The 56,628-nt window shown below is 49.0% G+C and carries 61 protein-coding genes, 1 tRNA gene and 1 pseudogene (2 of these 63 cut by a window edge); 35 read left to right on the forward strand and 28 right to left on the reverse strand.

What is annotated here, in order from left to right; genetic code table 11:
* A protein-coding gene (locus MTBMA_RS01100; protein WP_013295060.1) for a prephenate dehydrogenase crosses the window boundary here: on the reverse strand, positions 1-1,054 show its 5' portion. It extends 251 nt beyond the left edge of the window; only the first 1,054 of its 1,305 coding nucleotides appear in the window; the start codon lies at positions 1,052-1,054; its stop codon lies beyond the left edge, outside the window.
* Positions 1,055-1,064: 10 nt separating this feature from the next.
* Complete coding sequence (locus MTBMA_RS01105; RefSeq protein WP_013295061.1) at positions 1,065-1,415, reverse strand: hypothetical protein; 351 nt, start codon at positions 1,413-1,415, stop codon at positions 1,065-1,067.
* Positions 1,416-1,528: 113 nt separating this feature from the next.
* Between MTBMA_RS01105 and MTBMA_RS01110 the strand changes: the two genes are divergently transcribed.
* The 3 genes from MTBMA_RS01110 to MTBMA_RS01120 are packed head-to-tail and all read left to right on the forward strand — an operon-like array spanning position 1,529 to position 4,683.
* Entirely contained in the window at positions 1,529-2,590 is a 1,062-nt protein-coding gene (locus MTBMA_RS01110; protein ID WP_013295062.1) for an mRNA surveillance protein pelota, read from the forward strand.
* Positions 2,591-2,602: 12 nt separating this feature from the next.
* Complete coding sequence (locus MTBMA_RS01115) at positions 2,603-3,757, forward strand: radical SAM protein (protein WP_013295063.1); 1,155 nt, start codon at positions 2,603-2,605, stop codon at positions 3,755-3,757.
* Entirely contained in the window at positions 3,754-4,683 is a 930-nt protein-coding gene (locus MTBMA_RS01120) for a hypothetical protein (protein WP_238523378.1), read from the forward strand. The genes MTBMA_RS01115 and MTBMA_RS01120 overlap by 4 nt, the downstream gene beginning before the upstream one ends.
* A 5-nt stretch (positions 4,684-4,688) precedes the next feature.
* On the opposite strand, the gene MTBMA_RS01125 is transcribed toward MTBMA_RS01120, so the two are convergent.
* A complete protein-coding gene (locus MTBMA_RS01125; protein WP_013295065.1) occupies positions 4,689-6,365 on the reverse strand; it encodes an ABC1 kinase family protein in 1,677 nt (558 codons plus the stop codon).
* Positions 6,366-6,464: 99 nt separating this feature from the next.
* On the opposite strand from MTBMA_RS01125, the gene MTBMA_RS01130 reads away from it, so the two are divergent.
* The gene (locus MTBMA_RS01130; RefSeq protein WP_013295066.1) at positions 6,465-7,514 is read left to right on the forward strand and encodes a glycosyltransferase; all 1,050 of its coding nucleotides are present in this window, start codon (positions 6,465-6,467) and stop codon (positions 7,512-7,514) included.
* Here the strand turns inward: MTBMA_RS01130 and MTBMA_RS01135 are convergent.
* The gene (locus MTBMA_RS01135) at positions 7,503-8,786 is read right to left on the reverse strand and encodes an FAD-dependent oxidoreductase (protein WP_013295067.1); all 1,284 of its coding nucleotides are present in this window, start codon (positions 8,784-8,786) and stop codon (positions 7,503-7,505) included. The genes MTBMA_RS01130 and MTBMA_RS01135 overlap by 12 nt on opposite strands.
* A gap of 126 nt (positions 8,787-8,912) precedes the next feature.
* Between MTBMA_RS01135 and MTBMA_RS01140 the strand changes: the two genes are divergently transcribed.
* Positions 8,913-9,161: a HypC/HybG/HupF family hydrogenase formation chaperone gene (locus MTBMA_RS01140; RefSeq protein WP_013295068.1), complete on the forward strand. Its 249-nt coding sequence runs from the start codon at positions 8,913-8,915 to the stop codon at positions 9,159-9,161.
* Between the two features lie 68 nt (positions 9,162-9,229).
* Here MTBMA_RS01140 and MTBMA_RS01145 read toward each other — a convergent pair whose 3' ends face one another.
* Positions 9,230-9,733 carry a hypothetical protein gene (locus tag MTBMA_RS01145; RefSeq protein ID WP_013295069.1) on the reverse strand — a complete coding sequence of 168 codons (504 nt, stop codon included), beginning with the start codon at positions 9,731-9,733 and terminating at the stop codon, positions 9,230-9,232.
* A gap of 97 nt (positions 9,734-9,830) precedes the next feature.
* Between MTBMA_RS01145 and trpE the strand changes: the two genes are divergently transcribed.
* Genes trpE through trpD form a run of 7 tightly spaced genes read left to right on the forward strand, consistent with a single transcriptional unit; the run spans position 9,831 to position 16,405 of the window.
* A complete protein-coding gene (trpE, locus tag MTBMA_RS01150; protein ID WP_013295070.1) occupies positions 9,831-11,216 on the forward strand; it encodes an anthranilate synthase component I in 1,386 nt (461 codons plus the stop codon).
* Positions 11,197-11,778, forward strand: a complete 582-nt coding sequence (locus MTBMA_RS01155) for an anthranilate synthase component II (protein WP_013295071.1) — start codon at positions 11,197-11,199, stop codon at positions 11,776-11,778. The genes trpE and MTBMA_RS01155 overlap by 20 nt, the downstream gene beginning before the upstream one ends.
* Before the next feature lie 4 nt (positions 11,779-11,782).
* A complete protein-coding gene (locus tag MTBMA_RS01160; protein ID WP_013295072.1) occupies positions 11,783-12,607 on the forward strand; it encodes an indole-3-glycerol phosphate synthase TrpC in 825 nt (274 codons plus the stop codon).
* Between the two features lie 27 nt (positions 12,608-12,634).
* Positions 12,635-13,315, forward strand: a complete 681-nt coding sequence (locus MTBMA_RS01165; protein ID WP_238523381.1) for a phosphoribosylanthranilate isomerase — start codon at positions 12,635-12,637, stop codon at positions 13,313-13,315.
* Positions 13,316-13,324: 9 nt separating this feature from the next.
* Entirely contained in the window at positions 13,325-14,503 is a 1,179-nt protein-coding gene (gene trpB, locus MTBMA_RS01170; protein ID WP_013295074.1) for a tryptophan synthase subunit beta, read from the forward strand.
* Between the two features lie 55 nt (positions 14,504-14,558).
* A complete protein-coding gene (gene trpA / locus MTBMA_RS01175) occupies positions 14,559-15,356 on the forward strand; it encodes a tryptophan synthase subunit alpha (protein ID WP_013295075.1) in 798 nt (265 codons plus the stop codon).
* Positions 15,353-16,405: an anthranilate phosphoribosyltransferase gene (gene trpD, locus MTBMA_RS01180; protein ID WP_013295076.1), complete on the forward strand. Its 1,053-nt coding sequence runs from the start codon at positions 15,353-15,355 to the stop codon at positions 16,403-16,405. Before trpA ends, trpD begins: the two co-directional genes overlap by 4 nt.
* A gap of 7 nt (positions 16,406-16,412) precedes the next feature.
* On the opposite strand, the gene MTBMA_RS01185 is transcribed toward trpD, so the two are convergent.
* The 12 genes and pseudogenes from MTBMA_RS01185 to comA form a co-directional block, all read right to left on the reverse strand.
* Positions 16,413-16,486: transfer RNA gene (locus MTBMA_RS01185), tRNA-Ile, on the reverse strand.
* Positions 16,487-16,579: 93 nt separating this feature from the next.
* Positions 16,580-17,152, reverse strand: coding sequence for an adenylate kinase (locus MTBMA_RS01190; protein WP_013295077.1), 573 nt, complete (start codon positions 17,150-17,152; stop codon positions 16,580-16,582).
* 10 nt (positions 17,153-17,162) lie between these two features.
* Positions 17,163-17,456, reverse strand: coding sequence for a metal-sulfur cluster assembly factor (locus tag MTBMA_RS01195; protein ID WP_013295078.1), 294 nt, complete (start codon positions 17,454-17,456; stop codon positions 17,163-17,165).
* A gap of 131 nt (positions 17,457-17,587) precedes the next feature.
* Entirely contained in the window at positions 17,588-18,505 is a 918-nt protein-coding gene (locus MTBMA_RS01200; protein WP_013295079.1) for a DUF5591 domain-containing protein, read from the reverse strand.
* Between the two features lie 39 nt (positions 18,506-18,544).
* A complete protein-coding gene (locus MTBMA_RS01205; protein ID WP_013295080.1) occupies positions 18,545-19,990 on the reverse strand; it encodes a glutamate synthase-related protein in 1,446 nt (481 codons plus the stop codon).
* A 116-nt stretch (positions 19,991-20,106) separates the two neighbouring features.
* Complete coding sequence (locus tag MTBMA_RS01210; RefSeq protein WP_013295081.1) at positions 20,107-20,592, reverse strand: TIGR00295 family protein; 486 nt, start codon at positions 20,590-20,592, stop codon at positions 20,107-20,109.
* Positions 20,593-20,625: 33 nt separating this feature from the next.
* Positions 20,626-21,165 (reverse strand): annotated as a pseudogene (tfe, locus tag MTBMA_RS09325) (transcription factor E).
* A 122-nt stretch (positions 21,166-21,287) separates the two neighbouring features.
* Complete coding sequence (locus tag MTBMA_RS01220; RefSeq protein WP_013295084.1) at positions 21,288-22,130, reverse strand: coenzyme F420-0:L-glutamate ligase; 843 nt, start codon at positions 22,128-22,130, stop codon at positions 21,288-21,290.
* Between the two features lie 56 nt (positions 22,131-22,186).
* Positions 22,187-22,864: a (Fe-S)-binding protein gene (locus MTBMA_RS01225; RefSeq protein WP_013295085.1), complete on the reverse strand. Its 678-nt coding sequence runs from the start codon at positions 22,862-22,864 to the stop codon at positions 22,187-22,189.
* 16 nt (positions 22,865-22,880) lie between these two features.
* Positions 22,881-23,582, reverse strand: coding sequence for a GTP-binding protein (locus MTBMA_RS01230; protein WP_013295086.1), 702 nt, complete (start codon positions 23,580-23,582; stop codon positions 22,881-22,883).
* A gap of 35 nt (positions 23,583-23,617) precedes the next feature.
* A complete protein-coding gene (locus MTBMA_RS01235) occupies positions 23,618-24,397 on the reverse strand; it encodes an ATP-binding cassette domain-containing protein (protein WP_013295087.1) in 780 nt (259 codons plus the stop codon).
* Positions 24,397-25,173 carry a phosphosulfolactate synthase gene (gene comA, locus MTBMA_RS01240; RefSeq protein WP_013295088.1) on the reverse strand — a complete coding sequence of 259 codons (777 nt, stop codon included), beginning with the start codon at positions 25,171-25,173 and terminating at the stop codon, positions 24,397-24,399. Before comA ends, MTBMA_RS01235 begins: the two co-directional genes overlap by 1 nt.
* A 221-nt stretch (positions 25,174-25,394) precedes the next feature.
* Here comA and MTBMA_RS01245 point away from each other — a divergent pair, with 221 nt between their 5' ends.
* The 12 genes from MTBMA_RS01245 to fbp all read left to right on the forward strand — a co-directional run bounded on the left by MTBMA_RS01245 (position 25,395) and on the right by fbp (position 37,171).
* Positions 25,395-25,955, forward strand: a complete 561-nt coding sequence (locus MTBMA_RS01245) for a pyruvate kinase alpha/beta domain-containing protein (RefSeq protein ID WP_048901162.1) — start codon at positions 25,395-25,397, stop codon at positions 25,953-25,955.
* Positions 25,956-26,186: 231 nt separating this feature from the next.
* The gene (gene ftsZ / locus MTBMA_RS01250) at positions 26,187-27,332 is read left to right on the forward strand and encodes a cell division protein FtsZ (RefSeq protein WP_013295090.1); all 1,146 of its coding nucleotides are present in this window, start codon (positions 26,187-26,189) and stop codon (positions 27,330-27,332) included.
* Between the two features lie 123 nt (positions 27,333-27,455).
* Positions 27,456-27,635, forward strand: coding sequence for a protein translocase SEC61 complex subunit gamma (locus MTBMA_RS01255; RefSeq protein ID WP_013295091.1), 180 nt, complete (start codon positions 27,456-27,458; stop codon positions 27,633-27,635).
* A gap of 53 nt (positions 27,636-27,688) precedes the next feature.
* Positions 27,689-28,168: a transcription elongation factor Spt5 gene (locus MTBMA_RS01260; RefSeq protein WP_013295092.1), complete on the forward strand. Its 480-nt coding sequence runs from the start codon at positions 27,689-27,691 to the stop codon at positions 28,166-28,168.
* A complete protein-coding gene (locus MTBMA_RS01265) occupies positions 28,168-28,650 on the forward strand; it encodes a 50S ribosomal protein L11 (protein ID WP_013295093.1) in 483 nt (160 codons plus the stop codon). The genes MTBMA_RS01260 and MTBMA_RS01265 overlap by 1 nt, the downstream gene beginning before the upstream one ends.
* Before the next feature lie 78 nt (positions 28,651-28,728).
* On the forward strand, positions 28,729-29,367 hold the full coding sequence (locus tag MTBMA_RS01270; RefSeq protein ID WP_013295094.1) for a 50S ribosomal protein L1: 639 nt from the start codon (positions 28,729-28,731) through the stop codon (positions 29,365-29,367).
* On the forward strand, positions 29,368-30,378 hold the full coding sequence (locus tag MTBMA_RS01275) for a 50S ribosomal protein L10 (protein ID WP_013295095.1): 1,011 nt from the start codon (positions 29,368-29,370) through the stop codon (positions 30,376-30,378).
* A 51-nt stretch (positions 30,379-30,429) separates the two neighbouring features.
* On the forward strand, positions 30,430-30,738 hold the full coding sequence (gene rpl12p, locus MTBMA_RS01280; RefSeq protein WP_013295096.1) for a 50S ribosomal protein P1: 309 nt from the start codon (positions 30,430-30,432) through the stop codon (positions 30,736-30,738).
* A gap of 85 nt (positions 30,739-30,823) precedes the next feature.
* The gene (gene alaS / locus MTBMA_RS01285) at positions 30,824-33,520 is read left to right on the forward strand and encodes an alanine--tRNA ligase (RefSeq protein ID WP_013295097.1); all 2,697 of its coding nucleotides are present in this window, start codon (positions 30,824-30,826) and stop codon (positions 33,518-33,520) included.
* A gap of 48 nt (positions 33,521-33,568) precedes the next feature.
* Entirely contained in the window at positions 33,569-34,807 is a 1,239-nt protein-coding gene (locus MTBMA_RS01290) for a methanogenesis marker 16 metalloprotein (RefSeq protein ID WP_013295098.1), read from the forward strand.
* A gap of 25 nt (positions 34,808-34,832) precedes the next feature.
* Positions 34,833-35,975: a tRNA uracil 4-sulfurtransferase ThiI gene (gene thiI, locus MTBMA_RS01295; protein WP_013295099.1), complete on the forward strand. Its 1,143-nt coding sequence runs from the start codon at positions 34,833-34,835 to the stop codon at positions 35,973-35,975.
* A 98-nt stretch (positions 35,976-36,073) separates the two neighbouring features.
* Positions 36,074-37,171: a fructose-1,6-bisphosphate aldolase/phosphatase gene (gene fbp, locus MTBMA_RS01300; protein ID WP_013295100.1), complete on the forward strand. Its 1,098-nt coding sequence runs from the start codon at positions 36,074-36,076 to the stop codon at positions 37,169-37,171.
* A 91-nt stretch (positions 37,172-37,262) separates the two neighbouring features.
* On the opposite strand, the gene MTBMA_RS01305 is transcribed toward fbp, so the two are convergent.
* The 4 genes from MTBMA_RS01305 to pgsA are packed head-to-tail and all read right to left on the reverse strand — an operon-like array spanning position 37,263 to position 39,416.
* Positions 37,263-37,904: a DUF434 domain-containing protein gene (locus tag MTBMA_RS01305; RefSeq protein WP_013295101.1), complete on the reverse strand. Its 642-nt coding sequence runs from the start codon at positions 37,902-37,904 to the stop codon at positions 37,263-37,265.
* Positions 37,904-38,545 carry a TIGR00153 family protein gene (locus MTBMA_RS01310; protein WP_238523382.1) on the reverse strand — a complete coding sequence of 214 codons (642 nt, stop codon included), beginning with the start codon at positions 38,543-38,545 and terminating at the stop codon, positions 37,904-37,906. The genes MTBMA_RS01305 and MTBMA_RS01310 overlap by 1 nt, the downstream gene beginning before the upstream one ends.
* Positions 38,546-38,567: 22 nt before the next feature.
* Positions 38,568-38,801, reverse strand: a complete 234-nt coding sequence (locus tag MTBMA_RS01315) for a DUF357 domain-containing protein (protein WP_013295103.1) — start codon at positions 38,799-38,801, stop codon at positions 38,568-38,570.
* 45 nt (positions 38,802-38,846) lie between these two features.
* Positions 38,847-39,416 carry an archaetidylinositol phosphate synthase gene (gene pgsA / locus MTBMA_RS01320; protein ID WP_013295104.1) on the reverse strand — a complete coding sequence of 190 codons (570 nt, stop codon included), beginning with the start codon at positions 39,414-39,416 and terminating at the stop codon, positions 38,847-38,849.
* A 55-nt stretch (positions 39,417-39,471) separates the two neighbouring features.
* Between pgsA and MTBMA_RS01325 the strand changes: the two genes are divergently transcribed.
* The 3 genes from MTBMA_RS01325 to MTBMA_RS01335 all read left to right on the forward strand — a co-directional run bounded on the left by MTBMA_RS01325 (position 39,472) and on the right by MTBMA_RS01335 (position 42,218).
* Complete coding sequence (locus tag MTBMA_RS01325) at positions 39,472-40,095, forward strand: L-threonylcarbamoyladenylate synthase (protein ID WP_013295105.1); 624 nt, start codon at positions 39,472-39,474, stop codon at positions 40,093-40,095.
* Positions 40,092-40,796: a DNA repair and recombination protein RadB gene (radB, locus tag MTBMA_RS01330; RefSeq protein ID WP_013295106.1), complete on the forward strand. Its 705-nt coding sequence runs from the start codon at positions 40,092-40,094 to the stop codon at positions 40,794-40,796. The genes MTBMA_RS01325 and radB overlap by 4 nt, the downstream gene beginning before the upstream one ends.
* A gap of 264 nt (positions 40,797-41,060) precedes the next feature.
* Positions 41,061-42,218 carry a pyridoxal phosphate-dependent aminotransferase gene (locus MTBMA_RS01335; RefSeq protein ID WP_013295107.1) on the forward strand — a complete coding sequence of 386 codons (1,158 nt, stop codon included), beginning with the start codon at positions 41,061-41,063 and terminating at the stop codon, positions 42,216-42,218.
* Positions 42,219-42,473: 255 nt separating this feature from the next.
* On the opposite strand, the gene MTBMA_RS01340 is transcribed toward MTBMA_RS01335, so the two are convergent.
* Entirely contained in the window at positions 42,474-44,249 is a 1,776-nt protein-coding gene (locus MTBMA_RS01340) for a ribosome biogenesis/translation initiation ATPase RLI (protein WP_013295108.1), read from the reverse strand.
* A gap of 248 nt (positions 44,250-44,497) precedes the next feature.
* The gene (gene hmtA2, locus MTBMA_RS01345) at positions 44,498-44,704 is read right to left on the reverse strand and encodes a histone HmtA2 (protein ID WP_013295109.1); all 207 of its coding nucleotides are present in this window, start codon (positions 44,702-44,704) and stop codon (positions 44,498-44,500) included.
* 252 nt (positions 44,705-44,956) lie between these two features.
* On the opposite strand from hmtA2, the gene pth2 reads away from it, so the two are divergent.
* Genes pth2 through MTBMA_RS01370 form a run of 5 tightly spaced genes read left to right on the forward strand, consistent with a single transcriptional unit; the run spans position 44,957 to position 47,705 of the window.
* The gene (pth2, locus tag MTBMA_RS01350; RefSeq protein ID WP_013295110.1) at positions 44,957-45,295 is read left to right on the forward strand and encodes an aminoacyl-tRNA hydrolase; all 339 of its coding nucleotides are present in this window, start codon (positions 44,957-44,959) and stop codon (positions 45,293-45,295) included.
* A gap of 20 nt (positions 45,296-45,315) precedes the next feature.
* Positions 45,316-45,966: an amino acid kinase family protein gene (locus tag MTBMA_RS01355; RefSeq protein WP_013295111.1), complete on the forward strand. Its 651-nt coding sequence runs from the start codon at positions 45,316-45,318 to the stop codon at positions 45,964-45,966.
* Entirely contained in the window at positions 45,967-46,128 is a 162-nt protein-coding gene (locus tag MTBMA_RS01360) for a zinc finger domain-containing protein (protein WP_013295112.1), read from the forward strand.
* Between the two features lie 49 nt (positions 46,129-46,177).
* Positions 46,178-46,447, forward strand: a complete 270-nt coding sequence (locus MTBMA_RS01365; protein WP_013295113.1) for an elongation factor 1-beta — start codon at positions 46,178-46,180, stop codon at positions 46,445-46,447.
* Between the two features lie 22 nt (positions 46,448-46,469).
* On the forward strand, positions 46,470-47,705 hold the full coding sequence (locus MTBMA_RS01370) for a tripartite tricarboxylate transporter permease (protein ID WP_048901261.1): 1,236 nt from the start codon (positions 46,470-46,472) through the stop codon (positions 47,703-47,705).
* A 75-nt stretch (positions 47,706-47,780) separates the two neighbouring features.
* Here MTBMA_RS01370 and MTBMA_RS01375 read toward each other — a convergent pair whose 3' ends face one another.
* The gene (locus MTBMA_RS01375) at positions 47,781-48,707 is read right to left on the reverse strand and encodes a 50S ribosomal protein L11 methyltransferase (protein ID WP_238523383.1); all 927 of its coding nucleotides are present in this window, start codon (positions 48,705-48,707) and stop codon (positions 47,781-47,783) included.
* A gap of 41 nt (positions 48,708-48,748) precedes the next feature.
* Between MTBMA_RS01375 and MTBMA_RS01380 the strand changes: the two genes are divergently transcribed.
* Positions 48,749-50,320, forward strand: coding sequence for an ATPase, T2SS/T4P/T4SS family (locus tag MTBMA_RS01380; protein WP_013295116.1), 1,572 nt, complete (start codon positions 48,749-48,751; stop codon positions 50,318-50,320).
* 11 nt (positions 50,321-50,331) lie between these two features.
* Complete coding sequence (locus tag MTBMA_RS01385; protein WP_013295117.1) at positions 50,332-51,411, forward strand: type II secretion system F family protein; 1,080 nt, start codon at positions 50,332-50,334, stop codon at positions 51,409-51,411.
* A 19-nt stretch (positions 51,412-51,430) separates the two neighbouring features.
* Here the strand turns inward: MTBMA_RS01385 and MTBMA_RS01390 are convergent, their stop codons facing one another.
* From MTBMA_RS01390 to cbiM, 4 genes are read right to left on the reverse strand one after another with little or no spacing between them, the layout of a single operon-like run.
* The gene (locus MTBMA_RS01390) at positions 51,431-52,366 is read right to left on the reverse strand and encodes an ATP-binding cassette domain-containing protein (RefSeq protein ID WP_013295118.1); all 936 of its coding nucleotides are present in this window, start codon (positions 52,364-52,366) and stop codon (positions 51,431-51,433) included.
* The gene (gene cbiQ, locus MTBMA_RS01395; RefSeq protein ID WP_013295119.1) at positions 52,363-53,157 is read right to left on the reverse strand and encodes a cobalt ECF transporter T component CbiQ; all 795 of its coding nucleotides are present in this window, start codon (positions 53,155-53,157) and stop codon (positions 52,363-52,365) included. The genes MTBMA_RS01390 and cbiQ overlap by 4 nt, the downstream gene beginning before the upstream one ends.
* 28 nt (positions 53,158-53,185) lie before the next feature.
* The gene (locus MTBMA_RS01400) at positions 53,186-53,497 is read right to left on the reverse strand and encodes a PDGLE domain-containing protein (RefSeq protein WP_013295120.1); all 312 of its coding nucleotides are present in this window, start codon (positions 53,495-53,497) and stop codon (positions 53,186-53,188) included.
* Positions 53,494-54,144 carry a cobalt transporter CbiM gene (gene cbiM, locus MTBMA_RS01405; RefSeq protein WP_013295121.1) on the reverse strand — a complete coding sequence of 217 codons (651 nt, stop codon included), beginning with the start codon at positions 54,142-54,144 and terminating at the stop codon, positions 53,494-53,496. The genes MTBMA_RS01400 and cbiM overlap by 4 nt, the downstream gene beginning before the upstream one ends.
* A gap of 352 nt (positions 54,145-54,496) precedes the next feature.
* On the opposite strand from cbiM, the gene cdhA reads away from it, so the two are divergent.
* Positions 54,497-56,628 carry the 5' portion of a CO dehydrogenase/acetyl-CoA synthase complex subunit alpha gene (gene cdhA, locus MTBMA_RS01410; protein ID WP_048901164.1) on the forward strand. 208 nt of this gene lie beyond the right edge of the window, so 2,132 of the gene's 2,340 nt are visible here — the first part of the coding sequence; the start codon lies at positions 54,497-54,499; the stop codon falls past the right edge of the window.

Genomic DNA, 56,628 nt, shown 5'->3' on the forward strand with positions numbered 1-56,628 from the left:
TCCACATCTGAAGTTCATCATCAGATAGAACCCTTATGTTGGAGATCTTGAATCTGAGTAGCCTCTTACCTTCCCTGAGGGTCGCATAATCCGGTGTGACCGACTCAAGCACCCCAACATGCACCTTACCTGAATAGATGTGCCTCAGACCAACTTCCCCTCCAACAGAATCCTTCAGAATTTTAAGTTCCTCATTGAGGGCTTCTATTGCCTTATCAGACCTCCCCAGGGACGCCTCAACATCATCGATGTTCTTGGCTGCAAGGCCCATCCTTGATACGAATTCATCCATCCTGCCATCACTGAGCATCTCATTGAGTTCAGAGGCCGTCCTCAGGAAACTGTCACGCATATCCTGTCCATGGGGGTTGTGGATCTGGATGGAGTATGCCAGGTAGGGGTTCTGGGCCACTATCCTTGCAATGGTGTCTATCATGAGGTTGTAGATGGGGCTTGCAAATTTCCTCGACTCCCTTATATCGACCCCCTCTGCCTCGAGGGTGGATGCTATGCTTATGTAGGCAAAGTGTGTCAGCACCTGAACAACACTCATCATACGGTCATGGGTTGCAGGATCAGTTACTATAACACGGGCCTTATGTTTCTCAAGGAACTCAATGACGGTATCAACCCAGGGATTTTCCTGTGTGGGTGTAAGGACAACTACCTGTCCCTCAAGGGAGGAGACCCTGGGCCCGAACATGGGGTGGGCTGGAAGGTGGTGGGCGCCATCCCCTATGGACTCCTCCATGACCCTGGCGGGTTCCTCCTTTACAGATGTGACGTCCATCAGGAGGCCCCCCTTCCTGACCTGGGGGGCGACCTCCCTTATAACATCTGCGGTTACATCTATCGGCACAGAAACAACCACGACATCTGCACGGGATGCCGCCTGGACGTTGTCACCACAGTATTCCACACCGATCCTTGATGCGGCTTCCATTCCAGCATCATGGTCCCTTCCGGTGATTATGACCCTCAGGCCCTCCTTTTTCAGGAACCTGGCTATCCAGTATCCAAGCCCACGCGTACCCCCTATGATGCTCACAATCATTTCCACCAGCCTACTCCCTGAAGGCCTTAACAGCAATGTAGCCCCCTATACCACCCAGCAGGAGGCTCAGACCCCCAATGATTACAAGACCCGTGGTGAAGGTGAATATGTCAGGTGCGGCAAGACCTGCAATCCTACCGGGCATTTGGGGACCGAATATCATCCCTGATGAGAAACTTATAACCGCAAGGATGAGTGAAGCAGCAGCCCCTCCACCCGCACTTCTCACTTCAGCCCTTGTGAGGTAGGCTGCCAGGAACCCCGTGAAGGTGTAAACAAAGAGGCCGTCAATGAAGAATAGCAGGATGAAGCCCACGATGATGCTCAGAAAAATTGCAGTGCCTGATTCATAGTCACCCATCAGATTACACTCCTCGCCTTTAGCTGACTCTTAATTTATAAAAGCATGCATATATATTATCATTGATCATTCAGCATATAGAATCATCTTCCAATTGATTCCAGGGTGAAGAGATGAGGATAGTACATGAGGATGAGAAAAACGGCGTCATAGAAGTTGTACCAGAAACCCTTGACGACCTCTGGCACCTCTCCCATATAATTGAGGAGGGGGATCTGCTTTCTGCAAGGACAACAAGGAGGATACAGGATACCAGCGGAGAGAAGATAAGAAGCGACAGGGGAGTTAAGAAAACCTTCTATCTGGGTATAAGGGTGGAAGGTGTCAGTTTTCACATCTACACAGGAAAACTCCGAGCAACAGGGGTTATAGAGAGGGGCCCTGAGGACCTGGTTCCCCTCGGCTCTCACCACACCCTTGAGGTTAAACTAAACACCCCCCTCAGGATCAAAAAGGATTCCTGGAGCAGATGGACACTTAAGAGGCTTCAGGAGGCGGTGGAGGCATCAAAGCATATCAGGGCAGTGATAGTTGTGATTGAGGATGATGTGGCAGACATTGGAGTCATAAGACAGTATGGTGTGGAATACCAGGGCCCCATCACAGGTCACATTCCGGGTAAGAGGATGCAGCAGAGGGACCGGGGTAAACTGAGACTTGAATTCTATGAGAGTATAGTGGATGCCCTCAAAAAATACGGTGAACTTGAGACAATCATAATTGCAGGGCCAGGCTTCTACAAGTCGGACTTCCATGAATACCTGCTGGAGAAACACCCTGAAATTGGAAGGAAGGCCGTGGTTGAGAATACAGGTACCGGCGGAAGGTCAGGGATATATGAGGTTCTGAAGAAGGGCACCGTGGAGAGGGTTTCATCAGAGAACAGGGTGGCTGCAGAGGTAAGGAATGTGAATGAGGTCCTTGAGAGGCTGGCGAGGGACCCTGAAACCGTGGTCTATGGCAGGGAGAGGGTGCTGGATGCCATCAATATGGGGGCTGTTGAGAGGCTGCTGGTCCTTGACAGGGTTGTAAGCAGGGAGGATATTGAGGGATACCTTGATATTGTTGAGAGTATGGGGGGTTCTGTTGTTCTCATAAGCAGTGAACACGAGGGCGGCAAACAGCTGGAATCCCTTGGAGGACTTGCAGGGATCTTAAGGTTCAGGATTTCATGATGGGGGTATCAGGTGTTCAGGATTCTCCAGGATAAATGCACCGGGTGCGGGAGATGCAGGATGCTCAAGTGCGGCGAAAAGTGTTCAGGGTGTGGGGCCTGCCGGCTTGTATGCCCTGAGGGAGCACTTGTTCCAGGGAGGAGGGATGATACAGAGTACCGGGTGACAGTGAACAGTGAAGATGTCAGGGCCACTGGCACCGTGGGGGACGCCCTTGAGGCCGCAGGTATCAGGGTAAGTGACATCCCTGGCGAGGGTGGATTATTCTCACCATGCGGTACAGGCGGATGCTGGGCCTGCGCTGTATCAGCAAATGGCAGGACAGTGCAGTCCTGTGTAACACCCCTTGAGGAGGGGATGGACATAGAGACCATACCTGAACCACCACTCAGGTATGTGAGCAATTTCGGCCCACACACGGCGGGGGGAGTGGGGACACCCTTCAGTGAAAAGGGGGATGGCCCAGTTGAGGTGGTATGCTTCGCCCATGGATGCAACCTGAGGTGTCCCCAGTGCCAGAACAGTCAGGTGGCGTTCACCATGGGCGACACATTGCTTGACCCTGAGGAAACCGGAATGATACTGTTTGGTGTTGAATCGATTTACAGGACAGGCACCGTGACTTTCTCTGGCGGTGAATGCACACTTAACAGGTCATGGCTCTCTGGTTCAGTCAGGAGGATAAGGGAACTTGATGGGAGGATCAACATTCACGTGGACACAAATGGCACCGTGCTCACCCCGGGATACATTGATGAGCTTGTTGAGGCCGGCATGAACAGGATAGGAATTGACCTCAAGGGCAGGAGGCTGGAGACCTTCATGGGGATATCAGGGCTCAGTGACCCTGAAAAAGCCAGGGTATACCTTGAAAACTCCTGGAATGCATTCAGGTACATATCTGAGGAGCATAATGGGATATTCATGGGCCTGGGGGTCCCCTACAACAGGGCACTCATATCCGCCGGGGAGATTGCTGAAATGGCTTCTGAGATAGCCTCTGTCAGTCCAGACGTCCAGGTAACTCTTCTTGACTACAGGCCCGAGTTCAGGCTTAAAAATATACAGAGGCCCTCGGTTTCTGAAATGCTTTGTGTGCGTGATCTGATGCTTGACGGGGGCCTCAGAAGGGTAATTGTTCAGACATCTGAGGGGTTCATAGGATGATCACAGACAGATTCATGGGATGGGAGATCCTGGTGATGTTAACTGGTGAGTGGTCCCTCCCTGTAGCGGCTGTCGCTGTGCTTGTACTGACACCTGCTGCTGCGGCCATCATATCACTCTTTAAAAATTCAAATCTCTACACTGATGTGAGGGGTGGCACACCCCGTGGGGCTGGTATTGTGCCATGGGCGGCGCTCTCGATATTCACACCCCCACCATTTAACGTGCCTCTTGCTGTAATGGGGGCTCTGGCCTTTATTGATGACCTTGCTGGAAGAAGAAGGATAATGAATCTTTCCATTGAGTGGGGGCAGCTTTCAAGGGGATTGGGTATACTGGCAGTCGCCCTCATCACCTACCCATTCATGGGGGCCTGGGGACTCCTTGCGGCACTCATGGTACAGCCATTGAATATTGCGGACATGCAGCCTGGTGTGGCCTGCACCGTGACGGTCATCATGTCCCTCCTGGCACTGCCTGCAGCAGTCATGACGGGTTCAGGCATCCACCTTGCCCTTCTCATCATGGTGGTGGCACTGGCGTACTCACCACTTGATTACAGGGGGAAGATAATGATGGGGGAGGTTGGAAACCACAGCTTTGCAGTTGCCCTTGGACTCTTATTCTACATTTCAGGGGGACCGTGGCTTCTCCTGGCGCTCTTTCTCCTTACACCCCTCGTAACGGCCATTTTAAGGAGGGGTAATCTCTCAGAATTCCTTGAGAAGCGACTTAAAATTGAGAACCCCACCCTTGGAGATCTCTATATGGATGTAATGACAGGTGGAGGTCTTGGGGATCTTTTAAGGAGAATATTAATGGGTAGAAGGGCTTTCAGAATCAGGAACCCGTTTCTGATTTCGCTTGGATTCAGGAGGCTACTTTTCAATCCCCACGCATCTCATGTGTCCCGGGGTGAGCTCTGATTACCTCAGGTCATCTTCCTTGATTTTATGATTGAAATTATTAGTGCAAGGGCTATGAGGAAACTCACAGCAAAACCAAAAAGCCCCAGGAAGGGGAACTTCTGGAGTATCAGGGCCTCCTTTGGGATTGCAACCAGCGATGATCCAATTATAAGGGCCGAGACCAGCATCGCCACTGATATCCTGTTGGTTGATCTTTCAATTCTCCTTGATATCTCATCGAGGTTCCTGTGCTCAAGTTCCATCTTGAGTTTACCCTCCTCCAGCCGCTGAAGCGCCCTTATCATGCCACGCGGGAGATCGTTCATTATGTGTTCAAGTTCTATGAGCGCCGAGGGGACCTCGTCCAGGTTCCGGAGGGGGTTCAGGCGTTTTCTCATGAGGCTGTAGGTCATCTCCCATGCAACCTCGAGTCCATTGAATCTGGGATCCAGGCGCTCACCAAGATCCTCTGCCATGCTCATGACCCTTGCAAGGAGCACGAAGTCCCGGGGGATCCTTATCCTGTGCTTCATTATCATCTCAGGCATTGTGAATTCTGTGAGGATCTCCCCAACCTTCTTAACGTCTGCGCCATAGTAGCGGTCAAGGAGGTCCATTATATCGTACTTGACCTCTTCAAGGTCTGTATCCTCTGTGAGAATATTCATGTACCTCAGCTGGTTCACTATACCGTTCACATCATAGTTCATGAGGAGGATGAAGAGTTCAGCCAGTTTATCCCGGAATGAACGGTCAAGGTGACCCATCATCCCGAAGTCCAGGAAGCACAGCACATTACCCTTCTGGACCAGTATATTGCCGGGGTGGGGGTCGGCGTGGAAGAAGCCGTGTATGAATATCTGCTTGAAGTAGCAACGGGCACCCCGCTCTGCTATTGTCCTTGCATTGAATTTTATGTCGGATTCAAGGATTTCTGTGAGTTTAACCCCCTCAACGTACTCCATGGTCAGCACCCTGCTGGTGGAGTATTCCCTGTAGACGTAGGGGGCGTAAACGGTTTCGTCATCAAGGAACATGGCCCGGAATCTCTCAGCGTTGTTGGCCTCCTGGTGGTAGTCAAGTTCCTTCCTGATGGCCCTTTCAAACTCCGCCACTATCCCAGGGAGATTGTAGTACTCGAGACCCGGGATGCGGTCATTTGCAAGCTTTGCGAGGTACTTCATGAGTATAATATCACTCTTTACGGTGGCGGCTATACCCGGGCGCTGCACCTTAACGGCAACTGCCTCCCCGCTTTTCAACCGCGCCCTGTGGACCTGGCCTATGGATGCCGATGCAACGGGTTCCTCCTGGAATTCGGAAAAGATATCCTCCAGGGGCATTCCAAGTTCAGATTCGATAACCCTCCTGACGTCCCTGAAGGGGAACGGCGGTGCCTCGTCCTGAAGTTTGGCCAGTTCATCTGCTATTTCCCTGCCAACGAGGTCCGCCCTGGTGCTCAGCACCTGGCCCAGTTTGATGAAGGTCGTCCCCAGTTCTTCAAGGACAAGTCTGAGGCGTACGGGGGCTGGTTCATGGATCTCCTCAGGGCTCTTTATGTAGAGTTTGAGGCTTTCAAATAACCTGTTTTTGAGGCCTATGGCCTCAAGTATGTTTCCGAAGTGGTACTTGCCCATTACCCTTACTATCTCCCTGAGGCGTCCCATGTCTGGCCTCTTATTATAGGGGGGTATGTTCATATTAACCACTTATTTAATGTATGATATTTAAACCTATTTTGCAGATATAGAATCTCCCGTTACATTTCATGGGTTTTTCACTGAAATCATGGTGATCATATGAAGGCACTTTTCACTGTAACAGGTCGGGGAATGGGTGGAGACGCAATAACAGCACTAAACATAGCCAGTGCACTTGAGAAGAGAGGATTTGAATGCGAATTTGCACTTGATCACAGCGCCCCCGGGATACTCCTTAAAAAGAGGGGTATCGACTGGCACAGGGTCAGGATACCCCAGGCCGGGGGCCACGCAGCAAGCAGACTGAAACTACTGAAGGCTGCTTTCAGGACCCTGAGGGCGGTTTACGAGACAGGAAGACTGATAAGGAAGATCAAACCGGATGTGGTTGTTGGTGTGATAGGCGGGGGCGCGGTGGTGGGCTGCCTCGCCGCAAAAATTACCGGAGTGCCTGCTGTGGGTGTTCTTATAACACCAACCGATGCACGGGTCTGCACCCGCCTCAACAGGAACGTGGCGCTTCCAGAGTCCAGCCTATTTGGAGAGAACGTTGAGGGAGTTGAGAGTGTATATTCACCCATCAGCCCGGACATAACACTGGGGGATCCTGAAAGGGCCATTCAAAGGATGCCCCATGAATTTGACCCTGAGAAACCAACCATTGTTTTCTCCTCAGGTTCATCCCTCTTCAGGATGATGGCTGAGGCCGCGGTTAAAATGGCAGAATCAGATGTCAGTGCAAACATCACAGTTGTGGGGCACCCCCTCAGGGAGGAATACGGGCAGATGGTGGACCGTGATGGGATAATCAACCTGGGCTACATAGACTGGGTCAGTGACCTCTACAGCCTCGCCGACCTTGCGGTGCTCTCCGACGATGGGGTGATGGTCCATGAGGCCATTGCAATGAGGGTTCCGGTGGTGGCCCTCAGGGGTGTCAAGTACGGAAGGTACCATAACATGGGTGCTGTCTTCAGGGGGGCCGTGCTGGAGACCGACCTTGATGGTATTGAGGGGGCTATTTTAAGGGCACTTGAGGCTTCAGATGATATGAAGAGGGCCGCAGAGGCCTACAGTGGTGATGTAATAGGGGCCGCAGACAGGATAGCTGAAATTATAGAGGAGGAAGCTGGGAAGTCAGTACCTTGAGAGGAACCTCATGAGCTTGTATACACCATCCGTTGATGGGTGTGTCTCCACAAAGCCCTCAAATTCATACATTGAAACACCCATTCGCATGAGCAGTGAAAGGTAGGGCATTATCAACCTGGCACCCGGTGCAACAGAGTACACTGCAGCTGCAGTGCCATCATCCTGGATTCTAACCTTATTTAACCCTGTTTTCCCCTCAGGAACACTCCAGAATGAACCAGGACCTGCAAGACCCGGTATAACAGCCTCCCTGCCCTCGGGATTCCCTGTTTCAATGAAGCCAACATCGTACCCCAGTGATATTGCGTAGGGAAGGTACCGATAGTCAATTCGCCTCTCAACACCCGCTGCATTGAGCCCTGCCACCACACCTTCCATCCTTGCAACGGGTGTTGTCCCCTGACCACCTGTAACGTCACCTGCCGCGTAGACGTGTTTTCTTGAGGTCTCCATACGCTCATTAACCTTAACTGCACCGTTTTCTCTGAGCTCAACGAATCCGTCAAGGAACTCTGAGTTTGGCCTCTGACCTGTTGCAAGGAGGGTGAGGCCTTCAATGCGTTCGGCTGATGTTTCGGCACCATCCTCATCTATTGAGGTGGTGGATGTATTTTCAAGGATTCTGACGTCTTTCAGAAGTTTCCTCATAACGTAATCCCTGATGAGGGGGTCAAGTTTGCCAAGGAACTCGCTTCTTGATACCACGGTCACATCTGATCCAAGGGAGGAGAATATGCCTGCAAATTCAGCTGCAATTACACCCCCGCCTATTATCACCAGTTTTTCAGGGATTCTCTCAAGATCCAGCACGTCCCTGTAGGTTATGGCTTTTTCAGCGCCCTCAATCGGGGGGATGCCGGGCCTTGCCCCTGTTGCTATTATGAGCCTGTCATAGGGGAGTTCATCATCCCCTGCGATTACCTTACCCTCTGAAACCTCTGCGTCGGCGTATATTATCTCAACACCGGCATCAAGTGTCTCCCTTTCTGTAACATGCCTTATCCTGCTGAGTGTTTCCCTAACACCAGCCACTATTCTCCTGTAGTCTGCAGAGTATTCAAGGTCAACGACACCGAGATCCCTTAGCTTGCGGGCTTCATCCAGGAATCTCGCAACGTCGTTCAGACCACACACAACCATACATCCCTCATTAAGGCATGTTCCCCCGATGAATTTCCTTTCAAGGATTGTAACATCGTTTTCAAGGGCTGCAAGTTCCATGGCCGCGGCCCTTCCTGCGGGACCTCCCCCTATCACAACACACTTCATAGGACGCACCTGTATTAATTCTGAATGGTTATTTCCCACAAATCTTTATATGTCACAAATCTTTATCTAATTACTGACAGTGTAATTTTTTGACTTTAATCCTATTAATTTGGAGAGGGTTATTGAATGTGTATTGCAGCACCTGCTCAGATTATTGAAATTGACAGTGAGGATAACGTTGCCACCGTCGACTTTGGTGGTGTGAGGCAACAGGTGAAACTTGATCTTGTGGATGACGTTGAGGAGGGCAAGTATGTGCTTGTTCACTCAGGCTACGCCATTGAGGTCATGTCTGACGAGGCGGCCAGGGAGTCCCTGGAGGCCTGGGATGAACTTCTGAAGGCCCTTGAAGAGGAGGATAACCTGGAGATTTAATTTCCAGGATTCCATTTAATTTTAAAGATTCTGGTTTATTTTTTGCCGTCGTTGTGTACTGACGTCCTTCAGTATATCGACACCCTTTTAACACCATCTATTTTCAGGAATTCCCTGAGGAGACTGCCGGGTATCGGTTTTCCTGTTATTATTGTAAGTTTTGGATTTTCATCCAGTTCAGGGTCCCCTGCGTGTGCCTGCCTTATGGTTATACCGCTACCGGATATCAGCTCTGCAGCGGCAGCAAGTATCCCGGGATTACGGGCCTCCGCCTCTATCTCCACAACACCAAAGTCAAGTTCGGCTGCAGCGTCCCTCAGGAGTGCCCCTGCTGGTCTGAGGTTCTGGAATATCCCCCTGAGTTTTTCGTCCTCCAGGATGGTTTCTGCCGTTGCCCTGACTGTTCTCCTGTCAACGCCTATGGCCCTTGCAAGGGCAACGTCATTTATTTCAACGTCATCACAGTAGACCTTTCCATCAGGGTCTATTCTGAGTCCCAGCTCTATGATCTTCCTTGCAACATCCATTCTCGAAGGGTATCTTTCGAATCTGTGCTTTATCTGATTCCACATAACCACACCACATCAATGTACATTATTATACAGGCAAGATTTAAATAGTACTTTCATGTATAAGTACTTTGTGGATTAATTAAGGTGATGGGAATGCATGGGAGTGAATGTTTTTGGCATTATAAACCTGGAAAAACCCAGAAAAGAAAAACTGGAATTCCGAGAACCCTTTGAAGTATTCAAAAGTATCTATTCTGAATATGAGTCTTCATTCCTTCTTGAGTCCATGGAAAGTGACACTGGACTTGCAAGGTACTCCTTCATTGGATTTGAACCTGAGATGATAATAAGGGCCCGTGAAGGGGTCATTGAGATTGATGATGGCGATTCCAGGGAGGAGTTTGATTCAAAAAACCCATTCGAGGACCTCAGGGGATTCCTGAAGATGGAAAAAAACTCCGGAGGATTCTGCGGGGGACTCGTGGGTTACATATCCTATCAGGCCGCAAGGTTCTTTGACACAATCAGGCTCAGTGAAGGTGATTTCCCCGACTTCGAATTTGGACTCTTCCTTGATGGTATCATGTTCAACCACCTGACAGGGGAATGCAGCTACATCAGCCGCCACGGCAACAGACTACCTGATATATCCCCTCTCCTTGGGGATGAGGTCCCCACAGGGACCCTGGGATACAGGAGGGAAAGAACACTCCTCTCAAAGAGGAGGTACATGGACATGGTCCTTGAGGCCAAGGAGAGAATAAGGGAGGGTGAAATATTTCAGGCAGTGCTCTCCAGTGCCACAGATTACAGGCTGAGGGGAGACAGGCTCGCATTCTATGAATCCCTCAGGAGGATAAACCCCTCACCATACATGTACCACCTTAAACTGGGTGAACGGGAGATAACCGGCTCAAGCCCCGAGATGCTTGTCAGGGTTGAAGATAGAAGGATTGAAACATTTCCCATTGCAGGAACACGCCCTCGTGGAAGGACAGAAGAGGAGGACGGGGTGATAGCATCTGATCTTTTATCTGATGAAAAGGAACTTGCAGAGCACCTCATGCTGGTTGACCTGGCCCGGAACGATATAGGGCGGGTATCGGAGTTCGGATCGGTGGAGGTACCTGAATACATGACCATAAAGAGGTTCTCCCATGTGCAGCACATACTCTCCCATGTAACAGGTAAACTGAGGGATGGAATGGACGCAGTTGATGCACTGGGAGCTGTTTTTCCTGCAGGCACAGTGAGCGGCGCACCAAAGATAAGGGCAATGGAGATAATAGAGTCCCTTGAAGGTGTTCCAAGAAATGCCTATGCAGGCGCACTAGGCTACCTCTCACTCAATGGAAACGCGGACTTCGCAATAACCATAAGGTCAATGGTATGCCAGGGGAAAACAGGGAGAATCCAGGCGGGAGCAGGAATAGTGCATGACTCCATCCCTGAGATGGAATATCTGGAGTGCCAGAATAAGGCGAGGGCCCTTCTAAAATCAATGGAGATGGCAGGTGAACAAGTTGATCCTGATAATCGATAACTATGACTCATTCACCCATAACCTCTACCAGATGGCAGGGGAGATCATGATGGAAATGGATTCTGCAGATATAATGGTTGTGAGAAACGATGAGGTGGACATTGATTATGTTAGGGGCCTTGATCCTGAAAGGATAATAATCTCCCCGGGTCCAGGCAACCCCATTAAGAGGGAAGATTTCGGCATATGCAGTGAGGTGATAGGTGAATTCACTGATAGGCCCATACTGGGAGTCTGCCTCGGGCACCAGGGGATATTCCATTACTTTGGGGGGGTGGTTGGTTACGGTGAACCTGTTCATGGAAAGATCAGCGAGGTCTTCCACGACGGATCAGAACTCTTCAGGGGAGTTCCAAATCCCTTCAGGGCCACAAGGTACCATTCACTGAGATGTGAATGCAGTGGGGTGCCTGAGGACATCCTGGTATCTGCATCTGCACCTGACGGCACCATAATGGCCATAAGACACCGGCAGTATCCAGTCTACGGGTTACAGTTTCACCCGGAGTCAGCGGGAACCCCCCATGGGAGGGACATACTTGAAAATTTCCTCAGGATGTGATCACATGTCCATACTCCAGGAGATAATAAGGTCAAGAAAACTTGAGATCAAAAATTTATCCAGAAAAAAGCCCCTTGAGGAGCTCAGGGATGAATTAACATCCCTGGACGAACCATTGAGTTTCACTGATGCCCTCACAGGAAACAGGGTATCACTCATATGCGAATATAAAAGGGCATCCCCCTCATCAGGAAGAACCTATGGGAGAGGCCTCCATGAGATGATGGAGGTGTACAGGGAGGGAGCAGACGCTGTTTCTGTTATCACAGAGAACAGGTACTTCCATGGCTCCATCGAGTTCCTCAGGGAGGCTTCAGAATATGGGATACCCCTCCTCATGAAGGACTTCGTGGTGGACGAGTACCAGATATACCAGGCAAGGGCATCAGGGGCATCATCGGTCCTCATCATAACAGGGGTTTTCCCTGACCTTGAATCAGGAATTGAAACCTGCAGGGAACTCTCAATGGAGCCCCTGGTGGAGTGTCACAGTGCAATCGACATATACAGGGCCATAGAGGCCGGGGCAGAGCTCATAGGAGTTAACAACAGAAACCTGGAAACACTTGAGGTTGACCTTGAGCGCACAAGGGCACTGGCCCCCCTGGTACCGGATGAGCTGCTTCTGGTATCCGAAAGCGGGGTCATGGGACCTGAGGATGCTGAGATCCTTGCAGGCTGCGGGGCAGACGCACTACTCATAGGAACCTCCCTCATGCTGGCCAGTGATCCACGGGAACTCCTTGATGAGATAATGGCAGCTGTTAAATCATGCAAACCTGGCAGAAAGAGGTATTCAGGGGATGAATTCTTTGAACAGTTCGCATGAGCAATCTCGGGGATAGGGATGATTCAGATGAAGATCAAGATCTGTGGGCTCACAAGGGAGGAGGATGTGGTCCTTGCAGATTCACTTGGGGCAGATTTACTGGGATTCATACATGCACGCAGGTCACCAAGGCACCTTGAACTGGGGGATGTGGCGGAGCTCTCCTCCCTCATACCAGATGAAAAGGCGGTTCTTGTCACTGAGACATCAGAAACCAGCAGGATAATGGAGGCCATAGATAAAACAGGTATAGAAAGGATACAGCTTCACTCTGTAAGTCCTGAAACAGCGGGAAAAATCCATGAGTCCCTCCATGCGGAGGGATACAGTCTGGAGCTGACCCTCGCCGTCCCCCCTCTTTCTTCCCACATCTGCGGGCATGAATTTCAGGGAATATCAGGTCTGATCCTTGACTCGGCTTCAGGCGGAAGAACAGGGGGCACAGGGAAGATAATACCCCCCTCAGATGCCCTTGAGTTACTGGCCCTTATAAGGGGAATGGATCCCTCCCTGAGGGTTACACTTGCAGGGGGCCTTACACTGGAATTTGTCAGGAAAAACAGGGAATATGTATCGAAATTCGACTGCCTGGACTTCAACTCAGGGATTGAGACTGGGCCGGGTGTAAAGGACCATGAGATGATGGCTGAACTCATGAATTACATTGAGGGACTCCCCACCAGAAAAGGGGCAATTGAAGAAATATAGGTGTTTATCATGATAATGGATGGTAAATTCGGTAAATATGGGGGAATATTCGTGCCAGAACTCCTCATACCTGCACTTGAGGAGCTTGAGGCGGCATTCCTCCACTACAGTAAGGATAGGAGGTTCAATGAGGACCTGGAACACTACCTGAGGGAATACGCAGGAAGACCAACAGGTTTGTACCACGCCAGGAACCTCTCAGAGAAACTTGGATGCAGGGTCTACCTCAAGAGGGAGGATATGCTGCATACAGGGGCCCATAAAATAAACAATACAATAGGCCAGGCACTCCTTGCAGGGTATATGGGTAAGAGGAGGCTGATAGCAGAGACAGGGGCAGGGCAGCATGGAATAGCAACTGCAGCAGCAGGCGCCCTCTTTGGGATGGATGTTGATGTCTACATGGGAACCGAGGATGTTGAGAGACAGAAACTAAACGTCTTCAGGATGGAAATTTCAGGTGCAAGGGTCATACCTGTTGATTCAGGTTCAAGGACACTTAAGGACGCCATAAACCAGGCCATGAGGGACTGGATAAGCAGCGTGGAGGACACCCACTATCTGATAGGATCCACCATGGGGCCCCACCCATACCCCACCATGGTGAAGCACTTCCAGAGCGTCATAGGAAGGGAGGCCAGAGAACAGATACTTGAAATTGAGGGTGAACTTCCTGACACCATAATAGCCTGTGTTGGTGGCGGTAGCAACGCCATAGGTATATTCTCAGCCTTCCTGGACGATGATGTTGAACTGATAGGTGCAGAGGGAGGGGGTGAAGGTATAGAGTCAGGAAACCATGGGGCAACCCTATCGGCTGGTTCAGAGGGTGTACTGCACGGTTCACTTTCATATGTACTCCAGGATGACGATGGACAGATAAATGAGGCCCATTCGGTTTCGGCGGGCCTTGACTATCCCGGGGTTGGCCCGGAGCACGCATACCTCATGGAGACCGGAAGGGCAATGTATGAGCCCATAACCGACGCCGAGGCCCTCAGGGGCTTCAAACTCCTCTCAAGATGTGAGGGTATAATGCCGGCGCTTGAAAGCGCCCATGCCATAGCATGCCTTGAAAAATACGCCTCAAAACCTGAAAACAGGGGAAAGACTGTCATAGTTAACCTTTCAGGAAGGGGAGACAAGGACATGTTCCTTGCAGCAGGCCTTCTGGGGGTGGATCTATGAATTACGCCAGAGTAACTCAGAACGATGTATGCAGGGCTGGTCTGGAGGTGGATCTATGAATTACGCTGAAATGTTCAGCAGGGTTGAGGGATGCGCCTTTGTTCCATTTGTGGTTGCAGGGGATCCTGACATGGAGACCTCAGTTGAAATCATAAGAACACTTGTGGATGCCGGTGCAGATGCCCTTGAAATAGGTTTCCCATTCTCTGACCCCATAGCAGACGGCACAAGTGTACAGGAGGCTGATCTGAGGGCTTTAAATTCCGGGATGACCACCGATGACTGTTTCAGGTTGATAGAGAGAATAAGGGAATTCACCTCAGTACCGGTGGGTCTTCTCGTATACTACAACCTGATATACCGCATGGGTGCTGATGAATTCTACAGGAGGGCCGCCGAGGCCGGTGTTACAGGTATCCTTGCCGCGGACCTTCCCCCGGAGGAGGCCGGCGATGCCCTCAGGGCGGCTGAAAGATATGGAATTGATCAGATATTCATAGTTGCACCCACAACAGACAATCAGCGCCTCAAAATGATCTCAGAGGTTTCATCAGGGTTCCACTACCTTGTATCGGTTATGGGTGTCACCGGTGCAAGGTCCAGGGTTGAGGAGAGCACACTTGAACTCATAGAGAGGGTTAAGGGGGCAGGAAGCCTTCCTGTGATGGTCGGCTTTGGTGTTTCACAGCCAGAACATGTGAGAATGCTTGCTGACGCAGGTGCCGATGGTGTTATAGTTGGAAGTGCAATCATAGACCTGATATCCAAAAATCTTGATGACAGGGAAAGGATGCTTCAGGAGATATACGAAATGGTCAGAAAAATGAAGACCGCTGCAGGGGGGTCCAGATGAGGTTTGAGGGGATAATGAATGATATAATGGACTTCAGGAACCTCAGTGAGGATGAGGCCCACGATTTAATGGAGATGATAATGGATGGTGAAATGGGGGATGTGCAGATCGCCGCATTACTCACAGCCCTTGCAATGAAGGGGGAGACCGTGGATGAGATCACAGGGTTTGCAAGGGCAATGAGGGAGAGGGCAGTGAAGGTTAAAATCCCTGAATCCATGAGGGTCGTTGATGCATGTGGAACAGGGGGTGACAGGTTCAAATCATACAATGTGAGCACCGCAGCAGCAATAATAGCCGCCGCAGCCGGTGTTAAGGTTGCAAAACACGGCAACAGGGCGGTTACAGGTTCATGCGGCGGTGCAGATATACTTGAGGCCGCGGGTGTCAACATAGAGCTGGGACCTGAAGCTGCATGCAGGTCTCTTGAAACTCTGGGAATAGCCTTCATGTTTGCACCACTCTTTCACAGGGCAACCGCCAGGGTGGCACCCGTAAGGAGGGAACTTGGCTTTAAGACGGTATTCAACATACTGGGGCCCCTAACATCCCCTGCATCAGCAGAGGTACAGCTCCTGGGGGTATTTGATCCCTACCTTGTTGGTCCAGTTGCAGAGGTCCTCAGAAACCTTGGTGTTAAAAGGGCTATGGTTGTCCATGGCTTTGATGGTAACATGAACCCTGCGATGGATGAGATATCCACGGTGGGCCCAACACTTGTGGGTTTCCTTGAGGATGATGAGATAGGGATTAAGAGGCTCATGCCACCGGATTTCGGTGTTGATGTTGGGCAGCTACAGCACCTGAAGGCGGCATCAACTGTTGATGGAAACCTCAGAATGTTCATGGATGTCCTCGCTGGACTTGATGATACTCCTGGGAGGAAATCGCGCCTGGATATCGCCCTTGCAAATGCAGGTGCACTGATATACCTTGCTGAAATGGAGGATACACTTGAAGGTGGAACAGAAGCTGCAAGAGAAACAGTTGAATCTGGAGCTGCACTCCGTTTAATGGAAGATTTCGCATCCTTCACTCAGAACCTGTAAAAGTGAATGGGCCCGCTGGGATTCGAACCCAGGGCCTCACGGTTATCAGCCGTGCGCTCTAACCACCTGAGCCACGGGCCCATGAAGCATTTAAGAATCAGTGGGGTGATTCCAACTTTTGGAATTCATCATATATATGCTTTTCTGTCCGGGAATCCAGCAGTTTTTTCAGCATCAACCCCGTAAAATCCCGAGGTCCTCTGCTGCTTTGATGATCTCAGTGATTTCAGATGCGGTCCTTTCAGGGGTCCTGTTTTCAACCACACTGACAATGGATCCCATGAGGGCTGCGCATACGAACATTGCTGTTCGTAGTAACTCCATGTGCTCCCTCAGGGTTGAGGGATTATCATGCATTCTCCTTTTGGAGTCAGCAATCCTCCTTTTAATTATATCCTGGGGATCCGCTTCGAGGATTATGATGAGATCAGGGGTTATGAACTCCACCGGAAGTGAAACAAGGTAACCGATGGGTGACCTGTCAAGTCCGTGGAGATCCAGGAGCACCCCCTTCATTTCAGATACTCTGTGGGCGGCTTCACGCCAGATGCTGTGCTGCTGATCCATCGGGAGGCTGAAAAGTTCCTCCAGTGTACCTGCAAGGCCTCTCTCCTCTGCAACTTCAAGCATCAGTTCTCCATAATTGATGAAGGTATGATCCAGTTTTTCAGAGAGAATCCTGCATAGGGTGGTCTTTCCTACACCTGGCACGCCCACAATGGCAATGGTTTCAGGAAAACCCGGCATGAGACTGATATCATTTATTTACCATTTCACTTATGGCATCTGCCATCATATGGCCTTCCACTGTGATCTCGGCCCGGTCGATGCCCTCAACCTCTTCAGCAACAGTTCTTGCATCCATTGCCATCCTGGCGGCGCTCATGCATCCAGGGTTTGTGGGCCGGATCGTTATCTTTGCAATGGTTTCACCCTTCTCCTCGATTTCGATGTTTTCAACGAGACCCATCTCCACTATGCTTATACCCATGTGTGGGTCTGCAACCTTTTTGAGAGCTTCCTTAACCTTTTCCAAGAGTTCTTCTGACATTATTATTACCTCAGCTGGTATTTTGATAATCACTGTTGTGATTCTCTATTTTTAAGTTAACCCTATTTAAAGATGTCCATTATCAGCCGCCCTGAAAAAGAATTTTAAGACATCAAATAATTAAATAAAGGCTATTTTAAACTTTTTCTGCGCCTTAACCTAACAGCAACACCACGTTCTGCCTTTACCATCTCCTCGCCACATAAAACAGCCCTTCCAACACCCACGACATCTCCCTCACGGACTATTACAACCTCATCGCCGGGTATTATTCCTCTGTCGGCGTCCACTACACCCGGTGCAAATAGTGTGTTGCTCTCCAGCCTGAAATCTATCTCAACCCATTTCACGCCGAGGCTGTAAATGGATGCCGCGCCCTCAAGGGATGGTGAGATGAGCCCACGGTCCATCATCAGGGTGCCTATCTCTGAACCATCCTGCGTGAGGATCTTCCTGTGGTATCTCCCCCTCACCCTGCAGTCATCGGGGATGATAACGTCTGCACCCTCCCCGAACTGGTATACTGCCACCGAGCGCAGCATATGGAGCATCCTTTTCCGTGCCCCTATCTTTTCATAGCCTTCAAGTTCCCTTCCAAGCCTGTGAATGGCCTCTGGAGAGGCGGGCCTTGAGGTGGTGGCTGTGGGGGTGAAGGCGTCAAGGTACTCCTCGCAGACCTCAAGGTACCCCCCATCAACATGGGCTATAACATCAAGGTCACCCACGTAGTCTCTTAGGAGTTCTCCTGAAAGTTTTTTCTCCTCATGGGACCATTCCCCAGTGGTTGAAACATCATATGATGAGATGGGGTGGGTGTTCTCCATCTCCCGGGGGCATATGCCGAAGGGTGATGTGAGTATGAGTTCCTGGAACCCCCTGGTGACCCTCATGAATTTCCTGTGGGACCTTGAGGTCGAGTAGGGCTTCTTCATGCTGCATGGGAGCACCACCACAACCTCCCCGAGGGGCTTCATCAGTTTCATCCTATCCCGCCACCTCACAGCCTCCGGGCGGTGGAGTGATTCTTCAATTGAACATATAACCTTCATCCTATCAGTTATGATTTTATCATGACTCCTTACTGTGGGTTAGAGACCATTCAACCATCTGAGACCTGTGAGTTCTGCCACATCCTTTTTAAGGGCTACAAGGTCCTCGTGATTCAGTTTTTTAATATCATTCTTTCCGGTTATCCTTGCAAAATCAGCGATTTCGGCTGTTGATACTCTTATATAGTTTTCAAGCCGTTCAGCAGCCTTCTTGGTGTCCAGGTGCTTCACAAGGGCAGGGTCATGGGTGGTTATACCCGTTGGACACATGCCTGTGTGGCATAGCCTGTGCTGCTGGCAGTTCATGGCAATAAGGGCCGCGGTACCTATGTAAACTGCATCTGCACCCAGGGCAAGGCATTTTGCCATATCAGCCCCTGTCCTGAGGCCTCCCCCTGCAATCAGGGATACTCTACCCTCAAGGCCCTCGTTGACAATAACCTTGGCGGCCCTGGGTATGGCTGCAATGAGTGGTATGCCTGTGCTGTCCCTTATATGCGGGTTAACAGCACCTGTACCCCCTCCAAATCCATCGAGAGCTATGAAGTCAACACCGGCATCAAGGAGGGCTTTCACATCGTCCTCAACGTTTCCACATCCGATCTTGGCACCAACAGGAGAACCTCCAGAGAGTTCTCTTAGGTATGATACCTTCTCTCTGAGTTCCTCCTGGTTTCTGATGTCAGGGTGATGTGCGGGAGAATATGAGCCCTCACCTTCTTTAAGCCCACGAACCCTTGCCACGTCATCTGTGATTTTTTCAGGGGGCAGATAACTTCCTTTACCTGGGTATGCCCCCTGACCGAATCTTATTTCTATGGCGGCGGCCCTCTGAAGTATATCCTCTGTGACTCCGAATCTACCTGTTGAATACTGGACTATGAGGTAATCTCCAGCCTTCTCCATCTCATATTCAAGGACGCCCCCCTCACCTGAATTGAAACCTATCCCCAGTTTTGCTGCAGTGGATGCAATGGCCATCCTTGTGTTTTTTGAGACAGCACCATAGCTCATACCGCTTATCATTATGGGGGAGCTCAGTTTCAGGGGTTTGTCTGCCATCTCCCCTATGGTAACACCTGTTTCCACGGGTTCATCTGCGTTTAGGGGTATGGAGGACACCTGTGCCGGTACAAAGTGTATGTCATCAAGTCCAAGCGGCAGCCTCTTTTGAGATCCCATTGACTCCAGGGGCGCTTCACCTGTTGCTGCAGCCTCCTTGATATGGATTATGTTCATGTGGTCACTGTGACTTTCGGAGGGACCTTCCCTCCTCATACGGATGCCATTCAGTGATTCCGTGTTACAGAAATAGAGTTCCCTGAGGCCATATTTCTGATAAACAGGGCATGATGTGCAGAGACATCCCCTTTCATTAACCTCGTATCTGCTGCTCCCGGTGGCACAGAAGAGCATCTCATCGTCCCCGTGGCCGGGATAACTCGGGCAATCCGGGCATAAACATTCCCTGTCCTGTTCCTTCATAACAACCCCTGCTGCAGTTGGCTCTTAGTAAGTTATAACGTCTTTATGTAATTAATAGTGATGGTCTGGCAAACACGTGCGGAGGGGGATGTGTGGCCCGCTGCTCTAGGCCCCCACTATCTTGACATCTCCATGAGTTCTTCATGAAGTTGCCTGAGGCGATCTATTGATGGATGATTCTTTCCAAGACGATCAGACCATTTTTTAATCACAAAATCAATATCAACCTCGTCTGAGCCATTTATGAGGTTATCTGCGTGGGCCACAATCTTCTCTTCAAGGGTCTCTGGCATGTAGTTTCCAGGCGGAAGTCCCAGGGCATCAGCCTCGTCATCAGGTATCCCTGCACCCACATGCCTCTCAACTATCCTGATGACCTCCACAGGGTAACCGAGTTCCCTGAGGATACGGGCCCCCTCAACTGCATGCTCAACTCCACTGGTCCTGCAGCGGCCTATATCATGAAGCAGGGCACCCTCTTCAACAAGTTCTCTGTTAACAGGGAGGTTTTCTGCCAGTTCAAGGGCCTTTTTTCTGACGGCCAGTGAGTGGTCCACCACCCATTCAGGACATCCAGCACTTCGAAGTAGATGGATGCTCAAGAAAACACCCTTTTAATCAAAAATTCGTGAGTTCTAGGAATTCAGAGTATGGGTGTGGGCAGTATCAAAACCGTTGTTTTCGTAGAGGCTCAGCTCATCCTTCAGCTGCTGTATTATTTCAGAGTTGTCCATGAATTCCATTTTAAAGCCGCATTCAGGGCATGGGAAGTTCTCTTCAGCAACTTCATCGAAGGTGAAACGGTAATGGCCGTTTTAACATACAAAGAAAATGGTTGTTCTCCTCAAAGTCCAGGGCTTCCCTGAGTTTTTTTAACTATTTCTCCGTGGTTCCTCTTTATCATTTCTGTAACCTTTTCAGGGTTCAAATTTCCATGTGTAGGTGTACCACTGCGTTTCAGGGTCCTTGCTTCTCTTGTAGCTTGCCACCCCCGCATCATAGAGTTTGTAGAGTATTCTTCTGACTATGTTGAGTTTAAGCTGGGTTTTTTCTGAAATCTCCTCATCTGTTACATTCCCCTTCATGAGGCACTCCAGAACTGGCACTGCCTCATCCTCTTCCTCCTCAGTGATAATCTCATGGATCAACTCTTGTAGCATCTGATCATCAATCAATTGAAATCCTCCAGCTTTGAGAAATAACTGCATACAAGGTATGCTGAATCGATCAAATTTTTTGAGTGCACTCCAATTTATGTGCCTAATCTTATTTAAAATTTTATAAAATCATGAACCCCTCACTTCAGCGGGGGTCTAACAATAACCGCCGGCACATGTTCCAGTGAGGACAGCATTTCAACCGTAACTGTTTCGGGTTCACTTTCAAGTTCACTGGCCATATCATACACGGTTTTTCTGCTACTGTGCCTTTCATGGTACTCCTCGGCTACGGATGCCACCTCAAGGAGCACCTCAGTGGCAGCGGGCCTTGAGGATGCAAGGGGTGTTGGCCATCTTTTCCTGGAAAACCTCCCTGCAATGTAACCCAGGAACCCGGTATCTGAGATTATACCCGGTGCAGCTGTGGGAAGTGATGTGAAATACCTCCCAAGGATTCGGTAGGTTGCGTCGGTGTCAATAACAACCACGGTGACATCGACACCGAATTTACTCAGAATCCCCTCTGCAATGGATTTTGCAGTACCCACAGGGTTTTCAGGAAGAAGTGAAACATATGTGCCGGGGACGTTGCTCAAATCAATTCCGGCCTCTGAGGCCGGTTTGAGGGCATGTTTCAGCCCATAATATCGGAGCACAACCTCCTTATGGTTTCTTGCCTCGGGGGGGAGGTTTCTAAGGTTTTTCAGGGTTCTTTCCTTTATTCCAAAAATGGGTCCGAGAACATGGCCCCAGATGTACTTTGACCAGAGGTCTGCAAGAATGATGGCGGTCCTGGAGGCTTCAAATTCTGATTCATCAACGAGGTTTCCCTGGGCAACCGAGATGGGGGTTTCAGAGACCACAAGGAAATCCCCATCAACTACCAGTTCACCTGCCCTCTCCATGATTTTCCATAAACCCTCACCAGGCTTTATGTAGTCCGTCCTCACAGGTACCGTGGTGTATCCATCTCTGGGCATGTTCTGTCCTCAAAGGCATGCTCCTGTCAATTAAACATTCAGAAATTGATGCAGGTTCATCTGGCCCTCACAGGCGGGGCCCAGACCTTGAGGTCTATGCCCTCTATGATGGCCCTCCTGCCTTCAAGCTGTACCACGACCCCTGAGTGGACCTTCTGCATCATGCAGTGGGCCGGGAGGAATCTCACTGTGTCGCCGATGTTGGGGAGTTCCCCATCGATCATGCCCTCGAAGCCCCCCACCAGGCAGACCCCGATGTCCCTGAACTCAAAGTCCTCGCTGCCAAGGCGGTGACATGGCCCAACGATGTGGACAGTTATGAGTCCGTTGTTTTCATCCAGTATCTCTGCAAAGTGGGTTATGGGGCACCCCAGGGGTCTGTAACGGATTATATCCCCCTTTTTAAGCTCAGCCCTTGAAAATGGAAAGAGTACCTCCCTGCATGAACCCTCCTTAGGGAGGGGCTTCAGTATGAAATCTGCCTCGTACCCGTCAAGGACACCCACAACCTTCTTCTCCTCTGGCAGGAGGTCCTCCTCCTTGAGGATCTCCTGGAGCTTCTGAAGGTTGTCTGTAAAAAGCTCCTGGTACATGAAGTGGCATCTGTCGATCTCTGTCCGCCCCTTGAGGAGTGCGGAGGCATATTCGTCGCACCTTGCATAGCCGCAGATACCGCAGTTGTATCCGGGAAGAAGTTCTGTAACCCTTTCTCTGAGTGATCTGTCTCCTGGCATCTGAAAGACCCTCTTTTCATTCTCCCTCATAGGTCTGGAAGCCGTCTATTCTTCTGAGTATTCCCCTGTGGTGCTTCTTATTGACCCTTGTCTCGCCCACACAGAGGGTGCAGACTGCAAGGGGTGCTGAGTGACGGAGTTCCTCGTTTTCAAGGGAAACCTCTCTGCTCTCTATCATTTCCTCTGCAAGTTCCATGCATCCCTGTCCGCTGAGGCCATTTGCCTCTATTATCTTTGCCGATGGGTTAACCTCCAGTATACGCTCCCTGAATATTTCCCTCTCTGCCTGGGATATCATATCCCCCTTGGTAACAACAGCAATGTCTGCGGTTGAAAGGAAGGGCCCAACCTTCAGGGGGGTGTTGGGGCCGCTTGTAGCGTCTATAACGCAAACACCCAGGCAGTTCTTTGTGTAGGGGGCGCAACGGTGACACAATCCTGCTGTTTCAATGATAAGGAAGTCAGATTCATTCTTCTCGGCCCATTTTATCATGTCATCTATGTTGTAGATGGCGTAGTGGTCCGGGCACATATCCATTGAGAGGCCCACAAGGGTGGGCGCACCTATCTTCTCAAACTTCTTGTCGTCATCGGTGTATAGGCAGTCTATTTTAACCACCGATGAATTGAATCCCCTCGCCTTGAGACTCTTCAGTGTGTGCATGAGGACTGCTGTTTTCCCGGATCCTGGTGTTCCAGCAACTATTACCATTCTCATATCCTTTCCCTTCTGTAACTGGTGCAGCTTTCAGCTTAACCTTTTATTATCTCTGTGAGGTCTATGCTCTCAACCAGCTCTCCCCTCCGCACCTTCTCACGGAGGCTGAGCATGAGTTCATCTATCTTGTTGAGTTCACGGGATATCTTCTTCTCCTGGGCTGTTGTTGTAACTATCTTCTGCATACCACCATGCTTCATCACTATTCTCTTGTCGGTCATGAGTGCAAGCACAGGGTCGTGGGTTACAACCAGAACTATTTTACCGTGTCCTGCCAGCACCTTGAGCGCATCGTGTTTCCTTATACCTGCATTTTCAATTTCATCTATGAGCACTATGGGAGAGTCACTTATTATGGCAACATCTGCAACCATGAGGGCCCTTGACTGCCCCCCGCTGAGTATTGTGAGGTCGTGCTCCTTTTTGATGGGTTCACCGGTGAGGGTGTTTGCAAGTTGGATCACACGGTCCACGCACCTTTCACTGGCACCCCGGCACTTGGCGTGGAGGCTGAGAAACTCTCCCACTGTCATGTCCGCCAGGAAGTTCATGTTCTGGGAAAGCTGTGCCACCATCTTCTTTCGGGGGTTTGTACGGTCCTCGTAACTTGGCTCTTCGTCGTTCACCAGGATTTTTCTCTTGGAGAAGGTGTCCTTCTGGGCCAGCTGTTCGATGTCACCTATAAGTGAGCTTTTACCGCTTCCTGTTGGGCCGACCACACCAAAAATTTCACCTTTTCTTATTTCAACCTTCTCAACCGGTTCCTTCTCTCCGTATTTGTCATAACCGCCAATTACTGTGATTTTCTCTATCATTAAAGATTCACCTTTCCGAGAGTATCTCCCCTCAAGCCTCTTCTTATGGTTTCAAGGGCTGTTATCTCTTCGGGGGGTATGTTTCCAAGGTTAACGTCTGGTCCTATTTTCAGTATGAAGTAAACCTGCTGGTTTTTCTGGGGGGCCTCCCATATTATCCTATCCTGCGGGAGTTCATTGAGGAGGTGGTTGAATTCTTCCTCCTTTACGTTTCCATTCTCATCGTATATACCTATATTATGGCCGCTCTCCCGGGCCTCCATGAGCACCATGCAGGCTCCAGCTTTGAGGTCGGCCCTGACAAGTTCAACCCTATCCTCCGGGCTGAGAAGTCTGTCCCTTACCGGGTCCTTTTTACCAACCTCTGATATGATCTGGAACCCCTCGTTGACCGCTTTCTCTATAAGTTCACATTTTTCATCGGTTTCAATCTCAACGGTTCCATTTGATATTTCCAGTGTTTCAAAACCAAGGCTTCTTGCCTCGTCAAAGTACTCCTGAATTTTATCGTTGAGATAGGCGATCTCAAATAGGGTGCCCCCAGGATAGGCCTCCACATCGAATGAACGGTACATCTCAATTTTTTCCATGACAGCGTCACGTCTGTGGAGGGGGAGGGTTCCCCATCCAAACTTTATGAAATCAACGTAATCTGATGAAATCTCCATGAGGTCACGGGCTGTTTTAATGCCCATTCCCTTATCGAGAACCATGGTTATTCCATTTTTTCTGGGTTTCCCACGCCTTGGAGGTGTGAGAAAGTCAAAGGCGTTCATTTTATCACCTTCTGGATTGAGTCAGAATAAACACCAACGGCATATTAATTTAAATTCATATGTTTACTACCTTTATAAATAATTTTTCTTATAACAGGTTTCATGGGATATCAATCTGAATCCCATCCACTATCGGGGATCTTATCGTAACGGGAGATTCTATAAGTTGAGTCCCATCACTATTTTGGGATCTTATTATATATTAATAGGTGGTGGTACATGTGATGGAGAGTATATGTTACTTTGAAAGACCAGGTAAGGAGAACACTGAAAGGGTCCTTGAACTTGTTAAGGAAAGGGCAGATAAACTGGGGATCAGGGACTTTGTGGTGGCCTCGGTATCCGGTGAAACAGCACTCAGGTTATCTGAGATGGTTGAGGGAAACATTGTTTCTGTAACACACCACGCCGGTTTCAGGGAGAAGGGCAAACTTGAACTTGAACCCGACATGAGGGAGAAACTGATTGAAAGGGGCGTCAGTGTATATGCAGGTTCACATGCACTCAGCGGTGTTGGAAGGGGGATATCAAATAAGTTCGGCGGAGTCACACCTGTTGAGGTGATGGCTGAAACCCTCAGGATGGTTTCACAGGGCTTCAAGGTATGTGTTGAGATATCTATAATGGCAGCTGACGCAGGCCTTATACCTGTTGACAGGGAGGTCATAGCCATAGGCGGCACTGCATGGGGGGCTGACACGGCCCTGGTTCTCACACCGACGCATATGAACAGCGTATTTGACCTGAGAATCCATGAGATCATTGCGATGCCAAGGCCATAGTCCGGCACCTGCATGGTATGGGCGGGTTGCCGGAATTCATGATTTTCATGGCCCGGTGACCATACCATAATTCCATTTTGCCCCAACATTGTACCGGTATTTTCAGAGGTCACAGAAACTGATTTTTAATTTTGATCGGGACCCATGGGGTCATTGGTGCCGCTTTAACGGTTGCTTTTAAATATGTCTTATCACAATAACATATTTCATAGATAAATGTGGGGGTAGTAATTGAAATTCATTAACGATGCCATAAAGGAATCTGAGAAAAGGGAAAAGCCATCTTCCATCTCGATGAACTCAGAAATCGACCAGGAACTTCGGGAAATAATCGAAAATAGCAGGGCGAAGATATACGTTGTTGGGACCGGCGGGGCGGGTAACAACACCGTAACAAGGCTCAGTGAAATAGGAGTTGAGGGTGCTGAGACAATAGCCATTAACACAGATGCCCAGGACCTCTTCTACACGGTTGCTAACCGGAAGCTGCTCATAGGAAGGAATGTATGCGGGGGTCTTGGCGCGGGCGGAGTACCTGAAGTTGGAGAGGAATGTGCCGAGGAAAGTGAGGATGATATCCGCAGGGAGCTTGAAGGGGCTGACATGGTCTTTGTGACCTGCGGTCTTGGGGGAGGCACAGGAACCGGATCGGCACCTGTGATATCCAAGCTGGCCAAAAAGGCCGGTGCACTCACAATAGCAGTCGCAACCATGCCCTTCAGTGCAGAGGGCCTTAAAAGAAGGGAGAATGCTGAGAAGGGTCTTGAGAAACTTCAGAGTGCTGCCGATACCGTGATAGTGATCCCCAATGACAAGCTTCTCGAGGTTGCACCCAACCTTCCCCTCAACAAGGCATTCATGGTTGCAGATGAAATCCTTGGAAGGGCCGTTAAGGGGATAACGGAACTCATAACCAGGCCAGGTCTTGTGAGCCTTGACTTTGCTGATGTTAGGAGCATAATGAAGGGCTCAGGAATGGCAATGATTGGAATGGGTGAAGCCGAGGCAGGTGACAGGGCCCTTGAATCAGTTTACGAGGCTCTTAACAGCCCGCTACTTGATCTGGACATATCCAATGCAAAGGGTGCACTTATCAATATCTCTGGAAGCTCCGACCTGACACTTCAGGAGGCCGAAAGGATAGTTGAGGTTGTTGCCGAGGAACTGGATCCTGATGCAAACATAATATGGGGTGCACAGATTCAGGATGAACTGCAGAATGTTATAAGAACAACGATTGTTGTTGCGGGCGTGAGGTCGCCGTACATATACGGCTCACATGGTTCTGCAGAGAAGGAGTTCTTCGAGGAAAAACAGCGGGAGAAGGACTCTGTGGATGAGTCTGTACTGGAAGAATTTATAGATGGAGTATTCTGATATTTCTTCCACACACCCCCACATCAATGAAAACATTTATAAATCTTGAAGGATAGATTACTCCATCACTCATCCCGATTATCATCCTTGTTTTTAATCATTATAAACTAGCGGGGATAAATCATGAAATACAGGGATTCTGTTCTGAATTTTATCAAGCAGTCAAAGAGGGTATTGAAGGTATCAAAGAAACCCACAAGGGACGAATACCTCAACGTGTCAAAGGTGACAGGTATCGGTATAATATTAATAGGTGTAATAGGATTCATAATAAGTATAATTGCCCAGTTACTGGGTGGCTGATTAACTCTTACTGGAAAGTCACAGTGAATTATATATATGAGGTTGTGTTCTTAATGGAAGATAGTAAAAATTCCATCTATGCCCTTAAGACCTCGGTGGGTCAGGAGAAGAATGTGGCAAGGATGCTGGCCAGGAAGGTAAGGGATAGTGGTATTGAGATAAACGCGATTCTTGTTCCAGAGTCCCTCAGGGGCTACATCCTTGTTGAGTCCTCCTCAAAGATCGACATGAGAAACCCTGCCATAAGGGTTCCCCACTTAAGGGGTGTTGTTGAGGGAAAAACCGAGGGTGAATCAAAGATAGAATTTGAGGAGGTTAAGAGGTTCCTCAAACCTGAACCCATAATATCATCCATTAAGAAGGGTAGCATCGTTGAGCTGATCTCAGGGCCATTCAAGGGTGAAAGGGCAAAGGTTATCCGTATAGATGAATCCAGAGAGGAAGTTGTACTTGAACTCATAGAGGCTGCAGTGCCAATTCCTGTAACAGTTAAAGGTGATCAGATTAGAATAATACAAAAGGAGGCTGATTAATGGCTAAAGAAACCGTTGAAATTCTTATTGATGGTGGAAAAGCCACTCCAGGACCACCACTGGGTCCTGCGATTGGTCCGCTTGGAATTAACATGATGCAGGTTGTTGAGGAGATAAACCGCAAGACCGCGGATTTCGAGGGAATGAAGGTCCCGGTTAAGATCATAGTTGATACCGACACAAGGGACTTTGAGGTTGAGGTTGGTACGCCACCAACAACCGCCCTGATCATGGATGAACTCAAGATCGAGAAGGGTTCACAGGACCCGGGCATGGACAAGATAGCAGACATATCCATGGAGCAGGTGCTGAAGATAGCAAGGATGAAGTTCGACGCCCTCCTCTCAAACGACTACAAACAGGCAGTCAAGGAGATCATGGGTACCTGCGTGAGCATGGGTGTAACAGTGAATGGCAAGGACCCCAGGGAGGTTCAGAGGGAAGTTGATCAGGGAGTCTATGATGACCTCCTCACATCATAAAAATTTATAAATCTTGAGAATCACATAACTAACCCCATCATATGAACTTATTTTTTGAAGTTCATGGAGGATTCAGAAATGCAACAGGAGATTATGGAAGCGGTGAAGAAGGCCAAGGAACTTTCAAGGCCGAGAAACTTCACACAGTCCATGGATGTTATTCTTAACATCAAGGACCTTGACGTCAACAAACCAGAGAACAGGTTTGACGAGGAAGTTTCTCTACCCAACGGCCGCGGTAAGGATGTTAAAATCGCCGTGATCGCCGATGGGGAACTGGCTCTCCAGGCTAAGAACGCTGGAGCCGACCTTGTGATAACCAAGGATGAACTTGAAGAACTTGGCAAAAACCGAAAGGAAGCAAAGAAACTTGCCAACAGCTATGAATTCTTCGTGGCCCAGGCAGACATGATGCCCCTGGTGGGGCGGTTCCTTGGACCGGTTCTTGGACCCAGAAAGAAGATGCCAAAACCGGTGCCAGCAACAATAAACCCGGAGCCCATACTCAAGAAACTCAGGGACACTGTCAAGGTGAGAATCAAGGACCAGCCTGTGGTTCACACCGTGGTTGGCACAGAGGATATGGATGATGAGAAACTTGCCGAGAACATAGAGGCGGTTCTGCAGACAATTGACCGCAAACTTGAGAAGGGCAGAAACCAGCTTAAGTCCATGTACGTTAAAACGACCATGGGCCCGGTAGTGAGGGTGATTTAAATGGCTCACGTGGCTGAATGGAAGAAGAAGGAGGTTCAGGAGCTCCAGGACCTCATCAAAAGTCATGAAGTGGTTGGTATAGCTAACCTTGCAGATATACCTGCAAGACAGCTACAGAAGATGCGCCAGACACTCCGTGACAGTGCACTCATCAGAATGTCAAAGAAGACACTGATCAGCCTTGCCCTGGAAAAAGCTGGCAAAGAACTTGAAAACGTTGATTCCCTCTCTGATTATATGGAGGGCCAGCCTGCACTCATATTCACTGATATGAACCCATTCAAACTCTTCAAGATTCTTGAGGACAGCAAAACCCCTGCCCCTGCCAAGCCAGGCGCCATAGCTCCGGCAGATATAGTTGTCCCCAAGGGGGATACCGGCTTTGCCCCGGGCCCAATCCTGGGGGAGCTTCAGCAGATAGGCATCCCCGCCAAGATCGAGAAGGGAAAGATCGTGGTTTCAAATGACCATGTTGTGGTGAAGGCCGGGGAGGAGATACCCCCCAAGGTGGCAGGAATATTAACAAGACTGGATATACAGCCACTTGAGGTTGGAATAGACCTCAGGGCAGCATATGAAAATCAGACAGTCTACACAGCAGACATCCTGACCATAGATGAGGAAAAAACCTTATCTGACATTCAGAAAGCATTTTCACAGGCATTTAACCTGTCAGTTAACGCAGTCATATACACACGCGAAACAATGCCTGCGATTATCCAGAAGGCTGCTTCGAAGTCATTCAACCTTGCATACAATGCATCAATCCTCACCTCAGAGACAACTGATCTGCTGCTTGCAAAGGCCTATGCCCAGATGCTTGCACTGGCCGCTGCAGCTGCAGAGGTTAACGCTGAAGCAGTTGATGATGAACTGAGGGATAAATTGTCTTCAAGGGCAGCAGCACCCGCCCCTGAAGAGAAAGAGGAAGAGGTTGAAGAAGAAGCTGAAGAGGAAGAAGAAGAGGAAGAAGAGGATGCAGCCGCTGGTCTCGGCGCACTCTTCGGATAAACGCTTTACTGGCATAGTTAACCTAAAAAAATAAAAATTTGAGGTGATCATATGGAATACATATACGCAGCAATGTTACTGCACACAACCGGTAAGGAGATCAACGAAGAAAACGTTAAAAGTGTCCTTGAAGCAGCAGGCGCTGAAGTGGATGATGCAAGGGTCAAGGCTCTAATAGCAGCCCTTGAAGATGTGGACATTGAAGAGGCAATGGAAACAACAGCTGTAGCAGCAGCACCTGCAGCAGCCGCAGCACCTGCAGCAGCAGCCGAAGAGGCTGAAGAAGAAGAGGAAGAAGAAGAGGAAGAAGAGGAAGCTGAAGAGGAAGCAGCAGCCGGTCTCGGCGCACTCTTCGGTTAAACTCTTTTCTATTTTTCCCTGCCATAACAAATGGCAAAAAATTTATTTTTCCTGATTCTGATTCTATTTATAAAAACTGTTTTCAATGATTACCATGTCTCGTCAGCTTGAAGAACTGGGTTACAGAAAATATGAATGCGAGTCCTGTGGGAACACCTTCTGGTCAATAAGGGAACGCAGAACATGTGGAGATGCCCCCTGTGATGAATACGATTTTATAGGAAATCCCGCAACCTCGAGGAGCTATGACCTGTACGAGATACAGGATGAATTCATAGAATTCTTCGCTGAAAGGGGCCATGAGCCCATCAGAAGATATCCGGTACTTGCAAAGCGCTGGCGGGACGACGTGTTTCTTGTTGGAGCATCCATATACAACTTTCAGCCATGGGTGACATCAGGCCTTGTGAAGCCCCCTGCAAACCCCCTGGTGGTTGCACAGCCGTCAATAAGACTCAACGACGTTGATAACGTTGGAAGAACAGGGAGACACCTCACATGCTTCACCATGGGTGGACACCACGCATTCAACTCTGAAGATAACACAGTTTACTGGGAAGAAGAGACAATAAAGTACTGCCACGAATTCCTGACTCACATAGGCATTGATCCATTTGAGATAACATTCATAGAATCCTGGTGGCAGGGCGGCGGAAACGAGGGGCCCTGCTATGAGGTCTGTGTCCGTGGCGTCGAACTGGCGACCCTCGTTTTTATACAGTACCGCACCCTACCAGATGGTGGCAGGGAGGAGATCCCACTTAAAATAGTTGACACCGGGTATGGGCTTGAGAGATTTGCCTGGATATCCCAGGGGACACCAACAGCCTATGACGCATGTTTTGGCCCGGTAATTGAGAAGCTGATTGAACTGACAGGCGTGGAGGTCAACGAGGAGATACTGGCAGAAAATGCCCGTGTGGCCGGGATGATGGATATAGAAACCTATGCTGATCTCAGGGAACTTCGAAAAAGGGTTGCTGATAAACTTGGAATCTCAGCCACTGAACTCGAGCGTGCAGCAGCCCCCATGGAGTCCATTTATGCCATAGCAGACCATACGCGCTGTCTTGCCTTCATGCTTGCAGATGGTGTCATACCCTCAAATGTAAAGGAGGGCTACCTTGCGAGGCTCATAATCCGGAGGACACTTAGGCTCATGAAGGAACTCGGCATGAGGGAGTCCCTGAAGGATATAATGAACATCCAGGTGGAGTTCCTTGAGGGTCATTACCCTGAGATAAGGGAGCACCATGAACACATACTCAGCATCATAGACCTTGAGGAACACAGGTATGCAAAGACCGTGACAAGGGGCCGGAGGATTGTGGAGAAGACCATAAAATACCTCAGGAAGGATAATAAGAGCGAGATGCCCCTTGAAATCCTTATAAAATTATATGACTCCCATGGAATCCCCCCTGAAACCATAAAGGAGATAGCAGAGGAATCAGGGTTCAGTGTTAAAATCCCTGACAACTTCTACACCCTGGTTGCGGAGATGAATGAGGCTGAAACTGAAGCCCCGGAGGAGGACCTTCATCTTGATTACCCCCAGACAGAGCTCCTCTTCTATGAACAACCCGATGGCCTGGAATTCGAAGCCAGTGTGCTGGGGGTATATGAGGACGGTGTCATACTTGATAGAACACTCTTTTACCCTGAGGGAGGAGGTCAGCCATCTGACACTGGATACATTGAGTCAGACGGCTGCAGGATCCGGATAAAGCATGCAGAGAAGATAGGTAATGTGGTACTCCACAGGACAGACGATGAAATCTGCCTCAAACCAGGGGAAACTGTAAGGGGCCGGATTGATTCAGATAGAAGACTTCAGCTTACAAGGAACCACACAGCAACCCACCTGATAGTTGCAGCTGCAAGGAGGGTCCTTGGAGACCACATATGGCAGGCAGGGGCCCAGAAGGGTGTTAAGAGTTCAAGGATAGACTTATCACATTACAGGAGGATAACTCAGGAGGAACTTGATGAGATAGAGAGGCTGGCCAACGAATACGTCATGAGAAACATCCCCCTTGATGTCAGGTGGATGGACAGGGACATTGCAGAGAAAAGGTATGGATTCATACTCTACCAGGGGGGCGTTGTTCCGGGCTCCATGATAAGGGTCGTTGAGATTCCAGGGGTGGATGTGCAGGCATGTGCAGGGACCCATGTTAAGAGAACCGGGGACATAGGCCTCATAATGATCAACCGGACTGAACGCATACAGGATGGTGTTGAGAGGATAGAATTCTCTGCAGGGGCATCGGCCATTGAACTCATGCAGAAAAACCGGGATATACTGAGGGAAAGTGCAGATGTATTCAAGGTAACACCATCACAGCTTCCACGCACCTCTGAGAGATTCTTCACAGAGTGGAAGGCCCTCAGAAATGAGGTTTCACGCCTCAAGGAGGAAATGGCTTCACTCAAAATCCTGGAGGTAAGGGATAGGGTGGAGGACCTCAACGGCCTGAGGGTCATCATAGACACTGTTGAGGCTGACATGGATGAGATGAAGAACATGGCCCTTGAACTCACAGAATCAGCTGATGCAGTTATCCTTGCAAATTCAGAGGGCCAGATAGTTGGGGCGGCCTCTGATGACGCTGTCAAAAGGGGTTTAAGGATAAATGAGGTTATAGCATCAGCTGCAAGGGTCCTTGGAGGTGGAGGTGGTGGAAAGCCACACCTTGCACAGGGAGCAGGTAAAGGAAAGGATAAAATCCATGAGGCTCTTGAGGAGGCAAGATCCTCACTTGAATCCTTTGGGGGATGAATTTGAGGATTGTAAAATAACTGTTCTTGTTGTTTTCTGGTGATTAATTTGAGGAGGACCATCTCAGAAATAAATGAGAGGATACTGGATGGTGAAGCAACCGTTTTAACAGCCGGGGAACTCAAGGAGCTGGTCCTCAACGATGAGGCCCCATCTGCAGATGAGGTTGACGTGGTAACAGCGGCCACCTGCGGTGTAATGTCCGGGACAGCAGCGGTAATGCATTTCAGGGTATCTGAACCTGGTTCATTCAGGAAGGCTGTTTCAGCTGAACTGAATGGCATACCAGCGTATCCTGGCCCATGTCCAAATGAAAACCTGGGTTCAGTGGACCTCTTCATTTATGGGACAGCCAGAAGCGTCAGGGACCCTGAATATGGCGGCGGATTTCTTCTCAGGGACCTTCTCATTGGATCTGAGGTTGATGTGACTGTAAAGTCAGAGGATGGAACTTCCATTGAATCCACAGTTACCCTGAAGGATATTGAAACAGCGAGGATCATAGGAACAAGGATGGCATTCAGAAACTACACAGCAATTGTCAATCCATCAGATAAACCTGTAAGATCCATATTCAATGCATTTGAAATGCCACCCCACTGTGGAGGCCTCTCATTCTCAGGCTGCGGTGACATCAATCCCCTTGAAAATGATCCAGGCATGGAGGCCATCAGGAGGGGAACCAGCGTACTCTTAAATGGTGCCAGGGGCCTCGTGCTGGGTGAGGGTACAAGGAGCAGCCCTGAAAGACCAAATCTCATGCTGAGCGGGGACCTGCATGATATGAAACCTGATTACATTGGGGGATTCAGGACAGCCGCAGGACCCGAGATATTCAACACCATCGCAGTCCCACTGCCCGTGACATCTGAGAGGGTCTTTGAGAGACTGCTGGTTCTTAATTCAGATATAGGGTTACCTGTTGCAGACGTGAGGGATCGATCAAGGATAATCCATGATCTGACATATGCGGATACATGGGCTGGTGACGAGAGACCCACCTATAACCCTGAAAGGTGTGCTGACTGCCTCCCATGCCTGGCAGCGGAGAGGTGCCCAACCCATGCAATAGGGGATGGACTGGACACCGATAGGTGCTTCGGATGCGGTGTATGTGCCTTCTCATGTCCCTACGGGGCGTATGAGATGGATACAGGTGAGGTCAGGATTGGTGATAGGACGGTACCCATCGTATGCAGACAGTCAGACAGGGTGAGGGCATCCAGCCTCGCCCGTGAACTCAAAGAACTCATAGAAAAGGGTAATTTCCTCATAGGGGGGTGTTAGTATTCTTGAATATGATGTTATACTTGTGAGATACGGTGAGGTTGCAATTAAGGGGCCGGCTGTTAGAAGGAGATTTGAAAAAAAACTCCTCAGCAATATAAGGGCTGCTTTCAGCTGCAGAGCAGAAATCAGGCATGGAAGAATATTCGTATTCCCTGATAACATGGATGAGGCCCTTGATAAACTTTCAAGGATCTTTGGGGTGGTATCCTTTTCACCCGCGGTGACTGTGGAAACCGATTTTGATGTTATAGAGGTGGCGCTCCGGGAATATGTGGGTGAACTGAAACTGGAGGGTCTCATCACAGAGAGAACACCCTTTGCCATAAGATGCAGAAGGGTTGGGCAGCATGACTTCACAAGCCAGGAGATGGCAGCCTTTGCAGGTTCAGTTGTGGTCAGGGAGATCGGGGCCCCGGTGGACCTTGGAAACCCTGACCTTGAGATCCACCTTGAAATAAGGGAGAACAGGACATACATCTACCACAGGGTCATCCAGGGTCCTGGCGGCCTGCCTGCCGGTACCCAGGGCAAGGTTGTTGCCCTTTTATCCGGGGGAATAGACTCACCTGTTGCCACATATCTCCTCATGAAGAGGGGATGCCAGGTCGTTGCGGTCCACACCGATAACTCACCATTCACAGCTCCCGAGTCCCTTGATAAGGTTGAGAAAATCGCTTCAAAACTTGAGGAGTATTCTGCTGGAGTTGAATTCAAACTCAGAATTTTCAGGTATGGAAGTTACCTTGAAAAATGCAGGAGAGAAGCCCCTGAGAATATGACTTGCGTCCTATGTAAGGCTGGAATGTACCGCCTCGCCGAGATGGTTGCAGAGGAGGAGGGGGCACTTGCAATAGTGGATGGGAGCAGCCTCGGGCAGGTGGCATCCCAGACCCTTCCAAACATCCTCGCCACAAGGATGGCGGTGAGGATGCCTGTCCTCAGCCCCCTCATAGGCATGGATAAGGTGGAGATAGAGGCCCTTGCAAAGAGGATAGGCACCTATGACATCTCGGTGATACCCGATGGTGGATGCGGTGCTGTACCCCGCCATCCCTCAACGGCAGCGGATACAGCCTCCATCAGGGAACTCTCAGAAAAAATCCAGGTTGAAGATGAAATTGAGAAGATATTCAGATCAGCTTCAGAAACAGAAAGCCCTGAATGATCGTTGCAGATTCTGTGGATAACTTTTTAAATAATCAGATCACATCTTTTATATAAAGAATCCAGTTAATTAACTCACTATCTTCTGGAGGTGTAATGATGAAAACAACCATTAGTGTAATTAAAGCAGACGTTGGAAGCGTAGCAGGTCACGCAGTCGCACATGAGGCATTAAAGAAAAAGTGCGACGAGATACTGGCAGAAGCCAGGGATACAGGAATCCTTGAGGATTATTATATTACCAACTGTGGAGATGACATTGACCTCATAATGACCCACAGAAACGGTGAAGAAAATGAGGAGGTTCACCAGACAGCATGGAACGCCTTCAGGGAAGCCACAGAGGTGGCCAGGGGCTTAAAACTTTACGGTGCAGGGCAGGACCTCCTCTCAGACACATTCTCAGGAAACATCAAGGGTATGGGCCCTGGGTGCGCTGAAATGGAATTTAAGGAGAGGCCAAGCGATCCTGTTATAATTTTCTGCTGCGACAAGACAGAACCTGGAGCGTTTAACCTGCCCCTCTTCAGAATGTTTGCAGACCCATTCAACACCGCGGGCCTTGTTATCGATCCAACACTTCACAACGGATACGAATTCGAGGTCTTTGATGTTGTTGAACACAAAAAGGTTACAATGGCATGCCCTGATGAGATGTACGACCTCCTCGCCCTCCTGGGTTCAATCAGCCGCTACGTGATAAAGAAGATACACAGAAGGGACGACGGTGAAATAGCAGCCTCTGTGAGCACAGAAAGACTGAACCTCATGGCAGGAAAGTACATAGGAAAGGATGACCCGGTCGCAATCGTAAGGGCACAGTCAGGATTCCCTGCAGCAGGAGAAGTCGTTGAACCCTTCGCATTCCCGCACCTTGTGGGTGGCTGGATGAGGGGATCACACAACGGGCCACTGATGCCTGTTGCCCAGAGGGATGCAACACCCGTCAGGTTCGACGGACCTCCAAGGGTAATAGGGCTGGGATTCCAGATCGCAGACTGCAAACTCGTGGGCCCAATTGACATGTTTGATGACCCATCATTTGATCGCTCAAGGCAGCTTGCATCTGAAATTGCAGAGTACATGAGAAGACACGGGCCATTCGAACCCCACAGACTCCCATCAGATGAAATGGAGTACACATCCCTTCCAGGTGTGCTTGAAAAACTCGGGGACAGATTTGAGGACATGGATTAAAGGGGCTTCCACCCACATTTTATTTTTTTCTGAACACTGGATTCTGCCAGGCGTTGATCCTGTACTTCTAAATGATTGGTCTATCCTGTCATTATCCCTTCTTTGGTTTCTTCTTGTTGATTCTCCTGAGTATCTCATGGGGAATGTCAATCACCATCTCCACAGAGTCGATCACAGCACCGTCAGCTGTTGCCACCACACCCCCACTTTTCTTAAGCCTTCTGTCAACGCATGATGAGAGAATAGCACGTCCCTCAAGTTCCCGGGAATCCATGAGTTCCTCGACGATCTGCCTCAGTCTGCCACTGTGGCTGACGTTCCTGTCAAAGTAGAAAAACACCTCTTTAACACCTGAATCTGATAGGAAATCCATTATGGCATTCAGGGCCCTCAGGGTTACTTCACCCATCCTGTAACTCCCTGAAACACTCCTTACATCCCGCAGAAACCCATCCTGGGCAATGAAGAACCCTTCACCCCCAAGAACGCTTTCTGTGCCTATGAGTACATTGTAGCCATCAATGTGGACAGTGGCACCCCTGAGGGAATCTGGACTTACCAGCCGGGAGAGTCTCCTCTTTCTGGTTTCATCTGAGAAGACGTACCTTGCAAGGTAATTTCTTTCCCTCTTCCCGAGAAGATAGTGGTTTGCAACGAAATTAAGCGCAACGCGTTTACGGTAACCCCTGTTGAGGAGGTACTTCAGGTCCTCAACGGCCATTTTAAGGGTCATCAGCCTCTTCTCTTGGCTATTATTATGAGGGCACGGTCAGAAGCATCTTCGGCCCTGTCGGAAATGTTCCCGATCTTCCGGGTGATTTCCTTCATGTCCATGAATTTTATGACACCCATCTCCTTCTCCCTGTAGGCAGAGTAGAGGTCAGTTATGATCTTCCTCTCAATTGCATCCACCTCATCCTCAAGGCCCTCAATTTCATGGACCTTCCTCATGGCCTCCCCGAGGTCCCTTTCAAGGAGTTCCACGCACTCCTTAAGGGCGTGAACAGTCTTTTCTGTGACATCCATCATCCTCTGGAAGTCCTCCCTGAACCCTGAGGGAAAGGAAACCCTTCCAAGGGATACAGTGAATGCGGTTGATTCAATAACGTCAGCAACCTTGTCTATGCTCTCAACGAGCATTATACGGTCCTCCCTGTCGAATGGTAGAAAGGCCCCTTCATAGAATTCAAGCTCCATTTTCCTTCTTATCTCATCGGCCTCATGCTCACTAACCGCTATCTCCCTTGCGAGTCTAGATACACTTCTGCAGTCACCACTGTAAAATGCCTCCATCAGCTCCTCCAGCTTCAGGTAGCATTCCATGACCTTATCAAGGTGCTTGCGCCCATACTTCTCAACTTTACCCTCTTTCATGAAAAACTTCATTTTATCTCCATCATATAATTCCGTGAAGCATTCTTAGGCCATCCAGAAGGCCGTGGGCGTAGGTTATGCACCCGAAGGATGTGATGTAATCCCCCTTCTTTAGGTAGTAGATGGAGTCGTCCCTGTAGTTCAGGGCCCTCTCAATGATGGCCCTCTCCTCCCCTTTGAATTCTATGGATTCCATTTCCATTAAATTTTTCTCAAGAAGATCAAGGTCCTTTTCTATGCGTTCCCTGCATTCCATTTAAACACCTCATCAATCTTTTAATCAGGGACTTTTCCTGAGGCACTATGTTTTCATCTGCCCCCGAACGTACATCATCCTCTGGATCACCGTGAAGTAACCTGCAATTACAAGAATTATCATGGCAGCGTTCATATACCATAAGCCAAGGAAGTATCCGGCAAGGGATCCTCCAATAAGTATTATGAGCCTCTCAGCCCTTTCAGCAACACCCACAGTGCATTCAAGGCCCTCGGACTCGGCCCTTGCCCTCACATAACTGACCATGAGGCTGGAGTGGAGGGCCAGCATACCTGTGAGAAGCCCTGTGAACCCCCCTGCCGTTATACCAATGATGATCAGGCCATCTGAGAGCCTGTCAAGGGTTGAATCCAGGAAACCACCAAATCTGGTGGGGTTGAACCTCCTCCTTGCAACAGCCCCATCAAGGACGTCTATGAATCCGCTTAATGCAAGAAGCAGAGCACCGTTAATAATATTCCCTGTGGCATAGGATGCAGCTGAGGCACATGCAACCAGGAAACCAGTGAACGTTATATAATCTGCTGGTATTGCGATCTTCTCTGCGATAGGGTCTATGAACCTTCTGAGTGCCGGTCTGAACTGATTCAACATGAACTCATTTATATTGATTACAGATATATAAATTGGTCATGGATCTGGTGGTTCAATGATAATCCGGAAAATCAGAAGAGAAAACCCATCACAAAAGGTGATTGATGAGGCGATATCTGTTATGGAGAGGGGCGGGGCGGTGATATACCCCACAGATACCATCTATGGCCTCGGTGTCAATGCACTTGACGGGGAGTCAGTGAGGAAGCTCTTCAGGATAAAGGGAAGGGCCCCTGATAAACCTGTATCCATATGTGTCTCAGGGGTGTCTGAGATACCGAGGTTCTCAAAACCATCAGAGCATGCAATGGAGGTAATCAGGAGGATATTGCCGGGACCATACACTGTTTTACTTGAGAAGAAGGATCTGGTGCCGGATATTCTCACGGGGGGATCATCAAAGGTGGGTGTAAGGGTCCCTGATGATGAGGTATGCAGAAGGATATCAGCAAGGTTTCCTGTGACAGCCACAAGCGCCAATATATCAGGCAAGCAACCATCAGCTAACCCCCATGATATAATGGGGGATCTGGAGGTTGACCTCATGCTTGATGCAGGCGAATGTGATAGCACTGAACCATCCACGGTTGTGGATCTTACAGTTGAACCACCAGCTGTTCTCAGGATGGGTAGGGGGGACCCTGAAGTTATCCACAGGATTTTCAGGTGTATAAGATGAGGACCCTTATGGAGCTCGGTGAAAACGGGAGGCTCCCCACCGGTTCATCCATTGACTCCATCCTTGGAGGGGGTGTTGAGAGGGGGACCATCACACAGTTCTATGGACCCCCAGCTTCTGGCAAAACCAACATCGCAATTAAACTTGCAGTTGAAACTTCAAAGAGAGATAAGAAGACAGTTTTTATAGATACTGAGGGCGGAATTTCTGTTGAAAGAATAAGACAGGTTTCAGGATCTTCATTTGAAAGGGTTGCCGATAATATAATAGTTTTTGAACCATCTAGCTTCACAGAGCAGGGTGAAGCCATTCAAAAAACACTGAATGTCCTCAAAAACCATGGCGATTCAGTGGACCTCATTGTACTTGATTCCGCGGTGGCCCTATACCGTCTAAAGGAGGGTAACGGATCTAATTTCAATGTTGATCTTGGAAGACAGCTTTTCCTTCTTCTGCAGATGGCCAGAAGATTTGACCTTGCGGTGGTTATAACCAACCAGATATATTCCCTGAGGGGAGATGATGGGGTGGAGAGGGTGAGTCCCGTTGGCGGGACCCTCCTGAGGTACTGGTCCAAAACAATTGTTGAACTTGAAATGGGTGATAGGCCAGGTGAAAGAGTTGCTATACTCAGAAGGCACAGAAACAGACCTGAAGGTTTGAGAGCCAGTTTCAGGATAGTTCCTGAGGGTATTGTCTGAGCTTGAGGGATTTTAATTTTTCCAGGATAGGTCTTCTATTATCATCTGGCCGGGCGCCGGGAGGTTAATCTGGGTCCTTAGAGTAGGATATGGGCCCAGAATTTTATTACAGAATCTCTGATGCTGAACAAAGTTTATTAAGTGGTTTGTTTAATATGATATAGAACACGGTAATAGTGTGGCCTATGGTTGAGGTTCAGCCTCGGGTAGATAAGAGAAGCCTTCTTCTCTTTCATTAGGATACTCTGGTGCTGATGTGATAAAATGATTTCTCCTAAAAAATATGCTAAAGCCGCAAAAGTGCCGCCAAACGGCTTTAAAACTTCAAATGAGTTTTTTAACTACGTCTTCAAGGACAAAGAAATGATATGGATGGGTCAGAACACCAACCATCTTCATGATCACTCTGAAATAGCGGAAGCCATGATTGATTGCATAAATGAGGGTAGTTACTGTAAGTATCCTCCTCCTGAGGGATTCCCGGAACTCAAGGAACTTGTACTGAAGGATCTGGGACTGGGGGATGGCTTTGAGGCCCTCATAACCGCCGGAGGTACAGAGTCCCTGTATCTCTGCATGAATGATATTCTCAACCCTGAGGACAATGCCATAACATGTGATCCAGGGTACCTGATAATTGACAACTTTGCAAGCAGATTCGCATGCAGTGTCACATCGGTCCCAATATACAGCAGTGAATGTGGGTATAAACTGACACCTGACCTTGTGCTTGAGAATATGGACAGTAACACCCGCCTGATTTCACTCATTGACCCCCTGAATCCACTGGGGTCATCATATACACTGGATGAGATAAAGGCATTTGCAGACATTGCAGTGGACCATGATGTTTACCTTCTGCACGATATAACCTACAGGGACTTTGCACAGGAACACCACCTTGCAGCTGATTACGCCCCCGACCATACAGTTACAGTGTACAGCTTTTCCAAGATATGCGGGATGGCAGGTCTCAGGATAGGTGCGATTGTTGCAACTGCAGACATTGTTGAGTCAGTGAAGAGCATCGTCATAAATGACCTCGGTACAAATGTTGTATCCCAGGCAGGTGCAATTGCAGCCCTCAAATCAAAGGACAGGTGGGTTGACAGGATACGGGATGTGACCTTCAAAAACCAGAGGATCATCAGGGACGCTGTTGAAGAGGTTGAAGGGGCATTTCTCCCGGTTTACCCATCAAATGGAAACATGATGGCCATAGATATACATGAAACCGGTGTGAACCCCGTTGACCTTACAGACTACCTTCTTAAGAGGAAGATCTTTGTAAGGCAGGGTGCATACACCAGCAAGATATTCGGGGACAGGTACATACGTCTCAGCTTCTCCATACCAACTGAGCAGGTCGAGATATTCGCTGAGAACTTTGTGGATGTGATGGAGTTCCTTAGGCCATCATAATTTCACAATTTTTAGTTTTTTTAATCTGAAAATGCTTTTTTGGGCTAATTTGCAGATAATCTAGATAATCTGCTAGTTGTAATTTTTATTTTTTAGGATCTGTTTTTTGAGGCTTTTTTGCAGATAATTCGCTATTCTCTCCTTCAATTAACGCAGATTATGAGTGCATAAGTGGTTCCTTGGAAAAATAAAGGGGAGGTGTTCTGGTGGATATCTTAGGGAGTTTTTGAAAAGAAGGTTGTGTGTTCATTCATATTATTCTGTTTTCAGGTAGTAGTATTCCCCCATCTCCTTCTGCTGCCTGTCAAGGAAACTTCCAGGCTTGTTAACACGCGGCCTTTTTGTTTCCTTATCCCTCCTGAAGGTTATCCCTGTTTCACTGAGGAATGTGTTCATAGCTTCCCTGAGTTCGGTGGGGCTTCCAGCGCGTCCCTCAACTCCAGGTTTACCACTGAAGACCATGGCTCTGTCGGATATGTAGTCAATGAAGATTATGTCATGGTCAATTATCATGGCAGACGCATTCCTGCTTTCAATTATCCTTCTTATGGCCTTGGCTGCAAGCAGACGCTGTTCAACGTCAAGGAATGCTGTTGGTTCGTCCAGAACATAAAGTTCCGCATCCCTGGAGAGAGCAACTGCAACTGCAAGGCGCTGCAGCTCACCGCCACTCAGCTCATTAACTGCCTTGTCAAGTATCTCCTCAAGATTGAATGGCCTCATGATCTCGCTTTTGAACAGGTTCGATCCATATGAAGGGGCGTTTGCATACAGGAATTCCTCCACGGTACCGGCATAATCCGATGAAAGGTACTGGGGCTTGTAGGATATCTTTATCTTCCTTTTGACATTCCCTTCATCGGGCTTTTCAACACCTGCAAGGATCCTTGCAAAGGTTGTTTTACCTATACCGTTTGGTCCGAAGGCAGTAACAACCTCGTTGAGGTATACTGTGCCCTCCTCAACATTAAGGCTGAATGCTGCATGGGACTTTATCATCTTTGAGTACTCCACAAGGACCTCACCCTCTTCCTCGGCTCTTGGGGGTTTTACCTTGAATTCTATTTCATGATCGCGAAATCTCACGTTCTCCTCCCTGAGGAAACCCCTGATGTAGGTGTTGATCCCCACCCGGACACCGCGGCGGTTGGATACAACCCCGTATCCACCTGGCTTACCGTAGAGTATGTGGACGTAGTCTGACATTGCATCAAGGGCGGCCATGTCGTGTTCTATCACCATAACGGATTTTCCTGCCTCTGCAAGGGACCTTATGACCCTTATTGCATTGAGCCTCTGCCTCACATCCAGCCATGAGGTTGGCTCATCAAAGTAATAGAAATCTGCTTCACGTAGAGCTGCAGCTGCGATTGCCACGCTCTGGAGTTCACCCCCGCTGAGGTTTGATATCTCACGACCCATTATCTCCCCAATCTCGAGGGTTTCAACTACTTCATCTGTTCTCTTTGAATCTATACTCAGAAGCAGATCCTCAACCTTTCCCTTAACGTATTTCGGGATCTTATCCACCATCTGGGGTTTGTGCACAACGGTTACCTTTCCTTCACTGAGGTTCTGGAAGTAATTCTGCAGCTGGGATCCCCTGAAATGGTTTATAACCTCATCCCAACCTGGTGGGTCCTGGAAGTTGCCGAGGTTTGGCCTGAGTTCCCCCGACAGTATCCTTATGATTGTTGACTTCCCGATACCGTTTGGACCTATCAGCCCAATCACATCCCCCTCTGTCACGGTGGGGAGACCGAAGAGTTCAAACATGTTCTGACCGTACCTGTGAACCGGGTCTTCAAGGGCCTCGGGAAGATTTATAACACTTATGGCCTTGAATGGACACCTTTTTGTGCATATACCACAACCGGAACACAGTTCCTCGGATATGAGGGGCTTCTTTGTTTTCTCATCAATTGTTATGGTGTCCTCATCCATTCTAACTCCAGGACAGTACTCTATGCAGACGTAGTTGCATTTCTTTGGCTGGCATCTATCATGATCGAGTATTGAGATTCTGGTCAATTCTATCACCATTAGTATGAGGATGAAAATTCAGTTTCGGTTGATTATGGTATGTGGGGTGGTAAATAAATTCATTCTCAGAAATTCAGGCCCCCTTTGAATTATTGTTGCCGGGGGAATAAATAGTCAACAGTCCCGAAGGATACTGAAGTATGACACTTAAAATTCAGTCATTTCCAAACCCACCGGCCATTGACCTGACGGGGATACAGAAGTATGAAACTTAAAATAAAAATAGAAATGGCCATTTATAGCTTTTTAACGGCCAGTTCTATGTCTGATGCTTTAACAGTTTTTCTGCCGGCGTGTTTTGCTAGTTTAACAGCTTCTGCTGCTATTTCTTCGCCTTTGTCTTCCAGAATTTTTGCAAGTGTTTCCCTTGCGTCGTCGCTTATTCTCTGGGCACCGGCATTTTTTATTATTCTCCCAACTGGTGCTATGGGTAATTCGGCCATAATATCACCTCAATTCTATATTTAACCAAATACTATTTAAATTTATCGATTTTTCGGCACTCTTTTCCATCCATATCATGATTCTATACTTCCCCGCCTTGCAGATTGTCACTGTAACACTGGCACCAACCTTCTGGTTTGGAGGGGCACCTCTGGTTGAGGTGTGCATGAGATGAGCACTGATGACTTTTCATTTTTTCGCGCTGGAAACAGTTATTAGTATCAACCAATATAGACCCGGATGGTGGGAAAATGAAACAGGTCATAATAGTGAGGTCTGATCTGAAGATGGGAAAGGGTAAAATAGCAGCCCAGGCCTGTCATGCTTCTATTGGTTCATTCAAAAAAACAGATCCTGATAAAATCAGAAGATGGGAAATTGATGGTTCAAAGAAGGTTATAGTTTCAGTTAAGAGCCTTGATGAGCTCCTGGAGATATACGAATCTGTGAAGGATTCGGGGATCTCATACTATCTTGTGAGGGACGCCGGCCATACCCAGATACCTGCAGGCACCATCACATGTCTGGGCATAGGGCCCGATGAGGATGAGAAGATAGATAAAATAACAGGCGACCTCAAACTTCTCTGAGGCTGGAATATGGTGATATTATGGACTGGCTTGTTAAGATAGGGGGTAGCCTATTCCCTGAAAATGCTGCAGAACTTCTTAAAAGCCTTGAAGGAACAGGGGTTGCTGTTGTTTGTGGTGGTGGGGATTTTGCAGATAGAGTGAGGTACTACGACAGGATTTCGGGATTTTCTGAAAGCGCGGCCCATGATTCGGCCATACTCTGCATGGATATTACTGGAAGACTGCTTTCTGACCTTTGTGAATCTGCTGTTCCAGTGAGGACACTTGGGGAGTGCAGGGAGGTAGTCGGGAGTGGTCTGACACCTGTGATACTGCCATCTGAACTCCTGCGTTTTACTGATCCCGTGGAACACTCATGGAGGGTGACCTCGGATTCCCTCTCACTCATAATAGCACACATGCTCGGGGCGAAACTTTTAATAGCAACAGATGTAGATGGTATATATACTGAGAGGCCACCTGCCAGTGATGCTAAACTTATAAATGAGATAAGTGCTAAAAACTTACTATCTTTTGGTGAGACATCAGTGGACGAAGCACTACCTGAACTTCTCATTAAACTGAAAACTGATTGTTATGTTGCAAACGGGAAGTTTCCCGAGAGGGTGCTGTCCATTTTAAGGGCAGGTGCTTCAGAAGTTATATGTACAGTTATAAGAGGTGATTAGATGACAAAGATGGAATGCACATCCTGTAAGCAGGAGATACCTCTGGTTGAAACCTATGTGAAATTTGAATGCCCCATGTGTGGCGAGATGATCTACAGGTGCCAGAAGTGCAGGACCTTCGGACACACCTACAGGTGCAGCTGTGGATTCGAGGGACCATAGGAAAAATATATAAATTAGTATTACTCAAGATTCTGTGTGGAGGTATTTCATGGGAGATGTAGTAGCTACCATAAGGGTTATGCCTGAAAGTCCAGAGGTTGACCTTGAGGCACTCAAGAAGGAAATTGAATCAAGGATACCCGAGGGTACTGAGCTTCACAAAATAGAGGAGGAGCCAATAGCATTTGGCCTCGTTGCACTAAATGTGATGGTTGTTGTGGGCGATGCCGAGGGCGGAACCGAAGCCGCTGAGGAGAGCCTCGCGGGTATTGATGGTGTCAGCAACATAGAGGTAACCGATGTGAGAAGGTTAATGTAGCTCCCCTTTCCGGGTGATTGGGATAACAGATATCCTTTTTGCCTGCTTTCTTGGGATCATCACTGGCATATTAACGGGCCTGATTCCAGGTATCCATGTTAATACTGTGGGAGCATTCATTTTCGCATCGTCAACCCACCTTCATGTATCTGAGGAATTCCTCGCTGTTTTTTTATTATCACTTTCAGTGGCACACGCCCTTCTTGAGTTCATACCCTCAGCGCTTCTTGGGGTGCCCGATGAGGGAACAGCCATCTCTGTCCTCCCCTCTCACCGGATGGTGCTGGAAGGTAAGGCCGGGGAGGCCATAAGGGCGGCCACGGTTGGTGGTGTTGGAGGGATCCTCATCACAATAATTCTCCTACCATCGCTCTTTCTGATTTTACCACCACTGTACAATTTTCTCAGACCCCATATATGGTTGATTCTGATTCTGGTATCTTTTTACATGATAATAAAACTCAGCAGAAATTTTGAGGCCGTTATCTGGGCTTCGGTGCTTTTTCTCTTCTCAGGTGCGATGGGGTGGCTCATGTTTCAGACGCCCATATCACCGGGTCTTGGGCTCATGACACTTTTTACAGGGTTTTTTGGACTCAGCACCCTCCTTTACAGTTTAAATTCAGCATCAGATATTCCTGAACAGAGCAGGGTTCAGTTCACAGAGTTCAACATGAACACCCTGAGGTCGGTATCTGCAGGTGGCCTGGCATCTGTTTTACTGGGGTTTCTCCCGGGATTTGGACCGGCCCAGGGCGGGATGATAGCAGCCTCACTCACAGGTTCAGGTGGTGAGGATGCACCTGAGGATTTCATCATGGCAATTTCAGGTCTGAACACATCAGACGCACTCTTCTCGCTCCTCACACTCTATCTCATAGGAAACCCCAGAAGCGGCATTGCGGTCTACATTTCAGAGATTGTTCAGGATGTCAGCATGGCCCATCTCATGCTCTTCATATCAGCGTCTATCCTTGCTGTCTCTGCAGCTGCAGTAGCCTCCATAAAACTGGGCGATCATCTTGCATCCAGCCTCTCAGGTATCAACTATAGAAGGGTATCGGCCTGCGTAATGCTCTTTATGATGGCATCCATCTTCTTTTTCGCCATCATGGAGGGTGCAAGCCTGCTGTTCATTGCAGTGGCGCTCCTGACATCCACTGCCTTTGGGATCATCCCCCACTGTGCAGGTATAAGCAAGTCACATCTCATGGGGGTCCTTGTGCTTCCTGCGGTGGTTATTTACATGGGAATTTAAGTTTCAATCATCTGAGAATATCAGTTAAAAATGGGCCTAAAAACAACCAGATTCTGGAGGTTCCATGTCTGGGGGTCACTGAATCAGCAGGATCCTTTCTGCCAGTTTTCCTGCAGCATCAAGGAACTCTTTTACTTCCACACCTGGGAATGGATCCACAATACATAGCTCAAATTTCTCATCTAGGATTTCAGGCAGTTCTCTGATGTCCTCAGAGTATATTCTGAACCTTTCCTTCCTGAAGCCATTGATCTGAAGGTTAAGGCGCGTCATCTCACATGCATCCCTCCAGATGTCATTGAAGACAACCCTATCTGCACCTGCCATCAGCGCAAATATTCCCAGGGTACCCGGGCCGCAGGTGGCGTCAAGAACAGTCTCTGGACGAATTGATAGGATTTCCCTGGCAGCTGCTTCTATTTTTTTGTTTTTACCCCCTGAAAATTCTATGTGAAGCCTGCTCTGCCTCCGGTATATGGACATTGAACCTGCAGGAGTCTCTATGATGTCACACCTCATATCACAGCCTTCAAGAAGATCATAAACATGGGGGGTCATTGATGAATCCATAACCCCTGGTGTCACTGAGGGATCGCCCCTTATGACACCCTTAACCTCAGGCACATCAGTTATTATCATCTCCGCAGTTTTCCCAGTGATGGCAGGTGTTAGAAGAACAAGCGAATCCTCTGCCAGGAAGGGGGCCGATTTGAGGGGAAATGCAGGAGTTATGAGCGGAACACCGGCGTCCCTCAACCTGGCATTTTTTGGAATGACCCCATTCTCTATAAGGATCATGGATACCTGTGCCATTACAGAATCAAGGTGCCTCCTGCCACATTCACATTCTTCAAGTGCCGATTCAGTCACCTGTTCCATTATGGGCCTGAACTTCCTGAAGCCGGGGTTTATACAGCCCTCACAGGGATCGTAATAACCCCACAGTTCATGCTTGTTATGTGCACAAAGAACCTCCCCACAGACGGGACACCTTGCTGACATACACTTAAATATTATCCTCCACATATTAAAAGATGAGTAACATGAGGGACAAGAGGAAGGAGATTCTGAGGGAAATTCTCGGAGAATTCGCAGCGGATGAGGAAGCGACTCCAAGGGAAGAAAAAAGGGAAAGGCCTGCGGAATCGGAATTCAAGGTTGAAAAGGTGCTTGAAAAGCCATCACCGAAGCCCGCCCCCCGCGGTCCCGATATAAAGGATGTTGAAATCATCGAGGGCGACCTCATACCCAAATACAAGGTGTCCCTTCCAAAGTTCTCTGAGAAGGAAAGGGAACTCCTAAACGAGATCCGTGAAAAACTTGTTGAGGTTGCAGTATCCAAGGGTGAGGATTTCAGGATAGACGAATCCACCTTCATGTCGGAGGTTAAGGAATTTCTCAAGATGAAGGGGGTTCGCAATGTCGATAAACTCGCCAAGCAGATCTCCCAGGAGATGCTGGGATACGGGGAACTTGACCCACTCATCAAGGATGATGACCTCGAGGAGATAATGGTAATCGGTGTCAACAAACCCGTCTTTGTCTACCACAGGAAGATGGGTATGATGATAACCAACGTGGTCTTCAAGGACGATGACGATATAAAGGCCATCATTGACCTCATTGCAAGGCAGGTGAACAGGCGTATAGACCAGCAGACACCCATACTGGATGCAAGGCTGCCTGACGGCTCAAGGATCAATGCAACAATACCACCTGTATCTCCGGACGGGTCGACACTCACCATACGAAAATTCAGGAAGGATCCCTTCACTGTAGTGGATCTCATCAACTTCAAGACCATGTCCTCCCATCTTGCGGCTTTCCTCTGGGTCTGCACTGATGGGCTCGGGGTGAAGCCATGCAACGCCATAGTTGCAGGGGGTACTGGTTCAGGTAAAACAACAACCCTCAACACAATATCGGCCTTTGTACCCCCAACCGAGCGTATCATAACAATTGAGGATACACTGGAACTTCAGCTGCCCCACACCCACGTCCTGAGGATGGAGACAAGGCCACCAAACATAGAGGGTAAGGGGGAACTGGACATGGACACCCTGGTTAAGAACTCCCTCCGTCAGAGACCCGACAGGGTGATCGTCGGGGAGGTCAGGGGTGGAGAGGCAATAACACTCTTCACAGCCCTCAACACAGGGCACAGTGGTTTTGGAACGCTTCACGCAAACACCGCCAGGGAAACAATAACCCGTCTCATAAACCCTCCCATGAACGTGCCAAGGATAATGATACCCGCCCTTGACTTTATAATAATGCAGAACAGGATGTACCGCCCCGAAGGGGGTTCCATAAGGAGGATAACAGAGGTTGCCGAGGTTGTGGGTATGGAGGAGGGCAATGTTCAGCTCAACAGGGTCTTTGAATGGAACAGCGTAACAGATAAGGTGGAATACGTTGGAATAGCCAGCCAGACCCTCAGGGAGATAGCTGAACTCAGGGCCATAAGCATAAATGAGATAGAGGAGGAAATCGAAAGGAGAAGACTCGTCCTTGAATACCTGGCCGATGAGAACGTAAGGTCCATAGATGAGGTTGGACACTACATAAATGAGTACTACAGGGACCCGGACGGTGTTCTTGACAGCATACTCTGAGGACAGATACAATGGTCTCAATCAGGGATATATTCGATAAACTCGGGGGACTCACCCTGACATCCACGAAGAAGGTGGGTGAGGGCGTTCAGAAGCCCGTTAAGAAGATAGGTGAGATAAAGCCAAAGGCTCCCCCAATTGGAAAACCAGGGGGAATCCTGAAGAGGGAATCTAAGAAACCAAAGCCAGGGTTTCTCTCAAGGAGGGGGTCAGCGAGGGTTATAAGCAGGATGAAGATGACCCCTGAGGAGATAGAAGTTTTCAAGGGCCTTATAGAGGCAGATAAGAGACTTGAAGAGAGGGGAGAGGATAGCGCAACCCGTGAAAGCTTTCAGAGGGCGTCCCTTGAGGAGATCCTGAAGGAGGAGGAGAAGGAGCAGCTCGACCCCAAACTCATAATGATACTTGGCGGGGGCTCAGGGGCGGTGCTGCTGATTGTGATGGTCGTCCTTGGCTTCGGGATCGAGATAGGCCTTGCAATGATGCTGGCTGTCCTCTTCATGGCCATAATCATCATATTCCTCCCGAACCTTCAGAAGGGCAAACGTTCAAGTGAGGCTTCCAGGGAACTGCCCTTTGCACTCCGTCAGATGGCCACTGAACTGAAATCAGGCCTTGGACTCCATGACAGTATGCGTTCAGTTGCAATGTCTGGCTATGGGGCCCTTTCTGAGGAGTTTGCGAGGACCCTTGAGGAGATCAAGTATGGTGAGACCACTGAGAGCGCCCTCATTGAGATGAGTAACCGCATAGAATCGGATGGCCTCAAGAGGGCCGTCTACCAGATCACAAGGACCCTCAACAGTGGTGGGGATCTCTCCAAGACACTCAATGTTATTGCGGATGATATTGCCTATGAGATGAGGATGAAGCTCAAGGATTATTCCCAGAAGCTCAACTCCTTCACCATGATCTACATGTTCCTTGCGATTCTGGGACCCGTCATATTCCTTGTAATGCTCCTAGCAGCATCCACTGTTATGGGGTCGGTCCTGCCACCCATAGCCATTATACTGATATACCTGTTCCTCTTCCCAATGCTGGTGGGGTTCATGGCCTTCATGATCAAGAGGCTTGAGCCAAAACTTTAGATATATTGTGATACGGCATTCATCGCTCCCGAAGCACATGTAGAAGTTCATGGTACTTCTCATCCCCGAGAAGGTGCATGAGTTTATGCTGTCTTTTTTCACCCAGAAAGTGAAGGAGCCTGTGGTATGCTTCTGCCCCAAGAAGGTGCAGGAGTTCATGGTATGCTTCCTCCACCGTTAGTTTAACATCAACATCAAAGCCCGCCATTCTGAGGCGGTTCATGAGTTCAGCGGTCCTGGGAAGTCTTAAACTGGCTTTTCTTATTATTTCAGGCTCTCCAAAGATTTCACCGGCTGTTCCCTCGGCTATGAGTTCGCCGCTGTTTAGAACAAAGATCCTTTCAGCGAACTGGCTGAGGATTTCAACGTCGTGGGAAGATATTATAACTGTTATGCCCTCACTGCTCAGTTCAAGGAGTATCTCGATTATCTCATCGGCAGTTTCAGGGTCCAGTCCTGTTGTGGGCTCGTCAAGGACCATTATTTCAGGCTTCATTGCCAGGATTCCTGCAATGGCCACCCTCTTCTTCTCACCACCGCTCAGATGGTGTGGCGCCCTTTCTTCATAGCCGGACATACCCACCCTTTCAAGTGACTCCCTGACCCTTTCCTCGACCTCATCTTCACTGAGTCCAAGGTTCATGGGGCCAAAGGCAACATCATCCCTCACTGTTGGGGAGAAGAGCTGATCATCGGGGTTCTGGAAAACTATACCCACCTTTTGCCTTATCCTGATAAGTTCAGATTTGCTGTAATTGATTTTCTCTCCATCGATTATTATCTCACCGGCTGATGGCCTGAGTATTCCGTTGAGGTGCAGAAAGAGTGTTGACTTACCGGCCCCGTTGGGACCTATGACGGCAACCCGTTCACCTCTCCCTATTTCCATGTTAATGTTTCTAAGGGCTGTGGTGCCATCTGGGTAGGTGTAGGTGAGGTTCTTCACCTGAATCATTTCATCACCGGAAGCGACGTCTGCATGACGTGAAGAACCGCAAGTATCATGATATTCGCAGCCACAAACAGCACTTCCCTTCTTCCTATCTTGGAGGCTGCTGTGTACATCCTGCTTTCAGGTGTGTAACCGCGGCTAAGCATGCTGAGATACACCCTTTCCCCTTGTTCATATGCCCGAAGGAACATCATGGCAATGGTTTCACCCACCTTCCTCAGCCTCCACCGGTAGGGCACATTTTTGTTCCAGATATCAAAGCAGCGGGTTTTCTGGGCATTCCTTATTCTTTCAAGTTCGTCATAGAAGAAGAAGAGGTACCTGACGGTGAGGTTTAAGAGCATCGCAAAGTCGGAGGGGACACCGATTCTCCTTGCTGAGCCGACAAGTTCCTGCATTGACGTTGTTGAGGAGAGAAGTATCACTGCGGTCACACTCACAGTTACCTTCCCGAGAAGCAGCGCCCCGAAGATGATGCCCTGAAGGGTTATGTCAAATCCAAACGGCCCTGCCCAGATCACGTCCCCGGGCCTTATGAATGGCTGGAAGAGTGCTATGAATCCACCGAATGGGAGTATGAGAATGAGCCTTTTAATGGCATAGGATGGTGATACATTTGAGAGGAAGATCAATAAGATAAGGTAAATCTCCATGAGGATGAGTGTTGTAATACTCTGCGTGGCAACCGCAAAGACGATTATGATAAATGTTATTATGAGCTTGACACGCCCATCAAGGCTGTGTATTGAACTCTCCTTAAGGCTTTCCCTCTCTATGTTTATGAGGTCTTCCATTCAGCTTCCCCACAAGTTTAATGAGGGGTTATTTCCCCTCATCAGGTTCTGTTTCCCTTTTACGTAGTATTACTCCAACGCCATAGGCGAGGCCCAGCACAATGGCAGTGCCCAGCACCATTGCTATGGAACCGCCAACCTTGCTTTCACCAAATATCGGGAGGGTGTAGTCTGGCAGCGGTGATTCAACCACAGGTTCAGTTTCAGGGTTGGGCATCACCTTCTTGGCTGTGCTTTCAAGTCCGTCAGGGTTTTCTGATGCAAGGAATGGTGCCAGAATGGCTATTATGAGGGCAATCAGGATGCCCCCTGCCATGAATTTTTTATCACGGGCATTCATTTTGATGCAACCCCCTTCTTTTCACCCCATTCACTGAACTTGAAGAGATCGGGGCGGCTGTTTTCAATTGCAAGGACAACAACCACTGTTATTGCAGCTTCGATGAGACCTATTACCGCGTGGTAGAGCCCCATCATCCAGAGTCCCTCCACAAGAGGGAAGGTACCTGCTATCCACATCTCTATGGCGCAGGCAATGGCGGCAAGGAATATTGAGGCCCATGATGCCACGGCGACTGCAGGAATTTCACCGGCTGATCTGAGTGCCCTGAACAGGTAGTAACCTGTGAATCCTCCGATTATACCCATGTTGAAGATATTCGCACCAAGCGCAGTTAGACCACCATCACCGAATATGAGTCCCTGAAGTATCAGTACAATTGAGAGTAAAAGGACAGCTGCCCATGGACTTGCAAAGACTATTGCAACGAGGGCCGCTCCAACCATGTGACCGCTGGTACCCCAGGGTATCGGTATGTTCATTGCCTGTATTGCGAATATTCCAGCTGCAAGAACTGCAAACAGGGGTATCTGTCTTTCTTTAAGGTCCCTTCTGGCCCACTGCATGCTGAAGTAGAGGGCTACAAGGGCTATGACCCAGTACACGACGTACTGTGGGAATGGTATGAAACCATCTGGGATATGCAAGATTCTTCGCCTCCTTATTATTTATATTAATTCCGTCATTATATCAAGGCCTTATATAATATAAAGATTGGTGTGGGTATTACAATCTTCCTGTTTCATTTATATTGTGGTAATAATACACTTCGATTTCCAAACCCCATAAAATGGGTTTTATAATGAGAGGACAGTTTCTTGAGTACAGCGTGAAATTGAGCTCAGAGTAGCTTTAATCATCGAGATCAGCTTTATTAAAAATGTCCTTGTTTTTATGTGCCACGGCCAAATACACAAAATTTATATATTGATTTCATAAAATGAAAACCATCATTATAAATCATTAATAATTGTCAGTCTACATTTAGTAATACTGGTGATGGATGTGGCACCCGAATCAAAAAAAGCCAAGAACCTTAAAGGGGATTTCTGGGACCTTAAAAATATCCAGATATCCATAGGAGAAATTATAACTGAGGAAAAACCTCAGGAGGAAGAGGCTAGGGGTCCAAAACCCCGCCCCCATGTTACCGACCTCAGGTCATGGGACATGAAGCTCCTTGAAAGATACGAACCATTCTATGCACCTTTCTGTGACATGTGCTGCCTCTGCACCTACGGTAAATGCGACCTCCTCGGTAAGAAGGGAGCATGTGGTATAGACGCAGCCACCCAGCAGGCACGCATAGTACTTCTCGCATGTCTCATAGGGACCGCCGCCCATGCGGGACACGCAAGGCACCTTGTGGACCACCTCATAGAGAAACTGGGAGAGGACTATGAAATAGACTTGGGCATGAATGTGGATATAGAGGCACCCATAACAAGGACCGTTATGGGAAGGAGGCCGCGGACCCTGGGCGACCTCATGGAGGTTATGGACTACGCCGAGGAACAGATGTCACACCTCCTCTCGGCATGCCACACGGGACAGGAGGGCGACAGCAGGGACTTTGAATCGAAGGCATTCCATGCTGGACTCATGGATGACCTCACGAGGGAGGTTGCGGATATCGCCCAGATAGTTGCCCTGGATCTCCCTAAGGGTGATGAGGACGCACCCCTCGTTGAACTGGGATTCGGTACAATAGACAACACCAAACCCGTGATACTCTGCATAGGCCACAACGTCCTCCCTGGAGCGGATATAGTGGACTACGTCACCGAGAGGGAACTCGAAGACGAAGTTGAGGTATGCGGCATATGCTGTGCAGCAATAGATGTTACAAGGTACAGCGAGGCTGCCAAGGTCGTCGGGCCCCTCTCAAAGCAGCTCAGATTCATAAGAAGTGGCGTGGCCGATGTGATAGTGGTGGACGAGCAGTGCGTGAGGACAGACGTGCTGGAGGAGGCCCTCAAAAACAGGTCAGCGGTGATTGCAACAACCGATAAGATGTGCCTGGGACTACCTGATGTGACAGATGAGGACCCCGACAAAATCGTGAATGACCTCATAAACGGTAACATAGAGGGGGCACTAATCCTTGACCCCCATAAGGTTGGTGAGGTGGCAGTTAAAACTGCAATAAAACTGGCACCAATCAGGAAATCCCTCAAAAAATTGCCAGAGGTTGATGAGATAATCCGGATGGCATCAGAGTGCACAGATTGCGGCTGGTGCCAGAGGGTCTGCCCCAACAGCCTCCCTGTCATGGATGCAGTTAAGAGCGCGGCCGAGGGTGATCTGAGCAAACTTGAGGAGATGGCACTTGAGGAGCTCTGCTACACCTGTGGACGCTGCGAACAGGAGTGTGAAAGGGACATACCTATAGTATCCATGGTGACAAAGGCAGGTGAAAGGCGCGTAAAGGACGAAAAATACAAGATAAGGGCTGGCCGTGGCCCTGCCCAGGATGTGGAGATAAGGAGGGTCGGCGCACCCATACCCCTCGGGGACATACCCGGTGTCATAGCCTTTGTGGGTTGCTCAAACTACCCTGAGGGTGGAAAGGATGTTGCCCTCATGGCAAAGGAGTTCCTTGAGAGAAACTACATCGTGGTCACAACGGGATGCGGTGCAATGTCCATCGGGGAATACAGGGACGAGGATGGAAAGACACTCTATGAAAAATACGGTGGACAGTTCGATGCAAAGGGACTTGTTAACATGGGCTCCTGCGTATCAAACGCCCATATATCAGGTGCCGCCATAAAGATAGCCAACATATTCGCACAGAAACCACTCGAGGGGAACTTTGAGGAGATAGCGGATTACATACTTAACCGTGTAGGGGCATGTGGTGTCGCATGGGGTGCCTACTCCCAGAAGGCGGCGGCCATAGCAACCGGTGTGAACCGGTGGGGAATACCCGTCGTCCTGGGACCCCACGGATCGAAGTACCGCAGACTGTTCCTTGGAAGGGCAGATGACCCAGAGAAGTGGAAACTGAACGACCTCAGAACAGGTGAGGTCATCGATGGGGAGCCAGCTCCAGAACACCTTCTCTATGCAGCGGAGAACCGGGAGGAAGCAACGGTGATGGTGGCCAAACTCTGCATAAGGCCAACAGA

The sequence above is a fragment of the Methanothermobacter marburgensis str. Marburg genome (genome assembly GCF_000145295.1).
Taxonomy (GTDB): domain Archaea; phylum Methanobacteriota; class Methanobacteria; order Methanobacteriales; family Methanothermobacteraceae; genus Methanothermobacter; species Methanothermobacter marburgensis.

Excerpts from the sequence above, each read along its gene's own strand:
- MTBMA_RS01105 (WP_013295061.1), bottom strand. The coding sequence starts at position 1,415 with ATGGGTGACTATGAATCAGGCACTGCAATTTTTCTGAGCATCATCGTG.
- MTBMA_RS01110 (WP_013295062.1), top strand. The coding sequence starts at position 1,529 with ATGAGGATAGTACATGAGGATGAGAAAAACGGCGTCATAGAAGTTGTA.
- MTBMA_RS01120 (WP_238523378.1), top strand. The coding sequence starts at position 3,754 with ATGATCACAGACAGATTCATGGGATGGGAGATCCTGGTGATGTTAACT.
- MTBMA_RS01125 (WP_013295065.1), bottom strand. The coding sequence starts at position 6,365 with ATGAACATACCCCCCTATAATAAGAGGCCAGACATGGGACGCCTCAGG.
- MTBMA_RS01130 (WP_013295066.1), top strand. The coding sequence starts at position 6,465 with ATGAAGGCACTTTTCACTGTAACAGGTCGGGGAATGGGTGGAGACGCA.
- MTBMA_RS01135 (WP_013295067.1), bottom strand. The coding sequence starts at position 8,786 with ATGAAGTGTGTTGTGATAGGGGGAGGTCCCGCAGGAAGGGCCGCGGCC.
- MTBMA_RS01140 (WP_013295068.1), top strand. The coding sequence starts at position 8,913 with ATGTGTATTGCAGCACCTGCTCAGATTATTGAAATTGACAGTGAGGAT.
- MTBMA_RS01145 (WP_013295069.1), bottom strand. The coding sequence starts at position 9,733 with ATGTGGAATCAGATAAAGCACAGATTCGAAAGATACCCTTCGAGAATG.
- trpE (WP_013295070.1), top strand. The coding sequence starts at position 9,831 with ATGGGAGTGAATGTTTTTGGCATTATAAACCTGGAAAAACCCAGAAAA.
- MTBMA_RS01160 (WP_013295072.1), top strand. The coding sequence starts at position 11,783 with ATGTCCATACTCCAGGAGATAATAAGGTCAAGAAAACTTGAGATCAAA.
- MTBMA_RS01165 (WP_238523381.1), top strand. The coding sequence starts at position 12,635 with ATGAAGATCAAGATCTGTGGGCTCACAAGGGAGGAGGATGTGGTCCTT.
- trpB (WP_013295074.1), top strand. The coding sequence starts at position 13,325 with ATGATAATGGATGGTAAATTCGGTAAATATGGGGGAATATTCGTGCCA.
- trpA (WP_013295075.1), top strand. The coding sequence starts at position 14,559 with ATGAATTACGCTGAAATGTTCAGCAGGGTTGAGGGATGCGCCTTTGTT.
- trpD (WP_013295076.1), top strand. The coding sequence starts at position 15,353 with ATGAGGTTTGAGGGGATAATGAATGATATAATGGACTTCAGGAACCTC.
- MTBMA_RS01190 (WP_013295077.1), bottom strand. The coding sequence starts at position 17,152 with ATGCCGGGTTTTCCTGAAACCATTGCCATTGTGGGCGTGCCAGGTGTA.
- MTBMA_RS01195 (WP_013295078.1), bottom strand. The coding sequence starts at position 17,456 with ATGTCAGAAGAACTCTTGGAAAAGGTTAAGGAAGCTCTCAAAAAGGTT.
- MTBMA_RS01200 (WP_013295079.1), bottom strand. The coding sequence starts at position 18,505 with ATGAAGGTTATATGTTCAATTGAAGAATCACTCCACCGCCCGGAGGCT.
- MTBMA_RS01205 (WP_013295080.1), bottom strand. The coding sequence starts at position 19,990 with ATGAAGGAACAGGACAGGGAATGTTTATGCCCGGATTGCCCGAGTTAT.
- MTBMA_RS01220 (WP_013295084.1), bottom strand. The coding sequence starts at position 22,130 with ATGCCCAGAGATGGATACACCACGGTACCTGTGAGGACGGACTACATA.
- MTBMA_RS01225 (WP_013295085.1), bottom strand. The coding sequence starts at position 22,864 with ATGCCAGGAGACAGATCACTCAGAGAAAGGGTTACAGAACTTCTTCCC.
- MTBMA_RS01230 (WP_013295086.1), bottom strand. The coding sequence starts at position 23,582 with ATGAGAATGGTAATAGTTGCTGGAACACCAGGATCCGGGAAAACAGCA.
- MTBMA_RS01235 (WP_013295087.1), bottom strand. The coding sequence starts at position 24,397 with ATGATAGAGAAAATCACAGTAATTGGCGGTTATGACAAATACGGAGAG.
- comA (WP_013295088.1), bottom strand. The coding sequence starts at position 25,173 with ATGAACGCCTTTGACTTTCTCACACCTCCAAGGCGTGGGAAACCCAGA.
- MTBMA_RS01255 (WP_013295091.1), top strand. The coding sequence starts at position 27,456 with ATGAAATACAGGGATTCTGTTCTGAATTTTATCAAGCAGTCAAAGAGG.
- MTBMA_RS01260 (WP_013295092.1), top strand. The coding sequence starts at position 27,689 with ATGGAAGATAGTAAAAATTCCATCTATGCCCTTAAGACCTCGGTGGGT.
- MTBMA_RS01265 (WP_013295093.1), top strand. The coding sequence starts at position 28,168 with ATGGCTAAAGAAACCGTTGAAATTCTTATTGATGGTGGAAAAGCCACT.
- MTBMA_RS01270 (WP_013295094.1), top strand. The coding sequence starts at position 28,729 with ATGCAACAGGAGATTATGGAAGCGGTGAAGAAGGCCAAGGAACTTTCA.
- MTBMA_RS01275 (WP_013295095.1), top strand. The coding sequence starts at position 29,368 with ATGGCTCACGTGGCTGAATGGAAGAAGAAGGAGGTTCAGGAGCTCCAG.
- rpl12p (WP_013295096.1), top strand. The coding sequence starts at position 30,430 with ATGGAATACATATACGCAGCAATGTTACTGCACACAACCGGTAAGGAG.
- alaS (WP_013295097.1), top strand. The coding sequence starts at position 30,824 with ATGATTACCATGTCTCGTCAGCTTGAAGAACTGGGTTACAGAAAATAT.
- fbp (WP_013295100.1), top strand. The coding sequence starts at position 36,074 with ATGAAAACAACCATTAGTGTAATTAAAGCAGACGTTGGAAGCGTAGCA.
- MTBMA_RS01305 (WP_013295101.1), bottom strand. The coding sequence starts at position 37,904 with ATGACCCTTAAAATGGCCGTTGAGGACCTGAAGTACCTCCTCAACAGG.
- MTBMA_RS01310 (WP_238523382.1), bottom strand. The coding sequence starts at position 38,545 with ATGAAAGAGGGTAAAGTTGAGAAGTATGGGCGCAAGCACCTTGATAAG.
- MTBMA_RS01315 (WP_013295103.1), bottom strand. The coding sequence starts at position 38,801 with ATGGAATGCAGGGAACGCATAGAAAAGGACCTTGATCTTCTTGAGAAA.
- pgsA (WP_013295104.1), bottom strand. The coding sequence starts at position 39,416 with ATGTTGAATCAGTTCAGACCGGCACTCAGAAGGTTCATAGACCCTATC.
- MTBMA_RS01325 (WP_013295105.1), top strand. The coding sequence starts at position 39,472 with ATGATAATCCGGAAAATCAGAAGAGAAAACCCATCACAAAAGGTGATT.
- radB (WP_013295106.1), top strand. The coding sequence starts at position 40,092 with ATGAGGACCCTTATGGAGCTCGGTGAAAACGGGAGGCTCCCCACCGGT.
- MTBMA_RS01335 (WP_013295107.1), top strand. The coding sequence starts at position 41,061 with ATGATTTCTCCTAAAAAATATGCTAAAGCCGCAAAAGTGCCGCCAAAC.
- hmtA2 (WP_013295109.1), bottom strand. The coding sequence starts at position 44,704 with ATGGCCGAATTACCCATAGCACCAGTTGGGAGAATAATAAAAAATGCC.
- pth2 (WP_013295110.1), top strand. The coding sequence starts at position 44,957 with ATGAAACAGGTCATAATAGTGAGGTCTGATCTGAAGATGGGAAAGGGT.
- MTBMA_RS01355 (WP_013295111.1), top strand. The coding sequence starts at position 45,316 with ATGGACTGGCTTGTTAAGATAGGGGGTAGCCTATTCCCTGAAAATGCT.
- MTBMA_RS01360 (WP_013295112.1), top strand. The coding sequence starts at position 45,967 with ATGACAAAGATGGAATGCACATCCTGTAAGCAGGAGATACCTCTGGTT.
- MTBMA_RS01365 (WP_013295113.1), top strand. The coding sequence starts at position 46,178 with ATGGGAGATGTAGTAGCTACCATAAGGGTTATGCCTGAAAGTCCAGAG.
- MTBMA_RS01375 (WP_238523383.1), bottom strand. The coding sequence starts at position 48,707 with ATGTCAGCAAGGTGTCCCGTCTGTGGGGAGGTTCTTTGTGCACATAAC.
- MTBMA_RS01380 (WP_013295116.1), top strand. The coding sequence starts at position 48,749 with ATGAGGGACAAGAGGAAGGAGATTCTGAGGGAAATTCTCGGAGAATTC.
- MTBMA_RS01385 (WP_013295117.1), top strand. The coding sequence starts at position 50,332 with ATGGTCTCAATCAGGGATATATTCGATAAACTCGGGGGACTCACCCTG.
- MTBMA_RS01390 (WP_013295118.1), bottom strand. The coding sequence starts at position 52,366 with ATGATTCAGGTGAAGAACCTCACCTACACCTACCCAGATGGCACCACA.
- cbiQ (WP_013295119.1), bottom strand. The coding sequence starts at position 53,157 with ATGGAAGACCTCATAAACATAGAGAGGGAAAGCCTTAAGGAGAGTTCA.
- MTBMA_RS01400 (WP_013295120.1), bottom strand. The coding sequence starts at position 53,497 with ATGAATGCCCGTGATAAAAAATTCATGGCAGGGGGCATCCTGATTGCC.